This is a genomic window from Stenotrophomonas sp. NLF4-10 (assembly GCF_022359915.1).
Taxonomy (GTDB): Bacteria; Pseudomonadota; Gammaproteobacteria; order Xanthomonadales; family Xanthomonadaceae; genus Stenotrophomonas; species Stenotrophomonas daejeonensis.
This window is the reverse complement of the sequence record NZ_JAKSEE010000003.1, coordinates 689,600-741,035: the sequence shown is the minus strand read 5'-3', so window position 1 is coordinate 741,035 and position 51,436 is coordinate 689,600. Positions and strand designations below refer to the sequence as shown.

Genomic DNA, 51,436 nt, shown 5'->3' with positions numbered 1-51,436 from the left:
CTGAATGAATCTTCGCCGAGCATCGCCTCCAACTTCCGCATGGGTGTGGCAGCGCGACTGTCCGGCTTGTATTTGGCTTCCTGAATACGCCTCCATGACGCTTCCCGCTTCCTTTGCGGGACTTGGGCCTTGAGCCCAATACTGGCGTTCTTGATGCCCTTGAATACCGGCTTGTTCTCGACCCCAAGAAGGTCAGCGAACAGCTTGAGGTACTCCCCAAGCCGATCCATTCGTAAGCGATCCGGGCTTCCGCCCGGAATTCGCAGCATGTACGTCCAGCTCTGGCGCGCCGCCATGATCTCTCCCCCCTGTATCAATCCTTGAGATCAGGATTCTGCCACCCCCTACCCCCCGGTGCTACCATCCCGCCGCCCCCGCCAAGCCCAAGAAGTCCAAGCCCTGAAACGACGACCCCACCTAGGCGGGGTTCCTTCGAAATGCGTCAGAACTACGGGTTCAGCTTGGCGACGAAGTAGTCTGGCTTGCCGACATCGCCCCACTGGCGAACCGCAGCGCAGACCAGCTCCTTCGCCTTCATCGGGTCGCGCGGGAAAGCGCGGCTGTAGACGAAATAGTCCACCCATCCATGCTCTCCCACCGGCTCCACGGCGCAGGACAGGTGCAGCAGGAAATCATGCTGCTCGTCGTCGGGGTCAATCCCCAACTCCTGCCGTAGCTCGCCGGCCAGAACCGACGAATGGGGCCGCATCGCATCAGCGACAACGATCCCATGTAGCAGCAGATCGGAGGCGACCAGCGAGAGAGAACGGGGTGTACGGAAGACAGGAATGCGCATGGGGGAAGTCGTGATCTGGAGGGCAAAGGTAGCCGATCACGACGAGCCTTTCGGGCGTCACCGCCGAGGGAGCGGCGGCCGGCGCGGCGCTCTTGGGGAGTTGCGCCGGGGAGGATCATCGCCCGCGCATGTCGCACGGACTGAGATCGGCCAGCAGCTGCGCCATCCCTGACGCAGCCCGGCGGGTGGATGGCCTCGGCTGGTAGCCGGCGCCGCCGTTGCTGGCATGTCCATGCTGCTCCAGTTGGCGAGCGCCGGCAGTCGGTCAAGGCCGGGGCGGCGGGTAGGGGAAGCCCTACTCCATGCTCTCGATCGACAGATACTGCGCGAGCACAACCGCAGGCGTGGTGCCCGGATTCGTCACCGAGTAGGGCTTCTGGCTTCGCGACAAGACACGGGCACGGTAGCTGCGCGCCGCCGTGCTGCCATCCGCATCAGTCACGGTCAGGGAGCCGTCCAGGGTCCAGGAGATGAACGATGCATCGGAGCGCTCGTAGTCGCTCTGTCCGATCAGCGTGCGTCGGCCAAGCTCGGTCCAACTGCCTCCAGAATATTGACGTTCGATCACCACCACCGCGCTCGTAACGCCGGACCCGGGGGTGATCTGGCCGGTGAGATTCGGGTAGCTTTGAAACGCATCGAAGGTCATGCGGGCGGAAACCGCTTTCGGCTTGCCGTTCGAGTTGTTCTGCCCGGTGGCCACGCTTGCCGAGCTGCTGGTACTCGTGGTGCTATTGAAAAACCGCAACACGCCCTGCAGCACCTGCCCGCCGAAGTAAGCGTTGCCGTCGCTATCCTCCCAGATCATCGCATTGGCTTTCGTGCAGTTCGCCGCGCCGATGTTGGGGCCAAACCAGCGCATCAGCTTCTGCCCGGCGACGCCGAAGTTGTTGCCGATGATGGTCTGGCTGTTCCCCTTCCAGATCCGGATGTACCCGTCCTGGATTTCCATGCCGTCGGCGCCAGCCGGCGAAAGCAGCCGGAACACATGGGCCATCACGTTGAACTCGGCGATGACGCCGTTGTTGATCGACTGCACGCCACTGATGACGTTGCCGGCGGTCAGGTACACGCCCCACGATGCCTTGGCCTGCGCCACGCCGGCCTCGTTGACGGACACCCGCGAATCCAGCGCAGTTGTCGCATTGGCGTTGGCGATCACTTGGCCGTCGAGCGTGGTGATGGACGACTGCACGCTCACCAGTTGCTGGCTGTGCGACGTGAGCGTGTTGCCTTGGCTGGTCTGGGTCGTCTGCAGGTTGCTGATCGCAGTGCCTTGCGCGGTCTGCGTGCCTTCGACGTTGTCTACCCGGCCAGTGAGCAGAGTTACCCGCTGGGCCTCGGCCGTCACCGTGCCCTCCACCGCCTCTACCCGGGTATTCGTCTGCACGATGGCGGTGGCGTTTGCCGAGGCAAGCACCCCCGCCTCCTTCGCCAGGTTGCGGTTATTGGCGTCGATGGCGTTGAGCAGCGTCTGCCGCTTGTCGTAGACATCAGTCCACAGGTCGCGCCATTTCTGTCCGGCCTTGGCCGTCAGCAGGCCAGAAACGCGGATGCCGAGATCGAGGCGCCCGCGCAATACCGCCGCGACTGCGAGCTGGCCGATGACATCGACCCCGATGCCAGCGGCACCGCGCATCGGCACGCTGGGCAGCAAGCAGCCCGCCGCGGTGAATTGCATGCCGGTGCTGCCGCGCAGGCGCTGGGCCGGCGTCAGCACGCCCAGCAGATCAATCCCCAACAGCGCCGCGCCGCGCAGGTTGACGTTGCCGGAGAGTGCGCCCGCAATGCCGATGGACAACACCGTGCGGCCCACGGTCCCGGCCTGCGTCAGCGAGCCGGCCAGGGCGAACGAGAGCCAGGTCTGGCCGACCATAGGCACCACCGGCAGCGCCGCGCCGCCGGTATCGACACCGAGCGACGTGGAGCCGGCTACGTCGAAGTAGCGCGAGCCGTTGGCGCCCAGCGCCCGCACGCTGCCGCCCGGCAGACGACGGCGCGCGCCGTTCGGCAGGATGCGGAACACGGTCATTCGGCGGGCGCCTCCCTCTCCGCGTGCAAGTCGGCGACGTACTGCTTGATCAGCTGCACGACTTCGAGTCCGGTGATCTCTTTGCCGCCCACGTCGAAGCTGCGCGCGGCGAAGTCGCCCACCAGCTCACCGACAACGCCAGCAGGGTCCATTCGGACGAACTCGTCGTCGTGATACTCCAGCGTCTGTAGTTCCAGCGATACCGAGCCGGCAGCTTGGTCCACCGGATTTGCACGAATGCGGATGTCCGCCGCATAAACCTCGCGGCGGATCGTTACGTTGGTTTTCTCTTCGATGATGATTGCCATCGGTACTCCTCACGGGGCATAAGGGCCGCGCCAGATCCGGCAGGACGCGCGGGTGGTTTGCGTTGCGGTGTCGCGGATCTCAAGTTGAATTCGGCTACGAATGCCGCTAAGCCATACGATGGTGAACCCGCCGCCAATATTGGTCCAAACGTTCTGCGTTGGACCGCTCGGGGCAGTACCCGCCTGTAGAGTCCAGCGCGCCTGGTATGAGTCGCCGACAACCGAGTTCGCTGGGCCAATCCACCACATGTTTGGCACGAGTGGATTGCTACCTGCGTTGTAGTAAGACGCGCTCCCGTTCCGGAGGAGGGAGAAATTCGTGTCTCCGGAAGCAACCGGGTGTTCAAAGTCGTATAGGTTTACCAGCTTCTGCGCGCGTCCCGAGATGATGCCGATGTTGAACATCACGCACTCCCCAGGTCACCGAACAGCAGCCACTCGTTGAGGCCGGTGCGCTTCAACCCCCACGGTGCGTACTGCCCGTCCGTGGTCGCCGTGCGGTTGGATCGCTTGCGCAGATCGACGCCAGATGCGGCTACGAACGTCACTGCGCCCGCGCCCCACTGCGCGCCTTCCAGTTGAATGTCGTCAGGCCACTCGACGTCCGCTTGTGCAGGGATCGTGATCGTCTGCGCGGTCGCGTTGTTGCAGCGGTTGAAGCGGTTCATGTTCGACAGCCCGAGCGTGGCCGCGGAGCCGGTAATCTCGACCGACGCCGCACCGCCGCTTTCGAGCGTGAGCTGACCGCCAGCGAGCGACAGCCGCATACCACTGCCCTGCACGATCTTGCCGAGTGCGTAGGCCGCGATCTTCGCCGCAGTGATTCGCAGCCAGCTGTTCGGCGTCGTCGGCGGGTCTCCGTCCGGGCGCTCGATCTCAAGCATGTCAGCATCGGCCAGCGCCGATGCCTCGTCCATGCTGCCGATGCTGTATGCAGTCTCGTCAGCCATGTGTCACCTCAAACCGGCGCAGCGGTGGACACGGCACCGGTCAGATCGCCGGCCTTGAATCGCAGCTCTTGGCCGACCGCCACGGTAACCGCGTTGGCGAGCTTGCCGCGCAGCAGCACCTTGCCGGCGCCAGACGCGCCGTTGCCGATGGTGAAGTGCGTGAGCACGTCACCCGCAGCGCCGGTTACTTCTGGGAACTCGATTGCGGCCGCGTTCTGGAAGTCGGCGCCGGTCACGGTCCAGTCCGGCGGCGCCACCTGCACGCGCGCGTAGCCGGTATAGGCCGTCTCGTTCGTGGATTGCGTGCCAGCCGCACCGGTGTCGGCCGTGTGCAGCGCGATGTAGGTGCCGCCGAAATCGCCGTCAGTGAATACGGCGGTCAGCAGGTCATTGGCAAAAGCAGTGGATGCGCTCATTGGATTCCTCAGGTCAGGTTGGTATATCCGCTGGTGTCATCCCAGCGGGTGGGGGTGGTCAGGGTGTTCATGTAGGTAATGAGGCGGTCCAACGCCTCGTTGTAAGCAGCTTTCTCGTCGACCACTTCGGACAAGTCGGCCTCGGCATTGATGCCGGCGCGCTCATCCAGCAGCGCGGCGAAGTCGATGCGCAGCTGCGGCTTCTCCACGGGCGATATGACTTCGTCGTCGTCGATGGCATCGATACGGGCACGCTCTGCGGCCACTGCCGCCTCGCGTGCCGCCCGTTCCGCGCTGATCTCGGTCTGCCGCTCCTGCGCCTCGGCGGCGATCTGGTTGGCGCGGTCCTGCGCCTCCTGCGCATCACCCTGAAATCGCGCTACGCGCTCGGCCTCGATTGCAAGCTGCAACTCGATCAGCTGCTCGGTGACGTTCTCCGGGTCAAGCCCGGCGATCACTTCGCCAAGATTCGGCCCGAAGGTGCGCGAGATCGTGCGCATGTCCTCCGACAACTGGCCGCCGGTGTTGCGCGAGCGGCAAGCGATGGTCCACTCGCCAGCCTCCGGTAGCACGCTCTCGAACGGCGCGGTGTAGTAGCCCGACTCCCCCAGCGGTGTCATCGACTCCCAATCTGGCGATGCGATGCTGCCTGCGATGTAACGAATCTCGACGCCGGCAAAGTCTGGCGACTGAATCGTCTCGGATAGCCAGCCCCACGAATAGAGGCGCACACCACCGCTCTGCTCTTCGACGCTGAAAATATCGACAAGCACCGGTGGCACGCCCGCCCCCGCAGTGGAATAGACCGCCTGCACGGCGATGCCAGCCTCGCCATCGGGCGAGAACGGCCGCACCACGATGGTGTAGCTGCCCGGCTCGTTGATGCGCCACGTCGCGGTGCGGGTGACGGTCTGTGCCACGTCCTGCAGCTCGCCGCCGGCAATGCCAGCGCGGACAATCGTGGTGCCGACCGGGCCGGTCACGTCGAACGTGGCGGTCAGCTCGGTGAACGTGGTGTTGCCCTGGACAACCTGCTGCTCGGTCACGCGCAGGTTGCTGGCCACCGGGCGGGTTTGCAGCAGCGACTGGTTCGGCGCCGGCACATAGTGGCCGTTGAGCACGTAGTCCCAGAACTCCGGCCCTTCCGGCACCACGCGCACCGCCGCACCCTTCAAATCGCTTTCCGGCTCGATGCTGGTCACGCGCACCCGATAGCCCGGAGTCTGCTTGAAGTCGTAGATCCATAGCGTGTCGTGCGCCGGGTTGTCGGCGACAGCGCCCGGCAGCGCGGCATCGCTCGGCCACGGCTCCGCCAGCGTCACCGTGCGGCTTTCGCCCGAGAAGGACTGCACGCGCAGCACGCGATATACCCGCTCGCCGGGGATGCGCACGCCGATGTAGGCATTGCCGGTAGTTGGCGCCGGCACGGGTTCATCGAGCGTCAGCGTGACCACGCCAGCGGCATTCACTGCCGCCTGCACGCGCCCGCCATAGCCCCACTGCGTCATATCGTGCTGGAGCGCCAGCAGCGACAGCCGCTGATAGCTCAGGTGCTCAATGTCGGTGCTGTAGCTGATGTCCTTGTACTGATACAGGGACTGCGCAAGATGCCAGCGCGCCAACCGGGCGGCGTGTTGCTCGGTGCTAACTCCCTCGCCCGTGACCTGCGCCGGGTTGAGCATTGTTTCCACGCCCGGCGCCGGCACACGCAAGGTCTTGGTCTCCCACGTCTCGGCATCGAAGTACGAATACTCGATGCCGTCTGCCGCGTTGACCAGGGTGTAGTCCACTTGGAACTGCCCCTTTTTGATCGTGGCCATGTTGACCACGCCCGACAACGGCTGTTCCTGCGCCGCCCACACGACGCCCAGCCGGCCGCCCGCCCACGTGATCTCGCCGAACCCGGCGCGGGCGATGCTGGACAGCACGTCAAGGTGGCTGCGCGCGTCCTTGATGTAGTAGTTGTAGGTGTAGCCGTTGGCGGCGCAGTGCAGCGAGAACGCCTTCCACGACTCCAGATCGATCTGCGCATCGTCCAGCGCCATGCCGGCGAGCAGCCGGGTGCCGGCACGGATGCCGCGGGCGTAGGCCACGCACTGCGCGCCGGGGTTGCTGCTTTCCTTCGTCACCCACGCGCTGCCATCCCACTCAGGGATCGGTGCAGCGAATGCCACGCCGCGGATTTCGTCCGGAGTGCCGTTGAGCTGGCCGGTAGCCTTGATCCGCACACCGCTGCGCGCCAACCCGGTGTAGTCGGCTTCATCGACCTGCACGCTGGTCAGCGTGGTCCACGTGAAAGCCGCCTGGGCGCCACTGCCGTTGGTGTTCAAGCCAGCCGTGCGAACGCGCACGTCGTATTGCCCGCGCTCGACGTCCTTGGCGTAGCCGACGCGGTATGCCTTGGTCTTGCTGCTGTTGAGGGTGTAGCTGCCGAATACCTGCCAGCTCGTCTCGCCCGCCGGCCGGTACTGGATTTCGACGCGCTCGGTGTTGTTCTTGTCCTTGCCCTTGCTGGTCTTGTCGTAGAGCTGGTATTCCAGAGCAACGATCAGCCGTACCGTGTCCACGGAACTGGTGCGCTCGATCCATGCGCTCGGGGTGTGCTTCGGGTCACTGCTGGTATCCAGCAACTGCCCGCCGTCGATGGTGTCGGCGTTGCTGTAGAGCGGGATTTCCTCGTCCGGCATCTCGCTGTAACCGGCGTGATAGACCTGCACGCCGTCGTAGCTGCTCAGCAGGGTGTCGCCGTTGTACAGGTCCTCGATGCGCCCGACGTTGACGCCCGCGCACAGCAGCAGGCCAAGGAACTGATCGTTCCCTTCGTACCAAGTGTACGGCTTGCTCAGCAGGTCCGGGGTAATCCGCACACGGCCGAACAGCAGCGGGATCGGCTCGTAGGCTCGCAGCTGATTGCGCGCGCCGCTGATCGAGTACACCGAATCCTGCTGCTGGCTGCTGGCCTTCGGCGGTTTCGGGCCGAGCACCTTGTTGATCAGCATGCTGCCGGCCATATACACGGCCGTCTGTGCCACGAACGTGCCGAACGCCGTCGATGTCCCGATGCTCCAGCCTGCTATGGCACCGCCACCGAACGTGAAGTAGGTCAGCGCGATCAAGGCAACCACCGCCAGCGCCGACTTCCCGACGCCGCCGCGGACCTCGATCACCTGCCCCTGCTTCGGGTAGACGTGGTGCCATAGATGCCGATCCACGGCGCGGCCGCCAATGCACACCTCCCACCGCTGCCCGTCCAGCTCCGCCACGTTGCGCTGCAGGATCGCGTACAGACTCTCGCCCGCGCGCGCCTCCCACACCACGTTGCGCTGGCCATCCAGCAGCATTGGATGCGGGGTCACGATCAGCCGGCCCGGCTCGACCGGAAGTTGTTCCATCAGGCCCACCGATACACCCCCTCAATTCGCAGCCCGTAGTCGGGCAAGTCGCGCACCCGGTGCAGCACGCTGCAACAGTTGCGCTCGTTGGTATGGAGTACCCAGCCCTCATGGGCCAAGAAAAAGAAAACCCCGGCGTGGCCGGGGCGTTTCTGTCCGTGGTCGATCATCAGGACGAGATCGCCGTCCTGTGGCGCGGCCGTTCGTCGGGCGTAGGCCCTCGACAACTCGCCCAGCGCTGCCTGCCCCTCCGCGCCGCGCGGGCGCCGGCCCGGCATCTGTACCGACCGGCCGAACAGCGCATGCTGGACCAGCACCACCAGATCGGCGCAGTCGAACGTCTGCTCGTCGTAGGGGATGGCGACGAATCTCTCAACCTGAGCTAGATTCACGCCTCCCCCCCATCCGGACATGGAAGATCCGTATGCCGACCAAAGTCGTCCCAATCCGGTTTGTTGACCATCTCGGCAACCCATCCGGACCCGATCATGACGTGCGAATGGCAATCCCCGTGTTCGACGTGACTCTGTGCGCCCCAACGGACTTCACCATCGCCGCGCAAGGCAACGGAATTGCCTTGGTTGATACCGGGGCGGACTCCAACCATGCCACCCCTGAGAGCATCCGCTCCCTCTCTCTCCATAGGCTGTACGACGGCGAAACCCACAGCGTCCACGGAACTGTTGCCAGTACCGCATACAGCGGCGGCCTGTACTTTCCTTCCGCGCAACTTCTCATCAGCACCGAGATCACTTCGGACGTCTTCCGCAACCGCTGCTACAGCGTCATCGTTGGACGTCGTACGCTGGAAATGGGGTGTTTGGTTATGGACTATCCGAACAGAATCTTCGAATGGCGCGTTCCTATCCCATGAGGTCTGCAGAGAAGGCAGGGAAGTTGGAATTGCTTGCATCCCTGGGCTGGTAGTTCTGCTCTGGATAATTGTGACCATAGAATCTCTCCCGCGCATCAGAACGCCCCCGGCGCGGTGAACGGGTTGTAGCGCAGCCGCACGGCCTGCTGGCGCACCACCGCGTCGTAGCCACACTGCGCCGAAGCGGTGCGCACGTTCACCGACACCTGCGTCATCGGCAAGTAGTACTCACGCTCGATCACGTTGGGGTCGGCCCGGTCGCTCAACATCAGCTTCGCCATCACCACGTCGCCCGGCAGCAGCCGTTCCAAATCCTCGGTGATGCCCCGGCCCACGTTGTCCAGCGTCAGCACCGCACGTGGCGTCTGGCCCGTTACGTCGTCCGGCAGCTTGAAGCCGAACGGCACGCCGATGTACTCGATGCCGTTGCTGGTCCAGTTCTGCGTGTCGTTGACGATGCGCAAGGTCTCGGTGAATGACGGCGCCGACACTTCAAGGAACAGCAGCGTGCCGGCCGTGTCCGTGATGCGCTGGCGACGCTCGGTGAAGGTGGTCATCGCAGGTACTCCATGACGACGTTACGGCTGGCGATGAAGAAAGCCGGACCGAGGGGGACGAGCGTACCGATGCTCCCATTCTCGAATCGCGCGGCGATCGTCGCACCCGTCCTTGGGTGCTTGATCTGGAACCAGCCGATGCGCTTGATCGTGTCGAAGTACCACGTCTCAAATGCCGCCACGTCAGCGGCGGAGCGGAAGAATAGGGTAGCGCCAAGCTTCACCAGCACCTGGCTATTTGCCAACCGCTGCTTCGGCACGCCACGCTCCATTTCAGTCCGCTCTACCGACGGGTCGAACGAATCCGAAAACCCATCCGTCAGGATGTGTACATATCTTGGAAAATCAGCCATTAGATTCGCTCCGCAATGTCAAACCGGCCCTTCTGTGCTTGCGCTGTTTTCCCGCCCATAGCCGTGTCCGTAGCAACAACGTCAATCACCCACCGCTCCATCTGACTACCGTCCGGCATCGCGCTCGTTTCCTTTCGGGCCCGCACCTCGCTGCTCGTGTAGTTGTTGATCACTACGTTCCCGGCAGAACCACCAGTCGCCGATACACCCAGCCGCCCATCAGAGCCACGCCGCAGCGGCATGATCGCCTCCGGCCCCGCCTCGCCGAACACGCCAGCACCCTTGGCAAAGGCGAACAGCTGCGGGGTGCTGTACACGCCGCCGGAATAGGCCGACAGGCTCGGCGAGTTGTAGGCGCCACCCTTGGCGTTCGGGATCAACTTCCCCATCAACTCGGCGTTGATTCCTTGCGTCCCGCTGCTCACCAGAGCATTTCCCGTGGCAGTGGTGCCGCCGAACAGTCCGCCAAGGGCATTGCCCAACACGCCCACGATCATCTGCCGCGCCGCGATGCGGGCAAGGTCGGCGATGATTGAATCGGCCAGGTCGGAGAACGACAGCTTGCCCGTCTTCACGAACTGGACAATGGCGTCCTCGGCACCGCTGAATGCGCTGGCGAACAACTCGCGCGACTGGCTGGCAATGTCTTTCGTCTCGGCGAGGTAGTCCTCCAGCGCGGCGTTCGCACCGATGCGCCAGTCACCGATGATCGCAAGCCGCTGCCGCTGGAACTCCCGCTCGGCGTCAAGCATGCGATCACGGCTGGCGCGCAGCTCCTTCTCCTGCCGGCGCCACGACTTGGAATCCTCCGCGACTCCGCGATCACGGAGTTGCTTCAAACCATCTTGATATTCGCGCTGGATGTCCAACTGCCGGCGCAGTTGGTCAACTGCGTCACCGCCGCGGCCGTAGCTCATCAGGTCAAGGGTGTTGGCACGAAGCCGGTTTTCCTCGGACACTCGAATCTGCGCCTGTAGCCGCTGCAACTGCTCGGTGGCGCGCACCTCCTTCTCCTTGGCATCTACCAGCGCCCCGGTCGCATCGAGTTGCTTGAGCAGCTGATTGATCGCCTCCTTACGCTCGGGCGTGGCCTTGGCGCCAAGGTTCAACAGTTCCTGCTCCACCGCCACACGCAGTCGCTGGCTGGTGGTCAGCTTCGCCTCGGCCGCAAGCTGCTCGGTGTTCAGCGCGATCTGCTGCCGGATGCGCTCGGCCAGTGCCTGTGTCGGATCAGCCTTCTTACTGCCCTTGGCCTCCGATTCGGCGAACCGCTTGCGCGATGCCGCGATCTGCTGGTCCACCTCCTCCTGCGACTTGCCCAGCGCCTTGGCGGTCGCAATGATCCGCGCCTCCTCGGCCTGCTGCTTCTCGCGCTTGCTGAGGTTCTGGCCTACCCAGCGATTCCATTCTTCCTCGGCCTTCTTCCTTTCAGCGCGGGCCTTCTTCTCTGCTTCGGAGTCAACCGGGGCATCACCGGAAGACACACTGCTGGTCACACCCTGGAAGGACGGTCCCAAGCCCGGTGCCTTGAGTCCCCAGTAGTTCTCCGCCCAATTGTTGACCCGCGCCAGTACACCTACGCCACCCATGTTGCCAGCGGAGATGACCTTGGAAAGCCAAGAGTCCGAATCACTGGAGAGCCATTCGGGAGACTTGATGGCGGCGAGCTTGGATAGCAGGTCAAAATAGCGGCCAACTTCACCAACAGCCCCGGAAGCGGAATCCTTCACCCGGTCCCACATCGTGGTCAGGATGGACTGATTTTCGGCCGCCTTTATTGCAACATCATCAGAATACCGGCCGTAGATGCGAACAGCCTCCGCTACAGCTTCTTGCTTCCGCCCTTCGTCCTCCAGAGCAGCAACGCGCTCAAACTGAGCTTTCGTCAGGAAATGCTCGGTCTCGTTGAGTTTGAGCAGCGCATCGACGGGGGCCTTTGCGATCTCTTCAAACTTCGAGATCGTCTTGTCAATGGCCTGCCCAGTGGCGGCCTCCATACGGGCAGCAGACCTCACCACAATATCGAACTGTTCGCCCGCGAATCGACCGCTTGCTGCCACCTGCGTCAACGCAGCGACAGCGCCGCCGCGCGTGACGCCGTTCAGCGCATCAATCTCCGCGACCAAATCATTGAACTGCCCCGCCGCTACCCCCGCGTAGTCGCCGGTAGTCAGAAGGGCTGCACGAAACTCCGCCTCTTCCTTGTTGTAGTTCGACCACGCATACCCGACAGCCGCCAACGCGCCGGCAGCAATAGTTGCCGGGTTTATCATCGCCAGTAGCTGCCCGGTAAGCGCCCGCACAGCAGGGGTAATTCCGCCGAACATGTCCTTCAACTGGCCGCCCTGCTGGAGCAGGACCGTCATCGGACGCTGCCCGCCCTGGAGCGAAACAAAAATGTCGGTGATCTGCGCGGGTACGCCTCGCATGGCGGCCGCCTGCTGTGCCGCACTGATGCCGTACTGGTTCAGCTCTTTGCCGGCCTTCTTCGCCGCAGCCTCCCCCGTGGCGAGCTTCTTCACGATCTCGTCCAGGATCGGACCACTGGAGCGAAGCGAGGCGTTGTAGGCGACTTGCTGCGCCTTGGTCATGTTCAGCGTGTCGGCCTGACGCACCAGCGAATCGACACGGCGCTTCTCCACGGCCGAGAGTTGCTGGTACTGCTGCTGCGCAGACGTGGACATGTCCGAAACAGCACGCTTTGCGGCGGACACTGCGGAGTCGAACTGCGACGTGTCGACGGTTACATCGATGCGCGCAGTGCCAATGGCGGTATCGTTCATGAATTTCTCTCCGGCAACAAAAAAGCCCACCGATTGGTGGGCTTTTGCATTGGCGACATCGTAGCGTCGCGCTTCCTATCAAGTTGGATCAGAATCCGTCAGCGGATCGCGCTCTTCGCTCTTCATTCTTATGCGCCGTGAGTTCTCTTGATTGAACAAGCACCCAGTGCTCACCGTAAGAAGGCGTGTTAGCGAAAACTAGTGCTTCTGCCTTATCACGGGTCCATCTGACAATCGGCGAGCCGTTGTCCGACCGCTCACGAAGGCTAACAGGTCCGTATTTCTCTGACAGCAGGTCTACAGCTCTATTCAACCCCATTGAAGTTTCCAACGAAATTGAGTGCACGACGCCATTCCATACCGTCACCTCTATCTCAGGCTTCGTATATTCCGGCACGGACGTAGTAGCAAGTTGAAGCAGGTATTCACCATCTGAAATTGAAGCTTCTTTACTTGCCGATAAACGAGTCCGCCAACAAGGCACGGGAGATTCACCGGCAGCGGTGATACCGCACTTGGGATAGTCGAGTGGAGAGAACAGATTAACGCCGACGATACCCTCTACGGGCTTCTTTGGTGCCGGGGTAGCAACAGTTTGCTCGTGAGCCGGCCTGCACGCGGCCAGCAGTACGCATAAAGCAACACTTGCTCCACACCATCCCCTCAGTAAACCGAGCCGCGCCATTGATCCTTCCCCATCTGTTGACGGGCGGATCGTAGCAGCATCGTTACCTGCTGGCCTCCGCGAAGTGCGCCAGGGCTGCCGCTTCGATGACCCGGATGCCGGCCATCACCTCGTCCCGCTTGTCGCCCTCCAGCCCCTCGCGGTCCAGCTCGTAGAACACCACGTTGTAGTCCAGTCCAACCGAGCCCCCGGCGCCGACGCGCCACTGGGAGGAAACCCGGGAGAAAATCTCGATGGGAAGCGTGCACTCGGGCCACAGGTCAACAGACGGGGGCGTGAAGTGCTTCGCTTTCAGGCCGGTTTCCGCAAGCTCGGCCTCGGTGGGGGCGCTCCAGTACAACGCCCCCACCGCCTCGATCAGTTTCCCTTGCGCGCCACCTGGATGGCCTGCGCATAGCCGTGGATGATCACGGCGTCCAAGCCGATCTGCTGCTGCAGGGCGTAGTCCACGCCGGCAGTGTCCAGCTCCGCATCGGCCTCCCAACTGGACACCATCTGCAAGATCGCCTGCGTCGGCGTCATCTCGCCGGCCGTCACCTTCTCCATCAGCTCGCCATAGGCGTCCTTGTCCATGTGGCGATACACGAGCTTGAGCTTCTGTTCCCGCCCGTGGCCGATGACGGTCAGCGTCGCGTCGAACTTCTCGGGGGCTTTCACCTTGAACATCAGGCGGCCTCCACCAGCGTGGATTCGGCCAGCTGCGTGAACGTGGCCGTATTGGAGTTCGGGGCGTTGTTCGCGATCGACGGATCGCCGTTGAAGGACAGGTAGCCATAGCGGTACTGCACGTCACCGCCCGGCAGCTTGGCGCGCAGGATGACCGGCTTGCCGATGGCGTCCACTTCCTTGGCAGCCTTGTACCAGGGCAGCTTCGGATCGTAGTACAGGGGGATGGTCAGCACGCGGGCATTCTTGTAGGTCGGCACGTTGATCTGCTGGCCGGTCGGGTCTTCCAGGAACTGGCCGGTCCAGAACTGCTGCTCACCACCGGACATGGACGGCTCGCCCTGCTGGGTGAAGTCCACGAAATCGTCAGCCTTGTAGAGCTTCGCCTCGCCGCTGTCGCCCGGGAAAAGCGCAGTCGAGCTGGTATCGATACCCAGCAGGATCACCGAATCGCTGGCGCCCTCGGTGACAGTGCCCGCCTGCGACACGCGGTTGTTGATGATCGGCCAGCCCGGCACCTCGATCAGCAGGACGTCATCCTTATCGACGGTGCCGGTGGTGACGGTTGCCACCGCGGGGTCGGCCTTGGAGATGGCCGTGGCGGCGATGACGGCGGAAAGGACATTGGCGAACCCGAACTGGGTGCCCTTGGGGAACTTGAGTGCCATTCGTTGTTACCTCGCTTGGGTCAATAAAAACCCGGCGCGAGGCCGGGTGGTTGGGGGTGGTGCTGGGTGGAGCGGTCAGGGGTCGGGGTACCAGACGCCGAAATCCTGTCGGGCGCTGTACTTCTTGATGGCGTCCTCGTAACCGGACACCGCGGCGCCGTAGGGCGTGGACAGCGGCATACCGGTACAGATGCGGTCCTCGATTTGACGCATCAGTGTGTTGGCCTGCGCGCGTGTTTCCGCCCATAGCGTGATCTGCACTCGCGCGTGCTTGTGGCCCGGCATGGCGCCCTCGCTGAACCACAGCGCCTGGCCACCCACCTGCTGATAGACGGCGCACGGGTATTGCGGGTTGTCGGGCGGCACGTCTGGGTCGAACCGGCCACCGAGAAGCGGCGCCAGAAGCGCGGTCAACTGCGGCTCATAGCTCATCGCCCCCTCCCTGCCCGGCCAGCAGTTCCGGCAGACGCTCCCGGCCACGTTCGAGCATGGCCGCCTTGGCGCGCGGCAGGGCGGCATCGAGCGCCGGCCGCAGGAACGGGTAGGCCGGAACCCACTTCGGTGCAGCGAGCGGCGCGCCGGTGTACCACTCGCCATCCTTGCCCTTGTAGCGTGCGTGCGTCTGCCAGTGTCCGAACTCAACCAGGTGCCCGTGGGGCGCCTTCTTGGCGTTCCAACTGACCGAGTAGACCTCCACCGCCTCGGTGGATTCCCCATCCCTGTAGGCCAGATAGATTGCATCCCGCAGAGTGCCAGGGTTCTTGCTGTCCTCACCGACTGGCGCACGGCTCTTGGCCTCGTCCCGCAGCACCTTGCCGCCGGCCACCGCCATCGACCGCGCCAGTTGATGGCGGACCTTGCCGAGCAGTTCCAACCCGTTGATCGCATCGCGGAAATCGATGTTCGCCTTGATGCTCATCCGCTGTTCCCGCCCTGCTCTGTAACGATGAACGCAGCGTCCCGGTCTTTCAGATCGCGCGTCACGCCCTTGATGTCGAATACCAGCCCGTCATAGACGATGCGCATGCCCGGATTGACGCCCAGCCGGCCGATTACCTCGAAGCGCACCTTGAAGCTGTAGCGGGCGATGGCGGCCGGCACGCCGCCCTGCAGGCTGGAGCGGATGGCACCAAGGCCGGTTTCATTGGCGATCCCGGCCCATACATCGTCCACCCGCTCCCAGCTCTTTACCGGCTGGCCCCAGTCGTCCCGACCGTCCGCAAGCCGCTCAATGCGGATGCGGCGGTTCAGCTCGCCGGCCCTCACGGCAGCACCCTGCGCCACGGGAATACCAGCTGCTGAAATACCGGGTTCTCTGCGACCTGCTCGACAGTGAGCTCGGGATTTCGCAGCATTTCCCCGACCATGAAGATCACTGCCGAGCGTAGAGACTCCGGCGCCGGCCCTGGCTTGGTAGTGATCAAGATGGGGCGCACGCCCTCCTCGCTCGTGACAATCGCGGGCTGGATGGGTAGCTCTGCGCCCGTGCCCACCGGCGACCAGCTGTAGGAGGCCTCCGCCAGCGCGTAGCCGGTCTGCTGCTCGACGGCTTCGCGTCCGGCGCTGATCATCCGCCTGATGTCAGCGTCCAGCGCATCGCCATCGAATCGGAGGCGTCGCTTGGCTTCCTCGACATCGACGGGCTCGTCGGTCGCGGCGATCAGCAGGTGCAGCATGGTTCACCCCTTGTAGGTGATGGCGTTGGGGTGCGGGTCGATCAGGCCGCCGAGACGCAGCTGTTCCGCATGCGCTGCCGGAACCTGCACCACCTGTCCGACCTTGCCCAGGTGGTTGTCGCTCAGCACCAGGGCCGGGACGGTTTCGCCCGACTCTGCGGGAGCGGGCGGCTGCGGGTCGGAATCGTCGGCGCCGCTTTCGGCGGGCGACGGCGCATCATCGCCGGCAGGCAGTGGAGCGGCCGGCGCGGGCGATTCGGGCTGCGTCTCGCCTGCGGCGGCCGGTGGGGTCTTGCTGCTGTTCTTTGCCATGTCGTGCTCCATGTCGGCGCCCCGGCAACGGGGCGCCGCTTGGTTGATAGGCCAGGACGGTTACGCCGCGGCACCGTGCTGGAAGGTCTTCACCGCGCCGCCAACATCGACCAGGTTGCCGCCGGTACGCATCCACGCCAGGAAGCCGACCTGACCCTTCTTCACATAGGCCGAGTCGTTGAAGCGGAACATCGTCAGCGCCATCACGTCGCGGATCTTGTAGTAGCTGAAATCGCCGAACGCGATGGACTTGGCGCCGGCCGCCGGCGAGGCCACATGCTGGTTGATCTGGATGTCGCGGTTCAGCAGGCGATCCGGCGCACCGCCCGGGTTGCCCTGCTCGTAGCCGGGGACGAAAATCGGGCGGCCCTGATCGTCCTTGACCTTGCGCACCAGCTTGAGCATGTCGTCGTGGAACATCCACTTCGCCGCGGCACGGTAGGCCGGGTCCACGCTGTGTTCCAAATCCACCAGGTCGTCGTAGGTGATGATCGGCAGCGCCGACACCGCTCCGATCTTGCCGACCGTGGCGGCCGTGATGGCGCCCATCGGCTGACCGATGCCGCTGCCAACGGTGTAGTGCCGGTTGGTGATGCGGCCCAGGCGCGACTGCAGGCGACGCTCGATGAAGCCGGCGATATCCGAGGTGCTGTCCTGCAGCAACTCCCACGGCACGGTGACCACCTTGGAGCTGTACTTGTAGACCTGCAGCCCCTTGGTGCCGAAGGAGACATCCGCATCGGTGGCGGAGGTATTTTCGGCAACGATCTCGCCTTCTTCCGAGGTGCCGTCGCTGGTCGGATACTGCATCGGCTCGCCGCCGGCAGTGCTGAACACGTCGGCCACCTGGCGCATGCCACCGTATGCCTTGAGCGCGTCCAGAATCTGCTGGGACAGGGTGGTGGGGACGGTGTAGCCGCCCTGCTCAGGGTTGACCGCCGGATTGCCGGACATGGCCGCATTGACCTGCTTCCAGTCCTCAGCAGTCAGCGCGTTGTCACCGCCGCGCGCCCAGCGGTCGAACAGGCACATTTCGTTGGACGGATTCTTGCCAGCGCCCTTGTTGTCGTCATCATGCTCGCGGGCGCCGCGCTCGTGCATGGCGTTGTCCGCGGTCAGGTCCATGACCTTCTGGTGGCGCTCAATGGCCGCGTCGATGCGCTCGATCTCGGCCACGTTGTCGTCGTACTTCTTCTGGTCCTCCGTGGTCCAGGTGTTGCCATTACCGGTGCTGGTGTCCAGCAGGTTGCGGGTTTCCTTCGCCAGCGCGGTGCGGCGCTCCCGCTCGGCCTGAATGTTGAAAGGCATGGGTTCGTTCCTCTAGGCAATAAAAAACCGCCTCGCGGCGGTCGTGGGCTTGGCAAGCGGGAGCCGCTTACGCTGGGGCGCGCTCCAGAAGCGCCAGACGGCGCGACAGGGCACTTTGGTGCGCGATGATGGCCTCGCCATCGTCCGCGGTGTTCTTTGGCTGCAGGAGCGCAGCCGGCGTGTTGCTGTAGGCCGACAAGTCCCACTGGTTGCCGGCCTTCTTCTTGTTCACGACCTCGACCACGCGGTCAGCGAAGCCGTGCTCCTTCGCCTCATCGGCGGTGAACCACGTTTCCTCGTCCATCCACTGGACGATCTGGGTCTCGTCCTTTCCCGTACGCCGGGTGTAGTCGCCGGCCAGGCCGGTGTCGATCTTCCCCAGCAGGTCGGCGGTCTTGGTTATGTCCGCCTTGTTGCCGATGGCGATGGTCCAAGCGTTGTGGATCATGAAGCCGGCGCCCTGGGTGATCTCCACCTCGTCGCAGGCCATGCAGATCCCGGTCGCGGCGGAGGCCGCCAGCCCGTCGACATGGGCAATGACCGTCGCCCGGTGCTGAGAGATGGCGGTCATCATTGAGCGCGCAGCGAACACGTCACCGCCCGGCGAGTCGATGCGCAGGTGGATCACGTCGGCGTCGATGCCGGCCAAGGCCTGGGCAAACATCGTTTCGTCAATGTCACCCCACCATCCACCGATGACGCCGTGCAGGTAGATGGTGGCCTCCTTGCCGTCCGACTCGGCGCGGACGGGCTTGGACTTTCCGGCGTTATTCTTCGCCAGCTGCAGCAGCTTCGGAATCGTCATCGGGGTTTCCTTCTTGGTCGTCGGGCTTCGGCGGCTTGGCCGGAGCCGGGTCTTTCGGTCGGTACAGCACGTCGCCGCCCGGAATCGGCGGCAGGTTCTTGAGGCGGCGCACCTCGTTGACGGTCATCCAGCCTTGGGCGCCGGGGCCGCCGAGCGCCTTGCCGAAGTACTCCGCCTGGGCCTTGGAGTCGCCGGCCAGCAAGCTATCGACGTTGTGCTCCGTGAAGTAGCGAACGGTCCGAAATAGCTTTCGGTTCAACTCGTCCTTGATCCGGCGCAGGTGCGGGCCAAGGGTGTGCTTCACGAAGCCGATGCCCATCTGCTCGATGCCGGTTCCCCAACTCGTCGCTTTGCTGGTCTCGCCGATCATGTGCGGCGGCACGCCGAATGCACGCGCGATGTCGATCACCTGCCACTGCCGGGATTCCAGCAACTGCTGGTCGACCGCCGACATCGTTAGCTCTTGTACTTCCAGTCCCTGGGTCAGCATCAGGGGAACCCGGCGGTTGCCCTGCATCCCTCCATACTTCTTCACCCACGCATCGCGGAAGTCATCTTGCTGCGCCGGCGTCATCTTGCCGGGCGCCTTGATGGCTACCTCCGGCTTTCCGCCTTCACTGAAGAACTTCCCGGCATGCTCATCGCCTTGGATAGCGATGCCGATGCCGTTGCGCGCACCCCACTGGATGACCGACATCCCATGCGTGCCGTTGAAGCCGAAGCCCGGGAAGTGCAGCACGTCGTCCTGATCGACGGTGAAGTAACCATCGTCATCGTGGAACGTGTACTGCAGCCGGCGCGGCTCGCGCGGGCTCGACTTCGGCTGCTCCAGGATCATCACTCGATCCCGCGGCCACGGGATGAACCCGGTTGCGATTCCTGCGCGGTTGCGCGTGATGTAGGCAATACCATCGCCCCGGAGCAGCATCTGTGCGACCAGGAACTCCCAAGCAGCACCCGCCGGCCATGCCGCGGAGAACTGCTCGTTGAGCAGCCACCAGTAGTCGTGGTCGGCGCGGACGCGTGCCTCGCCGGTGCGCTTGAACACCGGTAGCGGCAGCTGCGCGATGGCGCCCGCAATCAGGGTCACGCAGCCGAACACGGCCGACACCCGCATCGAACTGGCAGGGCTGACCACAGCGCCAGCAGCCGTGGTCGGATTACCGAATATCTCGAACATCCGAAGACTGGAGGATGAAACCGTATCCCCCTCTACGATGTTGCCGATAGGCGGCTGGATCGTCGGCTCGATTCGGTCGCGCGCATCGGCGACGGCCTTGTTGAATAGTCCGAACATCAGTCGATCACCACGAAGCCTTGAGAGATGACGCCGTTCCCCGCTTCGGGGTTCAGCTCCATAAGAGCAATGGCGTCGAAAACCGCCATCAATGGGTCGATCTTGGCAGTCCCGCTGATCTGCTTGGTGATCAGGATCGCATTGCCGCGCGGCTCGACCTTGGCATTGCCGACGCACCAAGCCATCAGTGGTTGGCCACCGTGGATGAGGACGCCTTCTGCCAGCTTCCGCTCCGTGGTCTTGATCGCACCACCCAGCCGCCAACCCTGCGAAACTGCCACGATCTTGTCCTGTGGGACGCCAGCCTCCTCCAGCGCGTCCAGGATCGCGCCGAGCCCTGCAGGGTCAGCGCCGACCTTCGCAAGCAGGCACGCGTCTTCCAGCCGTGCAACCAGTTCAGCAAGCTCCCGCACGTCGTCGCCAATCTTCTCGACCAGCACCAAGTCGCCATCGGCAGCGAAGTCGCGCAGCCGCGGCGCGATCTCCTTCCGCCGCTCCAGCACAGACGGGTGCGCCCACGCCCGGGTCCATACCAGCCATTCGCGCGTGTCCGCATCACGACCAACCACGGCCAGGCCGAGCAGGTCATCCAACCCGCCGCCGTCGATACCAACCGTGACCACTTCGCAGCGTTCGATCAGCTCCAGCAGGGACAGCCCTTGGCGCGCCTGCACCTGCCAGTAGTCCGCGCCGGCCCAACGGTCCGACCGCAGGGACATCCCGATTTCGACATTCAGGTGCTTGGCAAGAAACTCCTGCAGCTTCCCGTCGCGGGAGTTGGTGAGCCTGCGAAGCTGCGCCTCTATCCAGTCGGCGTTGACCGAGAACCCGATGTTCGGGTTGGTGATGTAGTAGTTCTCCGGCAGCAGGTACGCCTTCGACTCGACCATGACCGCCGGGAACTCGTAGAGGATTCCCAGCGTCGCCGGGTCCACCACCACGCCGTCGCGCACGTCGCGCCAGTACTGCAACTTCTCCTTGAACACGCCGGCCGGCGGCTCGTCCGATTGGGTCGTCAGGAAGATCACCCAGCCCTCGTCGCGCGACACCTGGCCGCCCAACGCTTCCAGGAACATCGACTGCGCCTTGGCCTTCTTGCCGAACAGCCACAACTCGTCCACAAGGACGCGACCGGCCTTCTTGCCCGACACCGTGTCGGTATCCGCCGCCACCACCTTGAGCGTGTTGCGGCTCACCCTGTGGGTGATCGTGCGCAGGTGCTCTTGGACATGGAACATGGCCTGCAGCTCTTCGTCGGCCCGGATCATGCCCGCGGCCGGGTTGAAGCTGTTGTCCGCAACCTCCTTGGTAGGGGCCAGGATTAGATGCTCCTCGTCCTCGCGCCAGCACAGAATCGTCGCGGTCAGCATGATGCCGGCCGCAATTGTGGACTTGGTGTTCTTCTTGCTGATCAGCAGGCCGTACTCGCGGATCAGCTGCTTTCCTGTCTCCGAGTCGTAGCCACCGAAGATGGCCCGCACGAAGTCGAATACCCATTCCTCCGATGCCTCCCCGAAGGTCGGCTTGCCCGGTAGATCGGCGATCCGCAGTTGCTTGAAGATCGCCAGCGCGTGCTCCGCCTCGTCGGCGAAGATCGGCGGCGGGATGATCCCCTGCCGTGCGATCAGGCGTTGCTCCCAGCCCGGGCACGCCGTCGTCCAGACCGGCGTCACCCCTTACCTCCTACCACCCGCAGCGGCGCCTTGGCCGGGCCAAACCGGCCACCGCCGGCTGCCTGTTCGGCCGCACTCTTCTGCTGGTCCTTCTTGCCGGTCGCCTTCTTGGCGTACTCGTAGGGCATCAACGCCTTGGCGGCGTCCACCCGGACCTTGATGTCGGTCTGCATGTCGTTCATCACCCCCTGGAGGAACTTCTGGGGGTCAGTGGTCAACAGCAACTCGGACAGATTCAGTTCGGGCGCTTTCGGCTTCCGGCCCGCACCGGGACGGGCGCCGCCAGAGTTCGCGCGCGGCCCTCCGCTACGTCCCTTCTTGCCAGCCATTTGCTGATTACTCCGAAATCACCAAAAAATCTCTGCGTGAGAGGACAGGTGGTTTCCGGGTGAGAATTGCTCTCAACTTTTACCCTCCCCCTCCCTTTCGTGGAACATCCGGCCCGTGGAACGCTCATGGCGGACTTTCGTGGAACATCACCGCCGTGGAACGCCCCGCCCTGCCCGCGCGAGGTCCACCCGGGTCTTGGCCTTGTGGCACTCGATGCACCGCACCCTGCAGTTCTCGTCCGTGTCCTCGCCGCCGTTGGTCAGCGCCACCTCGTGGTCGAGCTCGAACCCATCGGGGTAGCGCGTCACCGCATTGCAGTCTCTGCACGTCGGGTCGGCCGACCAGATGCGCAGGCGGCGTGCCTGTAGGCGGCGGCCGGTGATGCGTCGCTCGCTCGGCGTGTGCGCCAGTGCCAACCGGCTACCCGCAGGCTTGAGCCGTGGCGGCAATGTCTTGAGCCTGACCATCACCTGCTCCCGCGTCGTTGGCGCTCCACTCGCACGACCAGGCCGCGCCGTATCCACCACTCCACCCGCTGCCAGTCCGGCTCCATGCTGGTCGCCCGCGCGAACCACACCACCGCGCGCAGGTACCAGCGGCACCACCAGCGCCAGCCGATGGATGCTGTGACCGTCTCGGACATCAGAACTCCTCCACCGCCCAGCCGCCGCCGCCCTTCTTCGGGCGCACGCGCACCGCTATGAACCGGAACGGATACTGATCGGCCGCGATCTTGATCTTCGCCCTGGCATCGTCCTGCCAGAACCCTTTCACCTCGTGCAGCTCCATCACCCCGTCGGCGGCCAGCACCGCGAAGTCCGGGGTATAGAACGTGTTGTCGGCCAGCCGCAGCTTGATGCCCTCGAACCGGTGCCACAGGATTTCCCCTGCGTGCTGCAGCGCGCGCAACCGCTCCGCATACGCCGCCTCGGTCTGGTTCATCTTCCCGGCCTTGAGCCGGCCGAGCGCGAGGTGACCACCTCCGGCCTTGCGCTTCACCGGTCGGGAACCTAGATGGCGCAGCCGGCCGCAATGACCGCCTGTCGGGTGTCGATCAGTTCCCGCTGGAGCCAGCCGATCCATGCGTCGGCGCGGTCGCCTCCTTCAGCAAGACTCGCCGCGCCTGCCCACCGAAGTTCGGCGGCAGCATCTTGTCCTCGGGCAAGGGCCGCAACTCCACCGGCACCGGGTCCGGGCGCAGCACAGGCCCACTCCGGCCGCAGCTGCACAGCACCGCGGCGCAGAGCAGCGGCAAGATCACGTTCAGCGCGTTTCGCATCGTTCAATGCCTCGTTGTAGCGGGTGTCGTTCGCCTGCCGGCTCCGGACCAGTGCCTCGGATGCAGCCTTCGCCTTCTCGGCTACCGCAGCGGTGGCGTCGGCCAACTGCTGCAGCATGGCCGCGTGCACGGCGTTGTCGCTGGCCCGGGCCTGCACCTCGTCGGTGAACTTGCCCTGCCAGCGGTCCGCACCTGCTCGGTAGCCAATGGCCAACAGCAGGATGACCAGCAGCAGACCGGCGCCCCAGCGCGCCAAGGCGGTGTATGGGCGCAGCGGATCGATGATCGACTTCATTGCCCGTTACCTCCGGCCCGGATCGTGTCGCTGTCCAGATCGAACGGCGGCGGTTCGAGGCCGTGCCCGCGCATCAGACCCTCCAGCCGGTAGATGTGCCGGACCATCCGCCCCTCCCGTGCTTCCAGTGACCCCACGCGAGCGCCCAGCCGTGCGATCTCGTCCCGCATCAACTGGATCACGTCCACCTCGGCACCTTGCCGTGCGCTCTCCACCACCTGCCGACGCCACCACAACCCAACGCCGCCCGCGCCAATGACCAAGCCACCGATGGCGGTCCCGATGGCATTCCAGTCCACCGCCATCACGAAAGCGCCTCGCGTACTCCGGCCTCGATCACAGCGCCTGGCCAGAACAGGCCGCCGTTCTCATGACGTGCGATGGCAGTCACCAGCCGCTGCAGCGTCACCTGCCGGTCAAGCCTGATGATTTCGGCAGTGCCCACGCCGACCTCCCGCGCTACCTGCGCCACATAGGCAGACGTGTTGTTCTCCACCGGGGGCGCCCAGCGATTGATGATCTCCTTCACCGTTCGGAGACCGTGCTTTACTTGGTACGTCAGCAGGGTCTTTGCCAGCGCGCGAAAGCCGGCCTGCGGCGTCAGGAACACGCAGAAGCGGTGCTCCCATTTCAGCGCTTCCGGGCTGCGATCCTCCCCCTGCCAGACGACCGCCGTCCGGTCGATGTTGCCGGGGTTGTTGTTCCGCACGCCGCGCGGGGTCGGTTTGTTGTCCATGCAGAACACCTCAGATGCTGACAAAGGATGCCCGTCACCGCAGCCGGCTATCTGGCTTCGATCATTGGTCCGGTGAGGGTGGACAGGCATAGAAGGTCCGATCACCACTGCTGGCTAGACGCGGCCGGCCATGGCGGTAGCCGGTGCTGCCCTCCCTAAGCAGCAGCACAGCGCCAGCCCCAATCGCCTCACGGCGAGCGGAGGGGGGTTCGGCGCAGTGGTGATCGGATTGAAAAGGAAAAGCCCGGCGGGGCCGGGCTTTCGTCGCGTGATGGTAGGACTGTAGACCCAAAAGTGCGCAGGCATCACCTGCGCACTACGCTGCAGCTTGGCTTACGGCCTGCGCGAACTTGCGGACCGCCGCAGCCTCCGCCTCAACCATCTGCGTAAGGAGCCAATCAACAACGCCCACCCACACCTGCCGATAGGCCGACTCGCTTACCCCCACGACCGTCGCGCGTTCGCGATTGCTTAACCGCTCTCCCTTCATGTAGCCGATAGCAACCGTTGCGATCTCCGGCAGTCGCTCTTCCAGACGCTCCGGCCACAGCCTATCGCGCGCGACGGCTACACGGGCCTTGAGTATGTCCAAGTGCCGGACGGTGCGTTCCTCTCGGTCGCGATTGAACCGGGCCATGCACTCGGCAATGCCCCACGTCGCGCGCGCATCGGCGTAGTCCTTCGACCGTCGGTTCCGCTCCTCCAACACCATTCGGGTGACACCCTCCAGCACCCGCAGAATGTCACCACGCCCCGGGTCGGGTCCATGCAGTAACTCGAACAGGTCACGGCCAAGGCCGGCCGGTACCATGCCTAGCGCCCCGGCAATGTCGATGTTGGTCAGGGAATCCGCGGAGGTGCCTCCACCCATTCCCACATCCATCCGGATATTCGTCGGGTTCAGCCGCGCCAGCAGCTCGCGTACGTCGGTCATGCCGCTCTCCTTTGTTCGATCACGTAGGTCTGTTGCTCAATCAGTTCGTCGTCGGAGCCATAGGTTTCGTGGAACACCCGAGAGCCATCCAGCAGGCTCGGGCCGTAGATCGCCCGCATCCACGCGAAGGTGTTGCCCTCTAGCGGGTGCCGGCGGTGGTGCCAAGCGCACAGCGCGTAGCCGAAAAAGTGCCCACGCCGGACGTTGCCGCTCTTGGCGTGGTTGTAGTCGCAGCCGATGACCACCAGCTCCGGCGCGAGCAGGTCGGCGGTCACAAGGGCCAGACACGCCATACATGGCCCGACCTTCGCGGCGACGATGCGCTCAGCTTCCGTCGCGGTCGGCGTGCCGGTCGAGTGGATCATTGCCATCAGTCCTCCTCCGACGCCTGCCGGCGCGCAGCAACGCCGCCGAAGAAACGGGGCTTGCCTGCCCTGCCACTGCTCCGCTCCGGCTCCGCCGGCATCGGGAGCGGGCCGTCCATGTCGCGCAGCGCCATGTGGGCATAGTCGTTCGCCAAGAAGATAGACTTGCCGGCCTCCACGTCGCGGCCCTTCGCAAGGATCAACTCAACGACCCCGCGCAAGTGGGTGTTCTTGTCGTAGTAGTCGTCGCGATGGATGAAGATGATCATGTCCGCCTTCTGCTCGATCTCACCCGACTCGCGCAGATCGGCCATAGTCGGCCGTTTGTCCGAACGCTGCGACAGCGCGCGGTTCAACTGGCCCAGTGCGACAACCGGGCAGTTGAACTCCTTGGCGAGGGTTTTCAGCCCTTGGGCGATTTCGCCGTACTCGAAGCGCGCCAGCTTCGCATCGATCTTGAAGTCGTGGATGTGGTCCACCACCAGCAGGCGAATGGGGTTCCGCGCGTGCAGCGCGCGCGCCCTCGCCATGAGCTGGCTGATCCGCAGCGACGGCGTATCGTCAATGCTCAGTTGCAGCGCGCGCCGGTCCCGCACCGCACCGGTGACCTTCGACCAATGCTCATCGGCACCGCCCGGCGCCAACAGCCAGTCATGAGGCACCCTGGCCGCGGCCGAGATGCCGCGCCGGTTGATCTGCTTCTTGTTCATCTCCAGCGAGAACAAAGCGACGTGCCGGTCCCTCGCGGCGAAGTCGGTGATGTTCAGTCCCGCGATGGATTTGCCCATGCTCGGCCGGCCGGCCAGGATGATCAGGTCGCCGTCCTGTAGTCCATGGGTCGCATCGTTGAGCGCCGTCCACGGGGTCGGAACGCCTGTAACGGACGTGCCCAGCTCGAACCGGTGGCGCAAGTCATCGAACCAGGCCGGCAGCGTGTCGGTGACCGAGACCAGGCCGCCGGTCTGGCTGGGGGCCAGTCCCTGCATCAGCGTCTGCGCCGCGGCGATGCCATCGTCCGGGGTGAAGCCCGGGTCGAACCCCGCATTGGCGATCTCCGTGCCGATTTCGATCATCCGCCGGGCTAGCGCCTTGTCGCTCACGATCTGCGCGTAGCCGGCGATGTTCGCGGCCGAAGGCGTGGTTGCCGCCAAGTTGATCAGGTAGGAGCTGATGTCGCCATCGTCGCGAACCTCCCCCCTGCCCTGCGCCTCGAACCATTCGCCCAGCGTCACCGCGTCGAACGGGCGGTCGCGCTCGACCATCTCGCGGATCGTGCAGTAGATCAGCCGGTGGTCGCGCCGGTAGAAGTCCTCCGGCTGCAACAGCGCCTCTACCCGGCTCCATGCCTCCGGGCACAGCAGCAGTCCACCGATGACCGCCTGCTCGGCGGCGATGCTGTGCGGCGGCACGCGCAACGGAGCCAGCGCTTGGTCGGCGTCGTACATCAGGCGGTCTCCTCGCTCTCGACGCGCTCGAACAGCTTGAGCATCGTTTTGGGCTGGGTCATGTACTCGAAGTCGGGCGTCCAGTTCTCATGCCCGCGGCCGCCGCCCTGCCGGCCGGAGTGGAAATCGTCCTTGCCGGCGGCGGCGAAGTACTCGGCCCAGAACTCAGGTGGGATGCGCTGGTGCCCCTGCTCCCGGCAGATGTCCCGAGCGATGGCAATGCACCGCTTGACCTGGTTCCGGCGGTTCTCGCGCCCCACGGCAGCGTTCACCGTCGCCAGCAGCCCGCCGTTCGGCTTGACCAGCTTCGAGGCGTTCCACGCCGCAATCGCTTCTTCCGTGACCTCGGCCAACCGTTGGGCCTTGTCGCCGGACTTTCCAGCATCGGGCGGAGCGTCATCCGGCGCAGCCGATGACGAATCCGAGCGAAGCGAGGATTTAAGCTCTTCTTTCCCTGTCCCTGTCTCTGTCTCTTGCGATCCCATCAGGATCGCACCCCGATCACCACCCGAATCCCGTTTCTTTCCAGTGGCAATCGCGGCGGTACGCTTACGGGAAAGGGACCGCGATTGCGGGTTGAGTGCTGATAGCAGCGCGCGGGATTCCCGAATGGCGTCCTCGATAGGAGTTGGGTCGAACTCCACTCCCCACCTCTTGGCATTGCCCGCACCCCCGCTCAAGCGCTGCGCCAGCTTCTCCAGCCAAGCCTCCAGCGCCTTCTCCGCCACCACCGGGTGGTAGTAGCGGCCGTCAGTTGCCAGCACCCAGCCGCGCAGGGCATGTTCCTTGATGCGAGCCCAGTTCTTCGACTGCGACAGGTGCGAGAGCATCTTGTCGTTGTCCGGCAAAGATGCCGCCGGCACCTGGTGCCAACTCACCAGCCACAAGGTCATAGCCGCAGCCCGTTCGTCCCCGCTTCCGAGAATCCACGTCTCCGAGGTCAACAGGCGCTGAACATCGACCGGCATGAAAGCGAAGTCGCGGAGGTCCACGTCTGCGGGGACGAGCGGTTCCATCGTCAGTCCTCCCCGTCTTCCACGGCCGCCTGAAGCGCGGCGATCAATGCGGGCACATGGACACGCGGGACGATCACAAGCGTGTCCTCCCGCTCAAGGGCATGCGCCTCCTGGCGGATCACTACGTCGTCATTCGTGTTCACGTACACGGCCACAGCCCGGACCGTGGGGAACACCACGGAATCCGTGTCGGCGGACCAGTCGAACCTAACTCCCGTATTGCTTTCTTTGTCGCTACTCACTGCTTTCTCCTACATCGCCTACAAAAGGCGCATCCGCCAACCCGGTAGGCTCGGGCTGTCCGCCGGGGATCAGCCGGCGTTAGGCGCATGCGTTGTGACTTAAAGGCTAGTGCCTCGCGGGGCTAGTTCCCCTCCGCTTCCGCCAACTTGGCGTAGCGCAGGTTCTTGTTGATCCGGTCTTCCAGCGAGCGCACGCGAGCGCGCTTCACCGCCAACATCTGCCCAGCAGGCACGCGGTCCTCCAGCAGTTCATCGAGTTGCGCCTGCAATTCGGCTGCCGTCTTGCGCAGGTACTCCGAGCGCTTCCCGATCCACTGCGTCGCCGGCTTTCCTGCAGCGCGCGCACGGCGGTCCAACTCGTTGCGCAACTGCTCGTCCGAGTAGCACGCTAGGGCGAACGTGCGCGGCTTCGGCTTGGCATCCTGTGCCATCAGCGGTCCCCCAGCAGCGTCACGAAGCGCCGCTCCACGGTCACTGCGGCGATCACCACGTCTTGGCATGCGGCCACGATCTTCCGAGCGTGCGGGCGGTCCCGTTCATCGATCACACCATCGGCGATGGCCGGCGTCAGCGCCGCGACCAACTGGCCGAAATCCGTCATCAGGCTCCCGATGCCGGCCGTGTCCGCATCGGGAGCGATGTGGGCCAGCCTGACCGGCAACATGCCGCGGCGCGCAGCCAGGTCACGCTCGCAGTCGCTGCGATATGGCTCCGGCAGGCTCAGCACCCACGCATCTTCCAGGTCGGCCGGCAGCGTCTTCACCGTGCCGTCCATGTAGCGCCGTAGCGCTTGGCCGTTGGCCTTGAGCGCATCGGCGAGGTCGTCGCCCTCGCCCAGCCGGAACGGCACGGCCTTCTTGTCCCGCATGTGCGGCGCCACCAGCGCAAAGTAGTTCTCCGCCACCTGCATGGCGAAGCTGTTGGCGTTGGTCGCCGTCTCGTTGAGCAGGCGGTGCGTGTAGGCGTAGATCACCTGGGAGCGCGGGGGCAGAAACTGCCTCCCCAGCTTCATGCCGTCGGTGGCCGCCCCCGGCAGACTGCCGGCCATGGAAGAAATCACGGACATTTCAGGTGCCCTCCCGCGCCAAGAAGGCGCCGCCCGCCTTGCGGTACGCTGCTGTTTCCACACGAACAGCCCGCAAGGAGGGCGACATGGAGACCGAGCTGAGAAACCACCTGTTGGTCACGACGTTTGCAATGCAGGCAGTCGTCGCGCAGCTGGCAAAGGACGCAATGGAGCGCGACTCGCAGTTCGCAGCGAAGGTGGAGGCGCTTCTCATGCCGAGCCTTCAGAAATCGGATCAGGAGACGCGGGAGGCGACGCTTGCTGCGTTGAAGAATCTTCTGTCGGCGTAAATCGGAACTTGTCGGCGAGGACATGGAAGTCCCGCCTTTCGACATGCAGAACCAGGAACTTGTCGGCAGGGATGTCCATCTCAGGCGGTCTCCACGGGGACGATGCGCGCGGCATCGAGGTCTTCGGGCTCTTGCGACGCATTGGCGGCCGGAGCCTGGGCGCCGAGCAGGCGCAGCACCTCGGGCACAGCCGGCAGCGCGCGCTCTTCCTCCCATGCCTCCACCTGCTCGACGGGCAGCTGCAGCACCTTCGCCAGTTGCTTGTCGGTGGACAGGCCCAGCCGGGCGCGCAGCGCGCGCTTGGACATACGGGAGTCGATCAGCGCGGCGGCGGCTTTGGCATGGGCGGGAGGCTCACTCCCAGGAGCGGCGCCGAACACGTCGGGGCGCCTCAGTCGCCAGATTTCCGGGATGCCCCGGTACTTCCAGTTCTGCACGCGCTGCGTGCCGCCCGAACTTGGATCAAGGCCGAGCTTGCGAGAAATCTTGGCTGGGCCGCCGAGGCTGTCGATCAGGTCGGCATCTGGGTGCAGTGTCGTGTCCATTCGAGAAGTAAACATTGAGATGACTTTTATGTCAACTCAATGTTTATAGACCGGACTAAACGCGAGGTTTACCCTTCGACCATGAGCAACGAGCCCACCCCATTTCAGCGCCGCTTCGATGCCGCCATGGAGTACGCAGGCGCGCCGGGTAATCGCGCCGCCTTCGGAGCGATGCTCGGGCTTGGAGCGAACCAAAACCAGAAGCTCTACAACTGGTACAAGCGTGACCAGAGCATTCCAGACGCGCAGCGGAAGCCACTGGCAGCGATAGGCATCTCTATCGACTGGATCAACACGGGCGAAGGAGAAATGATCGTTTCTGCCCGCGTCTCCCAGCCTGCGACAACAGAAGGTTACGTTCGCTTCGACTTGTTCGAAGGAGCGGCAGGCATGGGGGCCGGCGTTGCAAACGCAGACTATCCGGAGGTCATCCGGACAGTGAACATCGCTGAGTGGGAGATCCGGCGGAAGCTCGGCTTCCTGCCCGCACCGGGGCGAATGAAGCTGATGACCGGGCGCGGCCCGTCCATGCGTCCCAAGATCGAGGATGGCGACGTGGTGATGATCGACACCTGGTGCACCTACTTCGATGGTGACGACTACTACCTCATCAACGTGGATGGCGACGCCCAGATCAAGAAGCTGATGAAGCGAACCGATGGGCTATGGGTCGTCAGCAGCAATCCGGAGTTCCCGGAATGGCGAATCGATCCCCAGGATCTGACGGTGTGCGGGAAAGCGTTGATCGGAATGGGGCTGAGGCGGCTGTAGAAAGCCAACTACAACAAGGGGGAATGGATGATCTCTAGCAACGACCGCGCGCCTTCTGGGCGGATCACGGAGTCCAGAAGGCAGGATAGAAGCACCAATGAGCTTGTCGGCATCTGCCGCGGGCTCCTCGCTGACGGCCACGTCAGCCAGATGGAGGCTGAGTTCCTCAAGGACTGGATCGAGCGCAACGCCGCTTTCGTGGGTGAATATCCGTTTGCGCCGATCTACCGGCTCCTGTCGGAAATCCTGCAGGACGGAGTGATTGACTCCGACGAGTCCGCTGACTTGCACGACACCCTGATCCGGTTCGTAGGCGGCGAAACCTTCGACCAAAGAGCTGAAACCGCCTCGCTCTCAACGAGCCTTCCCATCACTGAGCCACAGCCGCGGATCGAGCATTCGGGTGCGATCTTCGTGGTGACAGGCACCTTTGCGTATGGCCCGAGATCAAGAGTCCAGGCTGAGATCGAACAGCGCGGCGGGGCCATCGGCGCCAGCCCAAGCAAGAAGACCGGTTATCTGGTCATCGGGGAGCTTGGCTCCCGCGACTGGATCAACAGCAACGCCGGCACGAAGATCATCAAGGCGGTCGAGTTGAGGGGCGCGGGGCACCCCATTGCTATCGTCAGCGAACAGCACTGGACCGCGCACCTCACATAGCGTTCGGACCGGCGCCCGCATCGCGTACAGAGCCCCGCTTCGGCGGGGTTCTTCTTTCAATCTTCCAAACCGTACGCAGAAACCGCAATCTGAGCGAACGACGGAGGAAGCTGCTTCTGGGCTACCTTTGCCTCAATGTACTTTGCAAACCGGCCGCCACCAATGTACTCCTCGCGCAGCCAGCGCCGGAACTCGCCTAGCGACGCCTCGGGGTAGCACCATGGCTCCTGGGGATTTGAGGCCGCCTGCGGGAAGTACTCGGGAAAGTTGTGCTCAAATCGGATGCGGCTGCCGTAGGCATCGTCAAAGCTGTTCTTCCTCCAGTGGTTCGCCCAGTTCTGCCCAACGCTGATGTCTGGAACGAACCCTGCATCAATGTGGATGCCAGCCTGACCAAGGGTAACAATCATGTCGGCCATCTCCTTGAAGATGCCGAAATAGCCTGCGGGCACCGAGTTGTAGGTCAGCGATACACGGTCGTGGAACTGCTTCCATTCGCCCGAAACAGCCGAGTTCGGGTCGTAGCCTACCTGGGTATAGATGAAAGCGCGGAACGAAGATCGCGCCAAGAGGCGGTAGTTGGACAGAGCTGCGGCATTGGAGTCTGAGCCTGCATCGAAGGCGTAGTACTCAAGGATCGCCATGCAGACGACATCAGGGAAAGCCAAAACCTCAATGCCATTGTGTAGCGTACGGAAGGCAATCGAATCTGCCGCATAGCGTTGCGCGGCAAGAGTCTCATCAATTTTGCGCCCTCGCGGCTTGAACCTTTCATCGCCCCAGCCCGAAGCGAGGCGGGACAGCACAGAGTGCGGAGTGCCGCACATACGAGCCAAGCCGCGGGCAGTCAGATACGCGGTGCCATCGTTGAGCACCCCCATCTGCACGCCATCAATGTCCCTTTGCGCCACCGGCAGGAGGGGCAGTTGGGGGTGGTGCCGAACAATGCCATTTTCCATCACAACTCCTTGTTTTATATGGAAACATGGTGGTGCCGAGATTCCACAAATAGACACCCCGTGAAGATGCACATGGAGCCAACCGTGACGTGGTTCAAGGGCAGAAGCCCCGCCTCGGCGGGGCTTTTTTCTGCCGGCGCGCCAGCCTTGCTGCGGTGCAAGATCGAAAGTTGACTGTTTTTGTAAACTTGATGTTGATTTAAAAGTCATCTTGATGTTTACTTTCTCCATCGCCCCAAGACCAGCCCATCCCGGGCCGGGGCACGGAGACCGCAAATGTCCGGCACCGCCGCGCTCCCGCAGCGCCGCCCCGCAGTCGCAGTGCTGCGCGAGGCCATCAAGCACACCCCGAACGAGGACTATGTCGCCGCTTCCCAGGCACTCGACCGCCTGGAGCGCGTGCTGGAAGAGGCCGCCCTCCGTGCCGACGGAGCCGGCAACCTGCGTGCCCTGCGCAAGGCGATCTACAGCGCGCGGTGGGCGGCATGAGCGCCTGGACGAAGCCCTACCACGGCGTGCAGCACCTCAATGGCCTGCGGGCTGGATTCCAGATCACCGTCTACGACCGCGACGGCTTCGCCGAATGCCTGGTGTTCCTGCCGGGGCATGGCTTCAACGCGAAGCGCACCCACCACGCTGACGCCGCCGAAGCCCGAGCCCACGGCGAGAAGCAGGCTTCCGAACTGGAGGCCCGGGCATGATCCGGCTACTCCTCGCTTCCTTCCTGCTCGTCCTGGGCGGCTGCGCCGCACCAGTGCACCCCGAGCCAGTCTCGTCTTCCGTGCTGGCCGTGGACGGCGAAGTGGCCATCCCAGCCGACCTGATCGTCACCAGCCCGCGGATTTGCGCCGCACTCGCGGTCTACGACCTGGCCGACCACGACGACTGGGGGCTTCGCGCAACCATCGCGCTCACCGCCTTGAACGGCTTCCGCGCCATTGAGCGCGTGCCGAACTGTGCGGCCGGTGTTGGCGCCGCGCTGACGCGGGATTTCTCGCCGAGCCGCTGGCAGGCCGCGCTCGATGCTGTGGACGCCGTGACCAGTGGCTCCTACTCCGTTTCCCCCGACGCATGCACCCGGGCAACTGCGGTTGCCCCCCTGTCCTCCGCAGTGAACGCCGAAACCCCGTCGGCGGCCCGGGTGCATTGCGTCATCTACGACCTTGCTTTCGTCAGTAGCGCCCCGTGATTTGGCGCCAGGAGAAGCACATGCAACGCATGATCAGCCACCACGACCCACTCACCCCGTGCAGTAAGGGTCATACCGCGAGGCATATTCAGGACTTGCGCCGCTCTTCAGCTGGCGGCGGCCACAGCATCGAATGCGCATGCAGCCACACGGCTCGGCATGAGGATTTCGAGCGCGCCTTGGCCGAGTGGGAGCAAATGCACCGGCCGGCCGGGCCCAAGCGCGCACGCACCGCGCCCCGTCGAGTCTTCCCGACCATGCCGCAGCTGCATCTTGCGCTGTAAGGAAAGCGCGCATGAACTGCCACATCACCCGGCGTGCGCCCAAGCAGAACAAAGGCCTCAGTTGGGGCCGCTTTCCGACCATCGACGGTTCGGCGGTGACCTATCGCCTGTTTCGCCGCGACCACGCCGGCGCGCTGCATATGTTGGCTCGGACCTTCCTGCGCACCGACCCTCGCGCCTACATCGCCAGCCGTATCCGCCGGATCAAGCGCGCGTTGCGCGATCGCGTGAATGAAATCGAATTGACCGCGATGGAACAGCAGGACGCCCGCAATGACTGAAATCCAGACGAGCGCAAGGGCTCAGCTCGACATTTTCGACCACGACCCCCGTCGACTTGCGGATGCGAACCGCATCGCAGCCGATGCAGCGCGCGTAGCCCTGAATTTTCCGCCGGCCGTGCGCGAGGAACGCGTGCGGCACTACCTGGCCGAGGCAGAGCGCTACGACGCATTGGCCGATCAATGCACGTCGGCAAAGGCGTGATCCATGCAACACCAACCTACCGCCCTGGAGGGCATCATGACCGAGCAATCTCGTTTCACCCAGCATGCCGAAGGCGTCGTTTACGAGCCGGCCCGCGATCTGCACTGGACGCAGGACGACGTTCCCGGCGGCCGTATGACCCATGCCGCCGCGCTCGCAGCCGTTGCCAAGCTCAACGCGGAGGCGTTCGGTGGATTTACCGACTGGCGCCTGCCGGAAGTCGAAGAACTGTTCCTGCTGGCCGACCGCTCGCGCTGCTCGCCGGCCATCGACGTCGCGTTCTTCCCGGCGTGCAAGTCGGACTGGTACTGGACCGCGACCGACGACGCGAGCGAGGAAAAGGACGAGGACACCGGCCACTCCGCCTACGCCTGGTTCGTGGACTTCGGCGGCGGCCCTTCCCTCGTCGGCAGCCGCGTCCACGGCCTCCGGGTCCGTGCGGTCCGCGGCCCGTCGCGTCAGTGATTTGCATCTTGGCCTGACCTGACCGAAGCCCGATGACCTTCAAGTTGCCACCCATCGCAAAGACCGCCGAACGCCTGCTGCTTGAAATCGAGCGGGCGGTCGCCGGCATCGACTTCCTTGGCTATGTGGTGCGGCCGACACACACCACAGTCCGGCGTCGGGTCGTCTCCCACGCGCGCGCCGCGCTGGCGGCTTGGGAGAGCGCTCACGTTGCCGCCTGCCGGATCACTGGCACCCCCGATGACTTCCGCGCCGCGCGCGCCGTGTGGGCCTCCTACGAAGGCCATTTCCGCCACGCGGACGCGCACCGCCTGCGCGCCAACCTCGTGCACCGCTTCCCCTGGCTGCCAGCGGCTACCCGCCCGCGCCGCTTTCCGCTCCGGCTCGAAGGCCGGCGCATCACCCTACATTTTCCGAGGACCGCAGCATGAACGCACACAACGAGCAGCAGGGCTTCACCGCAGGCGACATCGCGGACCAGGGCGCGCGGCAGTTCGCGGCTGGATACGCGGCAGCGAAGGCCGAGCAGCACGTCATCGAGCAGATCGCGCAGCAGTGGGATGGCTGCATGTACGACACCGTGGGCGAAACCATCAACATCGGCGAAGCGATCCGCGCCGCCGGCAAGCGGCTTTCGTCGCAGCCCGCCGCAGCGCCGGGGATCGACCCGCACGCGCTCGGCCTGCTGGAAGTTCTCGGCGCCAAGAACTTCGCCGAAGCATCGAACATCGTCGGGGAGCTGCTGGCCAGTACCCCCGCAGCGCCGGGGATCGACCTTCGGCAGTTCCGCGAGGCCGTGGTTGCATGGTCAGATGCCGCATACACGCACAGCGAGGATAGTGACCACCCCATTTGCAGGGAGGCTGACCGACTTCTGGCCCTGATCGACGGCAGCCCCAAGGCCACAACGTTCCGCAACTACGGCGACAGCGAAGCGCAGTTCATCGCCGACGAAGCCCATCTGAACTGCCCGGCACGCGGAGGAAGCGGGCACGTCGAGGACAGCCCCAAGGGCGGCAGCGAGGCGCGGAATGCGGTCGTTGTCGGGCTGATAGCGGCCGCGCAAGCAGCTTGGACGTGCATCGGCGAACTGAGCCCGACGCAGGCGCGCGTGGAGGTAGCACAGATGCTGACCGCCGCCATCGACGCCGCGATGCAGGAGCCGGCTCACGATGCCGCTGAGGATCGCTGCGAAAGCGGCAGCCCCGAGTGCGGCCCCGTCGAACACTGGGACAGCGATGGCGTGCCGCTCTGCGCGAAGTGCTTCGCCAAGTTGCAGGCACAACCGGTCTTGGCCGGCGATGCGGAGGTGCAGCCGTGAGCCAGGTCATCATCTTCCCGCGCGGTCAGCTTACCGAACTGGACCGCGCCCGCATGGACGAAGCCGGCATTGTCGCCGTCGAGGCCGACAACCCGGAGCAGGTGGTCGTCACTGTGCCCGGCGCACCGCTGGCCGGCGCCAACGACCTGATGCTGAGCGCCCTCCATGCCGTCGTGGAGTGTGGATTCAGCTCCGCAGCCACGGAATTCTCGAAGGAGCTGCGCAAGCGGCTGACGATGCGCGAGAAGAAGGCCAACAGCCACGGCGCTGGAGATTGCCGAGGCGCATCAGCGGGTGGTCATGCAGGCCCGAGACGAGTTCAAGAAGGCGGTGCGCCATGTCTGACCTGATGCAGCAGGCCCGCGAGCTGCTTGCGGCGGCATACGATGAGATTGGTGAGTCGAGGTGTGCGGAGTGGACGCGAAGTGGGCGACATAAGCATCGCGCGGCAATCCTCGCTATCGCCGCCGCCCTGCGCGCCGCGCCGGAGTGGCTCGCCATCGACTACGCGCCGCACGCCGAGCGCGTGCTGGTGCGCTGTGAGTCCGGCAGCGTGTACGCCGCGCACTGGGTGCAAAACCCGGTGACCGGTGATGAGGCGTGGCTGGTGTGCGAGACGGAGGACGGCGCACAGATGCTTGTGCATCCGAGCGAGTGGATGCCGATTCCGGCCGCCGCCCGACAGCAGGAGGCGAGCGATGCACGCTGATCTGCTGGCCCGCCTGCAACGCAGCTCCCTCGTACTGCGCGACACGGCGCAGATGCGGACGCAGCTCCCCGAGTGGCTGGTGATCGAGCTGGAGCAGGCCGCCGACGATCTGGACGAAGCCGCCAAGGCGGTTGGTGCGGCAAGCGCAGATGCTGGCGAGACTTTCGGTCAGGAGGCGAGCGATGCTGACTAAGAACTACGCGACCGGGCTGGCGTTTCTCGTGATCGCCTGCTGCGGCAATGGGCACTGGATTTTGAATGCAGCAATGGGCGCGCTCAGTCTCTTGTACATGAACGCGGGGAGAAAGGAGGCGAGCGATGCGTGACTTCATGCGTGACTTCGCCGTCGTCCAGCGGCACGCGCGCGAGTTGGCCCACATGTCGGGCATCGACCTGGACATGGTGCGCCCGCGTACCCGCAAGCTGTGGGAAGCCCGTGCGCTCGCCCTGCACTGCCTCGCGGACGGCGACATGGCCGAGGCCAACAAGGTCATGGCGCCATTCAAGGCCCGCAGCATGACCCACAACCTGCAACGCACACTGGAGGCCCGCTGATGGCTATCTGCTACCACTGCGGAAAGAAGATCGAAGGCGAAGGCGTGCCACATTCCGTCGACGGCAACCCGGTCACGCTGCACAAGGGCTGCAAGCGCTGGTATCGCTCCAAGCCGCTCACCGCGCAGGTGCCCGACGAGCGCTGGGAAAGCGTGGATGGAGACAACAGCGAGCGATGACTACCACCACGCTATTCCTGCTCTTGGCAGAGTTCGGAACCGGGCACATCCCGCTGGAGAAGTGCTGCCATCACTTCGGCATGAAGCCAGAAGAAGCGAACCGGCGCGCAGCGCGTCAGTCGCTTCCTGTGCCGGTGTTCCGCCTGGGCAGCCAGAAGTCGCCTTGGCTCGTAGCTGCTGATGCACTCGCCGGCTACATCGACGAGCAGCGCGATGAGGCTACAAAGCAATGGCAGAAGCTTCAAAGGGCATCATGAAAAAGCCCCGCTTTCGCAGGGCTCTATGCAATTAAGCGAAAAAGGATATAGACCTACGAACGAAAGTACCGATCAGCGATGCCACGATAGATAGCTATGTCCTGATCTGAGGCCTCCCGAACATTGGTCAGCGCATGATCGCACGAGCTCGCAGCTTTTGAAACAACCTTAGATGCTTCGTGATTGCTGGAACAAACTGAGCTGCACTTCACATCTCCAAACACTCGCAGCTCAAGCTGATGCGGTGAATTTTTCGGAGTCTTAGCCATTGTGAAATCCTACGTGCTTGCCAGGGGTACGTACTTCAGAGCCTTATTATCAAGCTCTGCAATCACCGCTTCTTCCAACCGCGGAATTGCCTTCAGGCTTACGCGAGTTGACGGAATTGCAGCATCTCTAAGAGACAAGTCTAGCACGCCGCGATCTTTGCGCTTGCCCGCCTCGAAAATTTCTATGAACCGGCGCGGTGCCACTCCGTCAAACTGTATCAGCTTCACCCGCATATCAGGGCCCACGCCCTCCGTTAGCGAATCCGAATGCAGCTTCGTTGCCATGCTTTTTCTATATGGCTCAATATAGTGAATCTCGGTTATTCCTGCCGCAACGATATGGCGAGCGCATGAATGACATGGATAGGTAGTGACGAAGATCATCCCCCCTACAAGGCGGTCTCCAGCGATTCGTCCCGCACCAAGTATCGCGTGCATTTCTGCATGCACAGCACGCGAGAACTCAATGAGATCCTTGACTCTAGAATCCTTTGAAATTGCCGTTAATATGCGATCCCGGTGATCCTTTGCAACCAGACCCTCTTTGATGAGGAGGTCGGCCACCTTACCTGCAATGCCAAGCTTCTCTTCATCATTTCGGCAACGCGGATTCTCACCTGCGAAGCACCGCCGATCAGCACTTGGGTCGAGTGCAGCACTGGTCGCTTCCAAGGAAGGCTTTCCATAAAGCCCGCCCCCCGCCTGTGGAACGTCATTCCAACCGACAGCCAACAACTCCCCAGAGCGACTCGTAACCGAAGCGCCAACCTGCCGTGATAAGCAAGCGGAATTCCGAGCTGCCGATGCCGCCGCATACATTGCGGTTTCTTCTGGTAACGGCGTCGAAATTGACGTCCTGAAGATCAGCCCAAACAAACGGCGCAGCTTCTTGGCAATTTGCCCAGCAGCATCCGATTCAGTGGAACCCGAAACTGGCTGATCAACCCTGAGGAAAAAATCACATCTAGGAAACGTGTCGCGAACAGACTGGCCATGCGCAAACTCCTCGCCAGAATCCGTATCGATGAGCGTATCGATGTCGTCCGAGCTCATCGCCTCCTGCGCAGCGTTCTGAAGGTTGTGGCGACGTATATCTAGCGGGGAGAAAACTCCAATAGCGACAAGAGCATTCCCATATACAAGCCGGAGGAGTTCGAGCTCCGACTCGTTCTTGATTGAATTTATGATATGGCAAATGCGCTGATTGTTTATTTTCTTGCTTTCGGCAACACCCGACTCGGCGGCCTTATCGTCAAATTCGCCATAACCCTGTGCCCGATCAGCACTGATTTTCGCAATTGCAACCTTCGCTAGAATGTCGTGTCCGTACTTTTCCCTCAGAGCATCCCCAGCCTCGATGAGCGAATTGATCTGCTTGAGCCTCGGCTTAGGAAAGATGATCTTCCCAACGTCACCAGCATTCAGGCTAATGATGCTGCTTAGCCGAATCTGCTCAGCCTTGTAATCAAAGGGCACTAAAGCGCTGCTTATCTGAGTAGCAACTTCGTGTAGAGGAGACCCAATCGGCCCGCAAAGGGCAATCACGATTTCCGGCGTGAGACTTCCACGCACCTCCTTCGTCGAGTCCACCTGACGAAGTTCGTTGCTAGCTGGACTGTCCCTAAGCTCAGCCACGACGGCCGTAGGTTGCGCTGACATCTTTCCCCCTTTCCTGTCTGCAGCGGCATCGTAATGCGAACGGCGCGCAGATGTCGCTAAATGGGTGGCTTGGAGAGGGGCGAGTCACGATATTCGGACTCTAAGGCGTCACGAAAGTGACACCAACTTATCGATAGCAACTGTTATCGTATTGAAATATATGTTGTTTTAGCAACATTCAATCCAATCCATCATCGGCGCCACCGAAAGGCGCAGGGAGGCGGCGTAGCGCGGGTCGTGGAGCGGCTGCAAGGCGAAACGTGTCCGTGGGGAAGTCGGCCCCGGCTGGCGCGGGGGACGCCAAGGGTAAACGAAGCGCCTGAACCGGGCCGCTCCCGGCCCCGGCACGCCCGCGCTTGACCGGCAGCGGGTGCGCGCCTATCTTGTGCGCGCCGAAGGTATTCATCGCTTCATTCGGATGAAGGGATGAAATTAAACGGGAATCCGGTGAAGCGCGCTCGCAAGGCCCGCCATTCCGGAGCTGCCCCGCAGCGGTGAATGGAAACGACCGCCGTCAAATCAGCACTGGGCCGCCGCGCCCGGGAAGCGACGGCCACTAGGCGGACGCAGCCGCGTCCACGTCCATCAGCCCGAATACCGGCCTGGGCCGGGAGGCGCGTCGCCTCCTGTTTCGACCTGGCGTCTCCGCGGGGAGGCGGCCGGACCGCACGCGCGTCCCCGCGTGGCGGCCCTGCCTGCCTTCGCCACGGAACCCGGTTCGCCCGCGGGGGCGAAGGTCGCTGGCGTGGTGATGGCACGGCCCGGTGGCCGTTGCGGCAGCGCGCGGTTCCTTCGTTCCTCAATGCCCATGCAATGAGGAAAGTGTCATGACTAGCGTTACCAACCTGGGGTTTCCCCGCATCGGCGCGCGCCGCGAACTCAAGCGCGCGCTGGAAAGCCACTGGCGCGGCGAAACCGATGCCGCGCAGCTGCAGGCCACCGCCGCCGGACTGCGCGCGCGCCATTGGAAGCTGCAACGCGAGGCCGGCGTGGACCTGCCGCCGAGCAACGATTTCTCGCTGTACGACCACGTGCTCGACACCGCGTTCCTGTTCGACGCCATTCCCGAGCGCTACCGCGCCCTGGCCGAGCGCGATCCGCTGGCCGCCTACTTCGCGATGGCGCGCGGCCTGCAGAAGCCCGGCATCGACCTGCACGCACTGGAAATGACCAAGTGGTTCGACACCAACTACCACTACCTGGTGCCGGAACTGCACGCCGGCCAGCGCTTCGCGCTGCGCGGCGACAAGCCGTTGGCCGAGTACCGCGAGGCCAGGGCGCTGGGCATCGAAACCCGTCCCGTGCTGCTCGGGCCGGTGAGCTTCCTGCTGCTGTCCAAGACCACCGACGGCAGCCACCCGCTGGACCTGCTCGACGCGCTGCTGCCGGTCTACGCGCAGTTGCTGGCGGCGTTGAAGGACGCCGGCGCGCAATGGGTGCAGCTGGACGAGCCGGTGCTGGTGCAGGATCTGGACGACGCCGCGCGCGCCGCATTCGAACGCGCCTACGCCCATCTGGCCGAAGCACCGCACCCGGACATCCTGCTGGCCACCTATTTCGGCGCGCTCGACGACAACCTCGCGCTGGCCGCCGCGCTGCCGGTGCAGGGCCTGCACGTGGACCTGGTGCGCGCGCCGGAGCAGCTCGATGCGGTGCTGCGCGCGCTGCCGGCCGGGCGCGTGCTGTCGCTGGGGTTGGTCGATGGCCGCAACATCTGGCGCAACCCGCTGGACAACGCGCTGATCCTCGCCCGTTACGCACGCGGCCACCGTGGCGACGGTCCGCTGTGGCTGGCGCCGTCGTGCTCGCTGCTGCATTGCCCGGTCGACCTGACGCTGGAAAAGAAGCTCGACGCGGAACTGCGCGGCTGGCTGGCGTTTTCGCGGCAGAAGCTCGACGAGCTGCGGCTGCTGGCCGACGCGCTCGACGGCCACGCCGGCACCGAGGCCGCGCTGGCGCAGGCGCGCGAGGCGGTGGAAGCCCGGCGGCGTTCGCCGCGCGTGCACAACGCCGCGGTCAAGGCGCGCGTGGCCGCGCTCACCGCCGCCGACGCCACCCGCGCCACCCCGCATGCGCAGCGCCTGCCGTTGCAGGCGGCGGCGTTGCGCCTGCCGCCCTTCCCCACCACCACCATCGGCTCGTTCCCGCAGACGCTGGAAGTACGCGAGGCGCGCGCCCGCAACAAGGCCGGCAAGCTCGCCGACGCCGACTACGAGGCCTTCCTCGAACGGCAGACCGAGCAGTGCGTGCGCGAGCAGGAACGGATCGGGCTGGACGTGCTGGTGCACGGCGAATTCGAGCGCAACGACATGGTCGAGTACTTCGGCGAGCAGCTCGATGGCTTCGCCTTCACCGGCAACGGCTGGGTGCAGAGCTATGGCTCGCGCTGCGTGAAGCCGCCGCTGATCTACGGCGACGTCAGCCGCCCGGCGCCGATGACGGTGCGCTGGTCGCACTACGCGCAGTCGCTGACCGACAAGCCGATGAAGGGCATGCTGACCGGCCCGGTGACGGTGCTGCAATGGTCGTTCGTGCGCGACGACCAGGAGCGCGCGCAGACCTGCCGGCAGATCGCGCTGGCGCTGCGCGACGAGGTCAACGACCTGGAAGCGGCCGGCATCGCCGCGATCCAGATCGACGAACCGGCGCTGCGCGAGGGCTTGCCGCTGCGCCGCGCGCAATGGCCGGCCTACCTTGGCTGGGCGGTGGAGGCCTTCCGCATCAGCGCCAGCGGCGTGGGCGACGCCACCCAGATCCACACCCACATGTGCTACGCGCAGTTCAACGACATCATCGACTCGGTGGCGGCGCTGGATGCGGACGTGATCTCGATCGAGACCTCGCGCTCGCGGATGGAACTGCTCGATGCGTTCGCGCGCTTCGACTACCCCAACCAGGTCGGCCCCGGCGTCTACGACATCCACTCGCCGCGCGTGCCCGACCGCAGCGAGATGGTGGACCTGCTGCGCAAGGCCGCCGAGGTCCTGCCGGCGCAGAAGCTGTGGGTGAACCCGGACTGCGGCCTGAAGACCCGCGGCTGGGCGGAAACCCGGGCGGCGCTGACCGCGCTGGTCGAGGCGGCACGGGAGATGCGCGGCGAGGCGTTTGCCGCGTGACACACGAACGCGCCGCCGTGCATCGCGGCGGCGCGTTCCATCATCGCCACGGGCTCACCCGCGGCGGAAGCAGAAACTGGCGAAACCCGCGCGCAGGCGATGCAGGTCCACGTCGTCCTCGGCGATGCGGGCACGCCCTTCACCGCGGCACTCCTGCAACGCCCAATGCGCCACGCCGCGCGCAACCAGCCCTTCGGCGAGGCGGTACAGCGCCTGCACCGGGAACAGCGTCGGGTGCCAGGTGGTGCGGCATTCGTAGGCCACGCCGCTGGCCAGCACCGCGTCCAGCGCTTCGCCCACCGGGCCGGCGCTGCCACGGCGGCCGGTCACCGCGTCGTGGTGTTCGGCGGGGGCCTTGATGTCCAGCCCGATCCAGTCCAGCTGCGGCAACACCCGGCGCAGCCGCGCCGGGTACATGCCGCCGCTGTGCAGGCCGATCCGGTAACCCATCGCCTTCACCCGCGCGATGGCCTCCGGCAGCGCGGCCTGCGCGGTCGGCTCGCCGCCGGAGAACACCACCGCGTCGAGCAGCCCGCGGCGGCGTTGCAGGAAGGCCGTCACCTGCGCCCAGTCCAACTCGACCGGCCCGCGCGCAGGCAGCAGCTCCGGGTTGTGGCAGTAGCCGCAGCGCCACGGGCAGCCCTGCAGGAACAACACCGCCGCCAGCCCGCCGGGAAAGTCGATGCTGGTCAGCGGCGTCATTCCACCGACGCGGATCATGCGGCCCTGCGCACCGGGGTTTCGCTGAAGAAGCGCCGTTGCGCGTGCTCGCCCTGCTTGCCGATGTTGAAGCTGGATACCGGGCGGTGGTAGCCCATCACCCGCGTCCACACTTCGCAGCGCTGGCGGTCTTCGTCGCGCAGCGGCGCGGTGGCGGCGGGAGTTGCGGGAATGGCGATGGTGTTCATGCGGTTGTCTCCTCGTGGGACGTGACGTCGTCGGTGGTGGGCGACATGGCGGCCGCCCGGGTTTCCGCCAGCAGCCGCTCGTCGCAGCGCGGGCAGAATTCGTGCTCGCCCGCCAGGTAGCCGTGTACCGGGCAGATCGAGAAGGTGGGGGTGACGGTGATGTACGGCAGGCGGAAGCGGCTCAGCGCGCGCCGTACCAGCTCGCGGCAGGCCTCGCCGCTGGAAATGCGCTCGCCCATGTACAGGTGCAGCACGGTGCCGCCGGTGTACCTGGCCTGCAACGCTTCCTGTCGTTCCAGCGCCTCGAACGGGTCGTCGGTGAAACCCACCGGCAGCTGCGAGGAGTTGGTGTAGTACGGCTTGTCGGCGCTGCCGGCCTGCAGGATGTCCGGCCAGCGGCGGCGGTCCTCCTTGGCGAAGCGGTAGGTGGTGCCTTCGGCCGGCGTGGCTTCGAGGTTGTAGAGCTGGCCGGTGGCTTCCTGGAACGCCACCATCCGCGCGCGCACGTGGTCGAGCAGGCGCAGGGCGAAGGCGTGGCCCCAGTCGCTGGTCAGGTCGTGCGCATCGCCGCTGAAGTTGCGGATCATCTCGTTGATGCCGTTCACCCCCAGCGTCGAGAAATGGTTGCGCAGGCTGCCGAGGTAGCGCTTGGTGTACGGGTACAGGCCGTCGTCGATCAGCTGCTGGATGGTGCTGCGCTTGATCTCCAGGCTGCGCCGGCCCAGTTCCAGCAGCTCGTCCAGCCGTGCGAACAACGCGGCCTCGTCGCCGCGGTGCAGGTAGCCCAGCCGCGCGCAGTTGATCGTCACCACGCCGAGGCTGCCGGTCTGCTCGGCGCTGCCGAACAGGCCGTTGCCGCGCTTGAGCAGCTCGCGCAGGTCCAGCTGCAAACGGCAGCACATCGAGCGGATCATCCCCGGGTCCAGCTCGGAGTTGATGAAGTTCTGGAAGTACGGCAGGCCGTACTTGGCGGTCATGTCGAACAACAGCCGCGCGTTCTCCGATTCCCACGGGAAATCGGCGGTGATGTTGTAGGTGGGGATCGGGAAGGTGAACACCCGGCCGCGCGCATCGCCCGCGCTCATCACCTCGATGTAGGCGCGGTTGATCAGGTCCATCTCGGCCTGCAGTTCGCCGTAGGTGAACGGCATTTCCTCGCCGCCGATGAACGGCGTCTGCTGCTTCAGGTCATCCGGGCACACCCAGTCGAAGGTGAGGTTGGTGAACGGCGTCTGCGTGCCCCAGCGCGAGGGCACGTTGAGGTTGAAGATCAGCTCCTGGATGCACTGGCGCACCTCGTCGTAGGACAGCCCGTCCTTGCGCACGAACGGCGCCATGTAGGTATCGAACGAGGAGAACGCCTGCGCGCCGGCCCATTCGTTCTGCAGGGTGCCGAGGAAGTTGACGATCTGCCCCACCGCCGAGGACAGATGCTTCGGCGGGCCGGCCTCGACCTTGTTGGGCACGCCGTTGAAGCCTTCGTACAGCAGCGTGCGCAGCGACCAGCCGGCGCAGTAGCCGGCCAGCATGTCCAGGTCGTGGATGTGCAGGTCGGCCTCGCGGTGGGCGCGGCCGATCTCCGGCGGATAGACCCGCTCCAGCCAGTAGTTGGCGGTGACCTTGCCGGCCGCGTTCAGGATCAGCCCGCCCAGCGAATAGCCCTGGTTGGCATTGGCGTTGACCCGCCAGTCGGCACGGCTCAGGTACTCCTCGACCGAGGAAATCGAATCGACCAGATGCCGCCCGGCCGTGGCCGGGGAAGTGCTTGGCTCCATTGACAGCCCCTTCAATCCACAAGATGTTGTGGACATGATTCATGAAAACAACAATATGTTGTTTGACATGGATCAAGCCGGGGGCTGGTGGCAGGGATACTCGACTCCCCGACCGTGCCGGCACGGGGCCGCGGAACCGGCCTCCTTCCCACGGGATTTCCGCGGCTGGAACCTCAGGCGGTGGCCGGCCCGGCCAGCTCCACCGACACCACGCCTTCCACGCCACCCAGCAGCTCGGCCTTGGCCAGCAGCTGCGCGCGCGGCAGCGGCGGATCGCAGTCGATGTCGACGATGTCGTCGCCCTGCTCGCGCGGGCGCAGGGTGATGCGTTTGACCGGCAGGCCGGCGTCGGCGGCCGCCGCTTCCACCCGCGCCAGCGGCGTGCCGGCGGCCACCCGCAGGCGCAGGCGGCCGCTGCGCGCGCGACGGCGCAGGTAGCGTTGTTCCAGTGGCTTGAGCAAGGCCAGGATCGCCCACATCAGCGCCGTGGCCATCACCGCCGCGGCGTACAGGCCGGCGCCGGCGGCCAGGCCGACCGCCGCCACCGCCCACAGCCCCGCGGCCGTGGTCAGCCCGCGGATCACCTGCTCGCGTTGCAGGAACAGGATGGTGCCGGCGCCGAGGAAACCCACGCCGCTGACCACCTGCGCGGCGATGCGCGAGGGATCGAGCACGATGTTGGGCTGGCCCAGCACGTCGAAGAAGCCGAAGGCCGAGACGATGATCGCCAGCGCCGAGCCCACGCATACCAGCATGTGCGTGCGCAGCCCGGCCGCCCATTCCAGGCGCCCGCGGTTGATGCCGATCACCGAACCCAGCAAGGCCGCCAGCAGCAGCCGCAGGCCCATTTCCCACCACTGGATCATCGTCGCCTCCGGCGCGTCATCACGGTCCACCGCAGTGTAGACCTTGCAGCCGTGTGGCCTCTCACGAAGCAGTGCGTCGGGCAATGCACGATGGCGGCGCTACAGTAGCTGCCCCCACCACGGAACCTGCGCGATGCACCGCAACGACACCGCCCTGCTGGTCATCGACCTGCAACCGGACTTCATGCCCGGCGGCGCGCTGCCCTGCGCCGAGGGCGACGCCATCGTGCCGGGCATCGCCGCACTGCTGGCGGCGCGCCGCTATGCCACCGTCGTCGCCACGCAGGACTGGCACCCGGCCGACCATGCCTCGTTCGCCAGCCGGCACGCCGGGCATTCGCCGTTCGAGACCATCGAACTGCACGGCCATCCGCAGACGCTGTGGCCGGACCACTGCGTGCAGGGCAGCACCGGCGCGGCGCTGCATCCGCAAGTGGATTGGAACCACGCCGACCTGATCCTGCGCAAGGGCAGCAACCGGCAGGTGGATTCCTACAGCGCCTTTCGCGAAAACGTCGGCCCGGACGGCGGCCGCCCGGCCACCGGGCTGGCCGGCTGGCTGCGCGAACGCGGCATCGCCGAAGTGCACGTGTGCGGGCTGGCGCGCGACTACTGCGTGTTGTGGAGCGCGCAGGATGCGGTGGAAGCCGGCTTCCGCGTGGGTTTCCACTGGGACCTGACGCGCCCGGTCGATGCGGGCAACGACGCCGCCACGCGGCAGGCGCTCGCCGCCGCCGGAATTGCGGTTCTTTGATTGCGGGGATACCGCCAGGGACTCTCTTTCCCTTGTGGTATCCCGGTAGCGCCCGACCGTTGGTCGTGGCGGCGGCACGAAGCGCCGATGGGCTCACTGCCGGCTGTTCGACAGTACCGACCAACGGCCGGCACCCACCTGCAGGCGGGCAGCAGACCCGCAACCGGCATCACCGGAACACCACCGTGCGATGCCCGTTGAGCAGGATGCGGTGCTCGACGTGGCGGCGCACCGCACGGGCCAGCACCAGCGATTCGGTGTCGCTGCCCAGCCGCACCAGGTCGCGCGGGGTCATCGCGTGGTCCACGCGGGCCACGTCCTGCTCGATGATCGGGCCTTCGTCGAGGTCGCAGGTCACGTAGTGCGCGGTGGCGCCGATGATCTTGACCCCGCGCGCATGCGCCTGGTGGTAGGGCTGGGCGCCCTTGAAGCTGGGCAGGAAGCTGTGGTGGATGTTGATCGCGCGCCCGGCCAGCGCCGCGCACAGCTGTGGCGAGAGGATCTGCATGTAGCGCGCCAGCACCACCAGGTCGATGTTCTCGCGTTCGACCAGATCGAGGATCTGCCGCTCCTGCTGCGCGCGGTTGTCCACGCTCACCGGCAGGTGGTGGAACGGTATCCCGTAGGACCCGGCCAGCGCGGCGAAATCGGCGTGGTTGGAAGCCACCGCCGCGACCTCCACCTGCAACTGGCGGCTGTGCGCGCGGAACAGCAGGTCGTTGAGGCAGTGCCCTTGTTTGCTGACCAGCACCAGCAGGCGCGCACGGCGCCGCGCGTCGTGCAGTTGCCAGTCCATCGCATAGTCCTCGCCCAGCCGTTGCAGGCGCCCGCGCACCGCCGGCTCCTCGCCTGCCGAAGCCATGTCGAAGTGCACGCGCAGGAAGAAACGGCCGCTTTCCTCGTCGCCGAACTGCTGCGCGTCGAGGATGTTGCAACCGGCCTCGAACAGCAGGCCGGAAACGCGGTAGACGATGCCGGTGCGATCCGGGCAGGACAGGGTGAGGATGTAGTCGGGGCGCATCGCGTCGAGTCTAGCGGCGGGCAAAATTTTCCGGGGAAACCAAACGACAAGCCCGGTGCCCGCGAAAAGGCGAATTCCCGTGGATGCGGGGCCTGTCACGCATGGGGCATTCCCGGCAAAGCCCGCACCGGGCAAGCCCGGTGCCTACGCAAAGACGATCCCTGTAGGTGCGGGGCTTGCCCCGCACGGGGTCTTCCCGGCAAAGCCCGGCACCTACGCGAACAACCCGCGCACGCCGTGCGGCTCGCAACGCCGGTAGCGGGGCGCGGCTTCCACCTTCGCGCCCAGTTCGGCCGCCGCATGCCACGGCCAGCGCGGGTCGTAGAGGATGCCGCGGGCGATGCCGATGGCATCGGCGCGGCCTTCGGCAAGGATCGCCTCGGCCTGCCGCGCCTCGGTGATCAGGCCCACGGCGATGACCGGCGTGCGCACCTGCGCCTTGATCGCCTCGGCCAGCGGCACCTGGTAGCCGGGGCCGACCGGAATCTGCTGGCGCGGGTCGAGCCCGCCGCTGGAGACGTGGATGAAATCGCTGCCGCGCGCTTCCAGCGCCCGGGCCAGCGCGATGCTCTGCGCGACGTCCCAGCCGCCCTCCACCCAGTCGCTGGCGGAGATGCGCACGCCCACCGCGACGCCGGCCGGCACCGCCGCGCGCACCGCGTCGAACACACGCAGCACCAGCCGCATGCGGTTTTCCAGCGGGCCGCCGTATGCGTCGTCGCGGCGGTTGCTCAGCGGCGACAGGAACTGGTGCAGCAGGTAGCCATGCGCGGCGTGGATCTCAATCAGCTCCAGGCCCAGCCGCACCGCGCGCCGGGCGGCCTCGGCGAACGCTTCCACCACGCCGTCGATGGCGACCGCGTCCAGTGCCTGCGGCACGGGATCGCCTTCGTTGAACGGCAATGGCGAAGGCGCCAGCACCTGCCAGCCATTCGGCTGGTCCGGGGCGATGGCGGCACCGCCCTCCCACGGGCGCGCGGTCGAGGCCTTGCGCCCGGCGTGGGCCAGCTGGATGCCGATGGGCATCGGCGACCAGCGCCGCAGCGAGGCCAGCACCTCGCCCAGCGCCGCCTCGGTGGCGTCGTCCCACAGCCCCAGGTCGGCCCAGCTGATGCGCCCGCGCGGCGCCACCGCGGTGGCTTCGAGGATCAGCAGGCCGGCGCCGGACTGCGACAGCATGCCCAGGTGCTGGTCGTGCCAGCTGCTGGCGCGGCCGTCCTCGGCCGCGTACTGGCACATCGGCGCGATCACGATGCGGTTGGGCAGCGACAACGGGCCGAGCTGCAACGGCGAAAACAACAGGCTCACGGCAAGGGGGGTCCGGCGATGGGGTGCGCCATTGCAGCGTCCATCGACCGGCACATCAACCGGGCCGGTGGATCACTGCGTCTTGGCGGCCGGGCCGAAGCGGCGCCCCGGTTCAGTCCCGCGGCAGCGGCAGCACCGGCACCCCGGTCGGGTGGCCTTCGGCATCCAGCGCGATCATCACGAAGGTGCCCTTGGTGCACAGCTGGCGCGCGCCGCTGAGCAGGTCCTCGGTGACCAGCTCCACCTCCACGTGCATCGAGCTGCGACCGACCCGCACCACCCGGCCGATGGTTTCCACCATCTGCCCGACCCGGATCGGCAGCTTGAAATCGACCTGGTCCGAGCGCGCGGTCACCACCGTGCGGCGCGAGTAGCGGGCGGCGGCGAGGAAGGCGGCCTTGTCCATCCACGCCAGCGCCTGGCCACCGAACAGGGTGCCCATGTGGTTGGTGTGGTTGGGAAAGACGATTTCCGCCATGCGGACTTCGGTGGGCGGGACGGTGGTGTCGGCGGCGTTCATGGCGGGATCGTGGAGTGCGGCGGCGTGGTGCAGGATACGCAGGACCGGCGATGCCGGGCGTGACGCCCGCATGGCGCCACGCCCGGACCGGCGGGGTTTCCCCCGCCCTGCTTCAGAAGTTCATGTCGAAGGCGACCTCGCCCTGCACGCCGACCTGGTAGGCCGACACGCGGCGCTCGAAGAAGTTGGTCAGCTCCTGCACGTCCTGCAGTTCCATGAACGGCAGCGGGTTGCGCACGTTGTACTTCCTGTCCATGCCGAGCTTGGCGAAATGGTTGTCGGCGCAGTGCTGCAGGTACTGGCGCATGTCGCGGGTGGAGATGCCGGCCACGCCGCCGGAGAGCACGTCCTCGGCGAACTGCACCTCGCATTCGATCGCCTCTTCCAGCATGTCGTAGACCTGCTGTTCCATCCGCGCATCGAACAGGTCCGGTTCCTCGGCGCGGATGGTGCGCACGCACTCGAAGGCGAACTCCATGTGGCAGCTCTCGTCGCGGAACACCCAGTTGGTGCCCGACGCCAAGCCCGGCAGCAGGCCGCGCGAGCGGAAGTAATAGACGTAGGCAAAGGCGGCGAAGAAGAACAGGCCCTCGATGCACGCGGCGAAGCAGATCTGGTTGAGCAGGAACTGGCGGCGCTGCTCGCGCGTCTCGATGCGCTTCAGGCCCTGGATCGAGTCGATCCACTTGAAGCAGAAGTCGGCCTTCTTCTTGATCGATTCGATGTTCTCCACCGCGGCGAAGGCCTTGAAGCGCTCCTCCGGGTCGGGCAGGTAGTTGTCGAGCAGGGTCAGGTAGAACTGCACGTGCAGCGCTTCCTCGTACAGCTGGCGCGACAGGTACATGCGCGCCTCGGGCGCGTTGAGGTGCTGGTACAGGTTCAACACCAGGTTGTTGGAGACGATGGAATCGCCGGTGGCGAAGAACGCGACCAGGCGGTGGATCAGGTGGCGGTCGGCCGGCGACATCTTGTGGTGCAGGTCGGTGATGTCGATCTGGAAGTTGATCTCGTCCACCGTCCAGCTGTTCTTGATCGCGTTGCGGTACATCTCGTAGAAGTCCGGGTAGCGCATCGGGCGCAACGTCAGTTCGAAACCGGGGTCGAGCAGCATCTGGCGGGGTTGTGCGGACATGAGGTGACTCCATTTCCTTCTCATCTCGGGAGAAGGTGGCGCGGGGCGCCGGGTGAGGGTTCGGCAAGGAGGTGAGGGCGGCTTCGCCGTACCCTCACCCCAACCCCTCTCCCGCGGGGAGAGGGGATTCAGGCGTTTACTGGCAGGCCTCGCAGGCTTCCGGGTTCTCCAGCGAGCAA

At 65.0% G+C, this 51,436-nt stretch carries 72 protein-coding genes and 1 riboswitch (2 of these 73 cut by a window edge); of the genes, 22 read left to right on the top strand and 50 right to left on the bottom strand.

Annotation, left to right across the window (positions count from 1 at the left end; genetic code table 11):
• From MIC98_RS03535 to MIC98_RS03495, 9 genes are all read right to left on the bottom strand, one after another.
• On the bottom strand, window positions 1-296 hold the 5' portion of the coding sequence (locus MIC98_RS03535; RefSeq protein ID WP_239735617.1) for a hypothetical protein. Its footprint begins 451 nt before the window's first position; 296 of the gene's 747 nt are visible here — the first part of the coding sequence; it begins with the start codon at window positions 294-296; the stop codon falls past the left edge of the window.
• A 152-nt stretch (window positions 297-448) separates the two neighbouring features.
• Entirely contained in the window at window positions 449-796 is a 348-nt protein-coding gene (locus MIC98_RS03530; RefSeq protein ID WP_239735615.1) for a hypothetical protein, read from the bottom strand.
• A gap of 295 nt (window positions 797-1,091) precedes the next feature.
• A complete protein-coding gene (locus MIC98_RS03525; protein WP_239735613.1) occupies window positions 1,092-2,828 on the bottom strand; it encodes a hypothetical protein in 1,737 nt (578 codons plus the stop codon).
• A complete protein-coding gene (locus tag MIC98_RS03520; protein ID WP_239735611.1) occupies window positions 2,825-3,136 on the bottom strand; it encodes a hypothetical protein in 312 nt (103 codons plus the stop codon). The genes MIC98_RS03525 and MIC98_RS03520 overlap by 4 nt, the downstream gene beginning before the upstream one ends.
• 9 nt (window positions 3,137-3,145) lie before the next feature.
• Complete coding sequence (locus MIC98_RS03515) at window positions 3,146-3,541, bottom strand: hypothetical protein (RefSeq protein WP_239735609.1); 396 nt, start codon at window positions 3,539-3,541, stop codon at window positions 3,146-3,148.
• Window positions 3,541-4,086, bottom strand: coding sequence for a hypothetical protein (locus MIC98_RS03510; protein WP_239735607.1), 546 nt, complete (start codon window positions 4,084-4,086; stop codon window positions 3,541-3,543). The genes MIC98_RS03515 and MIC98_RS03510 overlap by 1 nt, the downstream gene beginning before the upstream one ends.
• A gap of 8 nt (window positions 4,087-4,094) precedes the next feature.
• Complete coding sequence (locus MIC98_RS03505; protein ID WP_239735605.1) at window positions 4,095-4,502, bottom strand: hypothetical protein; 408 nt, start codon at window positions 4,500-4,502, stop codon at window positions 4,095-4,097.
• 8 nt (window positions 4,503-4,510) lie between these two features.
• Window positions 4,511-7,894 (bottom strand): host specificity factor TipJ family phage tail protein, encoded by a 3,384-nt coding sequence (locus tag MIC98_RS03500; protein WP_239735603.1) that lies wholly within the window; start codon window positions 7,892-7,894, stop codon window positions 4,511-4,513.
• Entirely contained in the window at window positions 7,894-8,286 is a 393-nt protein-coding gene (locus MIC98_RS03495) for a peptidoglycan endopeptidase (RefSeq protein WP_239735602.1), read from the bottom strand. Before MIC98_RS03495 ends, MIC98_RS03500 begins: the two co-directional genes overlap by 1 nt.
• A gap of 32 nt (window positions 8,287-8,318) precedes the next feature.
• On the opposite strand from MIC98_RS03495, the gene MIC98_RS03490 reads away from it, so the two are divergent.
• Entirely contained in the window at window positions 8,319-8,768 is a 450-nt protein-coding gene (locus tag MIC98_RS03490) for a hypothetical protein (RefSeq protein WP_239735600.1), read from the top strand.
• Between the two features lie 95 nt (window positions 8,769-8,863).
• On the opposite strand, the gene MIC98_RS03485 is transcribed toward MIC98_RS03490, so the two are convergent.
• The 29 genes from MIC98_RS03485 to MIC98_RS03345 form a co-directional block, all read right to left on the bottom strand.
• On the bottom strand, window positions 8,864-9,325 hold the full coding sequence (locus MIC98_RS03485; protein WP_239735598.1) for a DUF1833 family protein: 462 nt from the start codon (window positions 9,323-9,325) through the stop codon (window positions 8,864-8,866).
• On the bottom strand, window positions 9,322-9,678 hold the full coding sequence (locus MIC98_RS03480) for a hypothetical protein (RefSeq protein ID WP_239735596.1): 357 nt from the start codon (window positions 9,676-9,678) through the stop codon (window positions 9,322-9,324). The genes MIC98_RS03485 and MIC98_RS03480 overlap by 4 nt, the downstream gene beginning before the upstream one ends.
• Window positions 9,678-12,461 (bottom strand): phage tail tape measure protein, encoded by a 2,784-nt coding sequence (locus MIC98_RS03475; RefSeq protein WP_239735594.1) that lies wholly within the window; start codon window positions 12,459-12,461, stop codon window positions 9,678-9,680. The genes MIC98_RS03480 and MIC98_RS03475 overlap by 1 nt, the downstream gene beginning before the upstream one ends.
• Before the next feature lie 728 nt (window positions 12,462-13,189).
• Complete coding sequence (locus tag MIC98_RS03470) at window positions 13,190-13,495, bottom strand: DUF1799 domain-containing protein (RefSeq protein ID WP_239735592.1); 306 nt, start codon at window positions 13,493-13,495, stop codon at window positions 13,190-13,192.
• An 8-nt stretch (window positions 13,496-13,503) separates the two neighbouring features.
• Window positions 13,504-13,812, bottom strand: coding sequence for a phage tail assembly chaperone (locus MIC98_RS03465; protein WP_239735589.1), 309 nt, complete (start codon window positions 13,810-13,812; stop codon window positions 13,504-13,506).
• Window positions 13,812-14,480, bottom strand: coding sequence for a phage tail protein (locus tag MIC98_RS03460; RefSeq protein WP_239735587.1), 669 nt, complete (start codon window positions 14,478-14,480; stop codon window positions 13,812-13,814). Before MIC98_RS03460 ends, MIC98_RS03465 begins: the two co-directional genes overlap by 1 nt.
• 75 nt (window positions 14,481-14,555) lie before the next feature.
• On the bottom strand, window positions 14,556-14,912 hold the full coding sequence (locus MIC98_RS03455) for a DUF3168 domain-containing protein (RefSeq protein ID WP_239735585.1): 357 nt from the start codon (window positions 14,910-14,912) through the stop codon (window positions 14,556-14,558).
• Complete coding sequence (locus MIC98_RS03450; RefSeq protein ID WP_239735583.1) at window positions 14,902-15,399, bottom strand: HK97-gp10 family putative phage morphogenesis protein; 498 nt, start codon at window positions 15,397-15,399, stop codon at window positions 14,902-14,904. Before MIC98_RS03450 ends, MIC98_RS03455 begins: the two co-directional genes overlap by 11 nt.
• Window positions 15,396-15,764, bottom strand: coding sequence for a phage head closure protein (locus MIC98_RS03445; protein WP_239735581.1), 369 nt, complete (start codon window positions 15,762-15,764; stop codon window positions 15,396-15,398). Before MIC98_RS03445 ends, MIC98_RS03450 begins: the two co-directional genes overlap by 4 nt.
• Window positions 15,743-16,156 (bottom strand): head-tail connector protein, encoded by a 414-nt coding sequence (locus MIC98_RS03440; RefSeq protein ID WP_239735579.1) that lies wholly within the window; start codon window positions 16,154-16,156, stop codon window positions 15,743-15,745. Before MIC98_RS03440 ends, MIC98_RS03445 begins: the two co-directional genes overlap by 22 nt.
• 3 nt (window positions 16,157-16,159) lie before the next feature.
• Window positions 16,160-16,468 (bottom strand): hypothetical protein, encoded by a 309-nt coding sequence (locus MIC98_RS03435; protein WP_239735576.1) that lies wholly within the window; start codon window positions 16,466-16,468, stop codon window positions 16,160-16,162.
• A 60-nt stretch (window positions 16,469-16,528) separates the two neighbouring features.
• Window positions 16,529-17,776 carry a phage major capsid protein gene (locus tag MIC98_RS03430; RefSeq protein ID WP_239735574.1) on the bottom strand — a complete coding sequence of 416 codons (1,248 nt, stop codon included), beginning with the start codon at window positions 17,774-17,776 and terminating at the stop codon, window positions 16,529-16,531.
• A 67-nt stretch (window positions 17,777-17,843) separates the two neighbouring features.
• Window positions 17,844-18,581, bottom strand: a complete 738-nt coding sequence (locus MIC98_RS03425; RefSeq protein ID WP_239735572.1) for a head maturation protease, ClpP-related — start codon at window positions 18,579-18,581, stop codon at window positions 17,844-17,846.
• Entirely contained in the window at window positions 18,544-19,878 is a 1,335-nt protein-coding gene (locus MIC98_RS03420) for a phage portal protein (RefSeq protein WP_239735571.1), read from the bottom strand. The genes MIC98_RS03425 and MIC98_RS03420 overlap by 38 nt, the downstream gene beginning before the upstream one ends.
• Window positions 19,878-21,551: a terminase large subunit gene (locus MIC98_RS03415; RefSeq protein ID WP_239735569.1), complete on the bottom strand. Its 1,674-nt coding sequence runs from the start codon at window positions 21,549-21,551 to the stop codon at window positions 19,878-19,880. Before MIC98_RS03415 ends, MIC98_RS03420 begins: the two co-directional genes overlap by 1 nt.
• Entirely contained in the window at window positions 21,548-21,880 is a 333-nt protein-coding gene (locus MIC98_RS03410) for a hypothetical protein (protein WP_239735567.1), read from the bottom strand. Before MIC98_RS03410 ends, MIC98_RS03415 begins: the two co-directional genes overlap by 4 nt.
• A gap of 147 nt (window positions 21,881-22,027) precedes the next feature.
• Window positions 22,028-22,348: an HNH endonuclease signature motif containing protein gene (locus MIC98_RS03405; RefSeq protein WP_239735566.1), complete on the bottom strand. Its 321-nt coding sequence runs from the start codon at window positions 22,346-22,348 to the stop codon at window positions 22,028-22,030.
• A complete protein-coding gene (locus MIC98_RS03400) occupies window positions 22,348-22,524 on the bottom strand; it encodes a hypothetical protein (protein ID WP_239735564.1) in 177 nt (58 codons plus the stop codon). The genes MIC98_RS03405 and MIC98_RS03400 overlap by 1 nt, the downstream gene beginning before the upstream one ends.
• A complete protein-coding gene (locus MIC98_RS03395) occupies window positions 22,524-22,823 on the bottom strand; it encodes a DUF1064 domain-containing protein (protein ID WP_239738015.1) in 300 nt (99 codons plus the stop codon). The genes MIC98_RS03400 and MIC98_RS03395 overlap by 1 nt, the downstream gene beginning before the upstream one ends.
• A 68-nt stretch (window positions 22,824-22,891) precedes the next feature.
• A complete protein-coding gene (locus MIC98_RS03390; protein WP_239735562.1) occupies window positions 22,892-23,455 on the bottom strand; it encodes a hypothetical protein in 564 nt (187 codons plus the stop codon).
• Window positions 23,452-23,760 carry a hypothetical protein gene (locus MIC98_RS03385; protein WP_239735550.1) on the bottom strand — a complete coding sequence of 103 codons (309 nt, stop codon included), beginning with the start codon at window positions 23,758-23,760 and terminating at the stop codon, window positions 23,452-23,454. Before MIC98_RS03385 ends, MIC98_RS03390 begins: the two co-directional genes overlap by 4 nt.
• Window positions 23,760-24,191, bottom strand: a complete 432-nt coding sequence (locus MIC98_RS03380; protein WP_239735548.1) for a structural protein P5 — start codon at window positions 24,189-24,191, stop codon at window positions 23,760-23,762. Before MIC98_RS03380 ends, MIC98_RS03385 begins: the two co-directional genes overlap by 1 nt.
• A 316-nt stretch (window positions 24,192-24,507) precedes the next feature.
• The gene (locus MIC98_RS03375; RefSeq protein WP_239735545.1) at window positions 24,508-25,125 is read right to left on the bottom strand and encodes a hypothetical protein; all 618 of its coding nucleotides are present in this window, start codon (window positions 25,123-25,125) and stop codon (window positions 24,508-24,510) included.
• On the bottom strand, window positions 25,122-25,496 hold the full coding sequence (locus tag MIC98_RS03370) for a Ref family recombination enhancement nuclease (RefSeq protein ID WP_239735544.1): 375 nt from the start codon (window positions 25,494-25,496) through the stop codon (window positions 25,122-25,124). Before MIC98_RS03370 ends, MIC98_RS03375 begins: the two co-directional genes overlap by 4 nt.
• Window positions 25,496-26,935, bottom strand: coding sequence for a replicative DNA helicase (locus MIC98_RS03365; protein ID WP_239735542.1), 1,440 nt, complete (start codon window positions 26,933-26,935; stop codon window positions 25,496-25,498). Before MIC98_RS03365 ends, MIC98_RS03370 begins: the two co-directional genes overlap by 1 nt.
• Entirely contained in the window at window positions 26,935-27,951 is a 1,017-nt protein-coding gene (locus MIC98_RS03360; RefSeq protein ID WP_239735540.1) for a DUF1376 domain-containing protein, read from the bottom strand. The genes MIC98_RS03365 and MIC98_RS03360 overlap by 1 nt, the downstream gene beginning before the upstream one ends.
• Before the next feature lie 2 nt (window positions 27,952-27,953).
• Window positions 27,954-28,193: a hypothetical protein gene (locus tag MIC98_RS03355; protein WP_239735538.1), complete on the bottom strand. Its 240-nt coding sequence runs from the start codon at window positions 28,191-28,193 to the stop codon at window positions 27,954-27,956.
• 122 nt (window positions 28,194-28,315) lie between these two features.
• Window positions 28,316-28,624 carry a hypothetical protein gene (locus MIC98_RS03350; RefSeq protein WP_239735536.1) on the bottom strand — a complete coding sequence of 103 codons (309 nt, stop codon included), beginning with the start codon at window positions 28,622-28,624 and terminating at the stop codon, window positions 28,316-28,318.
• Window positions 28,624-29,241 carry a hypothetical protein gene (locus MIC98_RS03345; RefSeq protein ID WP_239735534.1) on the bottom strand — a complete coding sequence of 206 codons (618 nt, stop codon included), beginning with the start codon at window positions 29,239-29,241 and terminating at the stop codon, window positions 28,624-28,626. Before MIC98_RS03345 ends, MIC98_RS03350 begins: the two co-directional genes overlap by 1 nt.
• Before the next feature lie 104 nt (window positions 29,242-29,345).
• On the opposite strand from MIC98_RS03345, the gene MIC98_RS03340 reads away from it, so the two are divergent.
• Complete coding sequence (locus tag MIC98_RS03340; RefSeq protein WP_239735532.1) at window positions 29,346-29,549, top strand: hypothetical protein; 204 nt, start codon at window positions 29,346-29,348, stop codon at window positions 29,547-29,549.
• 80 nt (window positions 29,550-29,629) lie between these two features.
• On the opposite strand, the gene MIC98_RS03335 is transcribed toward MIC98_RS03340, so the two are convergent.
• Window positions 29,630-30,094, bottom strand: a complete 465-nt coding sequence (locus MIC98_RS03335) for a hypothetical protein (protein ID WP_239735521.1) — start codon at window positions 30,092-30,094, stop codon at window positions 29,630-29,632.
• Between the two features lie 81 nt (window positions 30,095-30,175).
• Here MIC98_RS03335 and MIC98_RS03330 point away from each other — a divergent pair, with 81 nt between their 5' ends.
• Both MIC98_RS03330 and MIC98_RS03325 read left to right on the top strand, forming a co-directional pair.
• On the top strand, window positions 30,176-30,865 hold the full coding sequence (locus tag MIC98_RS03330) for a S24 family peptidase (RefSeq protein WP_239735519.1): 690 nt from the start codon (window positions 30,176-30,178) through the stop codon (window positions 30,863-30,865).
• A gap of 27 nt (window positions 30,866-30,892) precedes the next feature.
• Window positions 30,893-31,525, top strand: coding sequence for a BRCT domain-containing protein (locus MIC98_RS03325; RefSeq protein ID WP_239735516.1), 633 nt, complete (start codon window positions 30,893-30,895; stop codon window positions 31,523-31,525).
• 56 nt (window positions 31,526-31,581) lie between these two features.
• Here MIC98_RS03325 and MIC98_RS03320 read toward each other — a convergent pair whose 3' ends face one another.
• A complete protein-coding gene (locus tag MIC98_RS03320) occupies window positions 31,582-32,715 on the bottom strand; it encodes a hypothetical protein (protein ID WP_239735515.1) in 1,134 nt (377 codons plus the stop codon).
• A gap of 45 nt (window positions 32,716-32,760) precedes the next feature.
• Here MIC98_RS03320 and MIC98_RS03315 point away from each other — a divergent pair, with 45 nt between their 5' ends.
• Genes MIC98_RS03315 through MIC98_RS03240 form a run of 16 tightly spaced genes read left to right on the top strand, consistent with a single transcriptional unit; the run spans window position 32,761 to window position 37,929 of the window.
• Window positions 32,761-32,973, top strand: a complete 213-nt coding sequence (locus MIC98_RS03315; RefSeq protein WP_239735513.1) for a hypothetical protein — start codon at window positions 32,761-32,763, stop codon at window positions 32,971-32,973.
• Window positions 32,970-33,185: a hypothetical protein gene (locus tag MIC98_RS03310; protein ID WP_239735511.1), complete on the top strand. Its 216-nt coding sequence runs from the start codon at window positions 32,970-32,972 to the stop codon at window positions 33,183-33,185. The genes MIC98_RS03315 and MIC98_RS03310 overlap by 4 nt, the downstream gene beginning before the upstream one ends.
• Window positions 33,182-33,673: a hypothetical protein gene (locus tag MIC98_RS03305; RefSeq protein ID WP_239735509.1), complete on the top strand. Its 492-nt coding sequence runs from the start codon at window positions 33,182-33,184 to the stop codon at window positions 33,671-33,673. Before MIC98_RS03310 ends, MIC98_RS03305 begins: the two co-directional genes overlap by 4 nt.
• 20 nt (window positions 33,674-33,693) lie before the next feature.
• Window positions 33,694-33,957, top strand: a complete 264-nt coding sequence (locus tag MIC98_RS03300) for a hypothetical protein (RefSeq protein WP_239735507.1) — start codon at window positions 33,694-33,696, stop codon at window positions 33,955-33,957.
• 11 nt (window positions 33,958-33,968) lie between these two features.
• Complete coding sequence (locus MIC98_RS03295; RefSeq protein ID WP_239735505.1) at window positions 33,969-34,238, top strand: hypothetical protein; 270 nt, start codon at window positions 33,969-33,971, stop codon at window positions 34,236-34,238.
• Window positions 34,231-34,443, top strand: coding sequence for a hypothetical protein (locus MIC98_RS03290; protein ID WP_239735502.1), 213 nt, complete (start codon window positions 34,231-34,233; stop codon window positions 34,441-34,443). Before MIC98_RS03295 ends, MIC98_RS03290 begins: the two co-directional genes overlap by 8 nt.
• 36 nt (window positions 34,444-34,479) lie before the next feature.
• On the top strand, window positions 34,480-34,908 hold the full coding sequence (locus MIC98_RS03285; RefSeq protein WP_239735500.1) for a DUF1566 domain-containing protein: 429 nt from the start codon (window positions 34,480-34,482) through the stop codon (window positions 34,906-34,908).
• A 32-nt stretch (window positions 34,909-34,940) separates the two neighbouring features.
• Window positions 34,941-35,339, top strand: coding sequence for a hypothetical protein (locus MIC98_RS03280; protein WP_239735498.1), 399 nt, complete (start codon window positions 34,941-34,943; stop codon window positions 35,337-35,339).
• Window positions 35,336-36,229, top strand: coding sequence for a hypothetical protein (locus tag MIC98_RS03275; protein WP_239735496.1), 894 nt, complete (start codon window positions 35,336-35,338; stop codon window positions 36,227-36,229). The genes MIC98_RS03280 and MIC98_RS03275 overlap by 4 nt, the downstream gene beginning before the upstream one ends.
• A complete protein-coding gene (locus tag MIC98_RS03270) occupies window positions 36,226-36,579 on the top strand; it encodes a hypothetical protein (protein ID WP_239735494.1) in 354 nt (117 codons plus the stop codon). The genes MIC98_RS03275 and MIC98_RS03270 overlap by 4 nt, the downstream gene beginning before the upstream one ends.
• Window positions 36,567-36,938, top strand: coding sequence for a hypothetical protein (locus MIC98_RS03265; protein ID WP_239735493.1), 372 nt, complete (start codon window positions 36,567-36,569; stop codon window positions 36,936-36,938). The genes MIC98_RS03270 and MIC98_RS03265 overlap by 13 nt, the downstream gene beginning before the upstream one ends.
• Complete coding sequence (locus MIC98_RS03260; RefSeq protein ID WP_239735491.1) at window positions 36,928-37,131, top strand: hypothetical protein; 204 nt, start codon at window positions 36,928-36,930, stop codon at window positions 37,129-37,131. The genes MIC98_RS03265 and MIC98_RS03260 overlap by 11 nt, the downstream gene beginning before the upstream one ends.
• Window positions 37,121-37,264, top strand: a complete 144-nt coding sequence (locus tag MIC98_RS03255; RefSeq protein ID WP_239735489.1) for a hypothetical protein — start codon at window positions 37,121-37,123, stop codon at window positions 37,262-37,264. The genes MIC98_RS03260 and MIC98_RS03255 overlap by 11 nt, the downstream gene beginning before the upstream one ends.
• The gene (locus MIC98_RS03250; protein WP_239735487.1) at window positions 37,257-37,493 is read left to right on the top strand and encodes a hypothetical protein; all 237 of its coding nucleotides are present in this window, start codon (window positions 37,257-37,259) and stop codon (window positions 37,491-37,493) included. The genes MIC98_RS03255 and MIC98_RS03250 overlap by 8 nt, the downstream gene beginning before the upstream one ends.
• The gene (locus MIC98_RS03245; protein WP_239735484.1) at window positions 37,493-37,672 is read left to right on the top strand and encodes a hypothetical protein; all 180 of its coding nucleotides are present in this window, start codon (window positions 37,493-37,495) and stop codon (window positions 37,670-37,672) included. The genes MIC98_RS03250 and MIC98_RS03245 overlap by 1 nt, the downstream gene beginning before the upstream one ends.
• The gene (locus MIC98_RS03240; RefSeq protein ID WP_239735482.1) at window positions 37,669-37,929 is read left to right on the top strand and encodes a pyocin activator PrtN family protein; all 261 of its coding nucleotides are present in this window, start codon (window positions 37,669-37,671) and stop codon (window positions 37,927-37,929) included. The genes MIC98_RS03245 and MIC98_RS03240 overlap by 4 nt, the downstream gene beginning before the upstream one ends.
• A 278-nt stretch (window positions 37,930-38,207) precedes the next feature.
• Here the strand turns inward: MIC98_RS03240 and MIC98_RS03235 are convergent, their stop codons facing one another.
• On the bottom strand, window positions 38,208-39,857 hold the full coding sequence (locus MIC98_RS03235; RefSeq protein ID WP_239735481.1) for an anti-phage dCTP deaminase: 1,650 nt from the start codon (window positions 39,855-39,857) through the stop codon (window positions 38,208-38,210).
• 379 nt (window positions 39,858-40,236) lie between these two features.
• Window positions 40,237-40,478, top strand: a riboswitch (cobalamin riboswitch).
• A gap of 206 nt (window positions 40,479-40,684) precedes the next feature.
• Here MIC98_RS03235 and metE point away from each other — a divergent pair.
• A complete protein-coding gene (gene metE / locus MIC98_RS03230) occupies window positions 40,685-42,973 on the top strand; it encodes a 5-methyltetrahydropteroyltriglutamate--homocysteine S-methyltransferase (protein WP_239735479.1) in 2,289 nt (762 codons plus the stop codon).
• 54 nt (window positions 42,974-43,027) lie between these two features.
• Here metE and MIC98_RS03225 read toward each other — a convergent pair whose 3' ends face one another.
• From MIC98_RS03225 to MIC98_RS03215, 4 genes are all read right to left on the bottom strand, one after another.
• Window positions 43,028-43,693, bottom strand: coding sequence for an anaerobic ribonucleoside-triphosphate reductase activating protein (locus MIC98_RS03225; RefSeq protein WP_057640381.1), 666 nt, complete (start codon window positions 43,691-43,693; stop codon window positions 43,028-43,030).
• A complete protein-coding gene (gene nrdD, locus MIC98_RS17015; protein ID WP_057640380.1) occupies window positions 43,690-43,881 on the bottom strand; it encodes an anaerobic ribonucleoside-triphosphate reductase in 192 nt (63 codons plus the stop codon). Before nrdD ends, MIC98_RS03225 begins: the two co-directional genes overlap by 4 nt.
• The gene (locus MIC98_RS03220; protein ID WP_275584467.1) at window positions 43,878-45,656 is read right to left on the bottom strand and encodes a ribonucleoside triphosphate reductase; all 1,779 of its coding nucleotides are present in this window, start codon (window positions 45,654-45,656) and stop codon (window positions 43,878-43,880) included. The genes nrdD and MIC98_RS03220 overlap by 4 nt, the downstream gene beginning before the upstream one ends.
• A 173-nt stretch (window positions 45,657-45,829) precedes the next feature.
• Window positions 45,830-46,552, bottom strand: a complete 723-nt coding sequence (locus tag MIC98_RS03215; RefSeq protein ID WP_211258174.1) for an MgtC/SapB family protein — start codon at window positions 46,550-46,552, stop codon at window positions 45,830-45,832.
• A 103-nt stretch (window positions 46,553-46,655) separates the two neighbouring features.
• On the opposite strand from MIC98_RS03215, the gene pncA reads away from it, so the two are divergent.
• Window positions 46,656-47,276, top strand: a complete 621-nt coding sequence (gene pncA / locus MIC98_RS03210; protein WP_239735477.1) for a bifunctional nicotinamidase/pyrazinamidase — start codon at window positions 46,656-46,658, stop codon at window positions 47,274-47,276.
• 169 nt (window positions 47,277-47,445) lie between these two features.
• Here pncA and purU read toward each other — a convergent pair whose 3' ends face one another.
• The 5 genes from purU to MIC98_RS03185 all read right to left on the bottom strand — a co-directional run.
• The gene (gene purU, locus MIC98_RS03205) at window positions 47,446-48,297 is read right to left on the bottom strand and encodes a formyltetrahydrofolate deformylase (RefSeq protein WP_239738013.1); all 852 of its coding nucleotides are present in this window, start codon (window positions 48,295-48,297) and stop codon (window positions 47,446-47,448) included.
• A 213-nt stretch (window positions 48,298-48,510) separates the two neighbouring features.
• A complete protein-coding gene (locus MIC98_RS03200; protein ID WP_239735475.1) occupies window positions 48,511-49,605 on the bottom strand; it encodes an NADH:flavin oxidoreductase/NADH oxidase in 1,095 nt (364 codons plus the stop codon).
• Window positions 49,606-49,717: 112 nt separating this feature from the next.
• A complete protein-coding gene (locus MIC98_RS03195) occupies window positions 49,718-50,125 on the bottom strand; it encodes an acyl-CoA thioesterase (protein ID WP_057640375.1) in 408 nt (135 codons plus the stop codon).
• Between the two features lie 112 nt (window positions 50,126-50,237).
• Window positions 50,238-51,257: a ribonucleotide-diphosphate reductase subunit beta gene (locus MIC98_RS03190; RefSeq protein ID WP_239735473.1), complete on the bottom strand. Its 1,020-nt coding sequence runs from the start codon at window positions 51,255-51,257 to the stop codon at window positions 50,238-50,240.
• Window positions 51,258-51,393: 136 nt separating this feature from the next.
• A protein-coding gene (locus tag MIC98_RS03185) for a ribonucleoside-diphosphate reductase subunit alpha (RefSeq protein ID WP_057640373.1) crosses the window boundary here: on the bottom strand, window positions 51,394-51,436 show its 3' portion. The gene runs 2,345 nt beyond the window's last position; the window shows 43 of its 2,388 coding nt (coding positions 2,346-2,388); its start codon lies off the right edge, out of view — the gene reads right to left on this strand; the stop codon is at window positions 51,394-51,396.

Coding starts and splice junctions, on each gene's coding strand:
- MIC98_RS03410 (WP_239735567.1), bottom strand. CDS start 21,880: ATGGCTGGCAAGAAGGGACGTAGCGGAGGGCCGCGCGCGAACTCTGGC.
- MIC98_RS03505 (WP_239735605.1), bottom strand. CDS start 4,502: ATGAGCGCATCCACTGCTTTTGCCAATGACCTGCTGACCGCCGTATTC.
- MIC98_RS03195 (WP_057640375.1), bottom strand. CDS start 50,125: ATGAACGCCGCCGACACCACCGTCCCGCCCACCGAAGTCCGCATGGCG.
- MIC98_RS03290 (WP_239735502.1), top strand. CDS start 34,231: ATGACTGAAATCCAGACGAGCGCAAGGGCTCAGCTCGACATTTTCGAC.
- MIC98_RS03315 (WP_239735513.1), top strand. CDS start 32,761: ATGTCCGGCACCGCCGCGCTCCCGCAGCGCCGCCCCGCAGTCGCAGTG.
- MIC98_RS03455 (WP_239735585.1), bottom strand. CDS start 14,912: ATGAGCTATGAGCCGCAGTTGACCGCGCTTCTGGCGCCGCTTCTCGGT.
- MIC98_RS03310 (WP_239735511.1), top strand. CDS start 32,970: ATGAGCGCCTGGACGAAGCCCTACCACGGCGTGCAGCACCTCAATGGC.
- MIC98_RS03390 (WP_239735562.1), bottom strand. CDS start 23,455: ATGAAGTCGATCATCGATCCGCTGCGCCCATACACCGCCTTGGCGCGC.
- MIC98_RS03255 (WP_239735489.1), top strand. CDS start 37,121: ATGCTGACTAAGAACTACGCGACCGGGCTGGCGTTTCTCGTGATCGCC.
- MIC98_RS03465 (WP_239735589.1), bottom strand. CDS start 13,812: ATGTTCAAGGTGAAAGCCCCCGAGAAGTTCGACGCGACGCTGACCGTC.
- MIC98_RS03430 (WP_239735574.1), bottom strand. CDS start 17,776: ATGCCTTTCAACATTCAGGCCGAGCGGGAGCGCCGCACCGCGCTGGCG.
- MIC98_RS03275 (WP_239735496.1), top strand. CDS start 35,336: ATGAACGCACACAACGAGCAGCAGGGCTTCACCGCAGGCGACATCGCG.
- MIC98_RS03345 (WP_239735534.1), bottom strand. CDS start 29,241: ATGGCCGGCAGTCTGCCGGGGGCGGCCACCGACGGCATGAAGCTGGGG.
- MIC98_RS03435 (WP_239735576.1), bottom strand. CDS start 16,468: ATGGCAAAGAACAGCAGCAAGACCCCACCGGCCGCCGCAGGCGAGACG.
- MIC98_RS03300 (WP_239735507.1), top strand. CDS start 33,694: ATGCAACGCATGATCAGCCACCACGACCCACTCACCCCGTGCAGTAAG.
- MIC98_RS03190 (WP_239735473.1), bottom strand. CDS start 51,257: ATGTCCGCACAACCCCGCCAGATGCTGCTCGACCCCGGTTTCGAACTG.
- MIC98_RS03305 (WP_239735509.1), top strand. CDS start 33,182: ATGATCCGGCTACTCCTCGCTTCCTTCCTGCTCGTCCTGGGCGGCTGC.
- MIC98_RS03285 (WP_239735500.1), top strand. CDS start 34,480: ATGACCGAGCAATCTCGTTTCACCCAGCATGCCGAAGGCGTCGTTTAC.
- MIC98_RS03490 (WP_239735600.1), top strand. CDS start 8,319: ATGCCGACCAAAGTCGTCCCAATCCGGTTTGTTGACCATCTCGGCAAC.
- purU (WP_239738013.1), bottom strand. CDS start 48,297: ATGCGCCCCGACTACATCCTCACCCTGTCCTGCCCGGATCGCACCGGC.
- MIC98_RS03485 (WP_239735598.1), bottom strand. CDS start 9,325: ATGACCACCTTCACCGAGCGTCGCCAGCGCATCACGGACACGGCCGGC.
- MIC98_RS03325 (WP_239735516.1), top strand. CDS start 30,893: ATGATCTCTAGCAACGACCGCGCGCCTTCTGGGCGGATCACGGAGTCC.
- MIC98_RS03240 (WP_239735482.1), top strand. CDS start 37,669: ATGACTACCACCACGCTATTCCTGCTCTTGGCAGAGTTCGGAACCGGG.
- MIC98_RS03525 (WP_239735613.1), bottom strand. CDS start 2,828: ATGACCGTGTTCCGCATCCTGCCGAACGGCGCGCGCCGTCGTCTGCCG.
- MIC98_RS03380 (WP_239735548.1), bottom strand. CDS start 24,191: ATGGACAACAAACCGACCCCGCGCGGCGTGCGGAACAACAACCCCGGC.
- MIC98_RS03520 (WP_239735611.1), bottom strand. CDS start 3,136: ATGGCAATCATCATCGAAGAGAAAACCAACGTAACGATCCGCCGCGAG.
- MIC98_RS03360 (WP_239735540.1), bottom strand. CDS start 27,951: ATGGAACCGCTCGTCCCCGCAGACGTGGACCTCCGCGACTTCGCTTTC.
- MIC98_RS03530 (WP_239735615.1), bottom strand. CDS start 796: ATGCGCATTCCTGTCTTCCGTACACCCCGTTCTCTCTCGCTGGTCGCC.
- MIC98_RS03385 (WP_239735550.1), bottom strand. CDS start 23,760: ATGGCGGTGGACTGGAATGCCATCGGGACCGCCATCGGTGGCTTGGTC.
- MIC98_RS03330 (WP_239735519.1), top strand. CDS start 30,176: ATGAGCAACGAGCCCACCCCATTTCAGCGCCGCTTCGATGCCGCCATG.
- MIC98_RS03510 (WP_239735607.1), bottom strand. CDS start 4,086: ATGGCTGACGAGACTGCATACAGCATCGGCAGCATGGACGAGGCATCG.
- MIC98_RS03280 (WP_239735498.1), top strand. CDS start 34,941: ATGACCTTCAAGTTGCCACCCATCGCAAAGACCGCCGAACGCCTGCTG.
- MIC98_RS03405 (WP_239735566.1), bottom strand. CDS start 22,348: ATGGTCAGGCTCAAGACATTGCCGCCACGGCTCAAGCCTGCGGGTAGC.
- MIC98_RS03340 (WP_239735532.1), top strand. CDS start 29,346: ATGGAGACCGAGCTGAGAAACCACCTGTTGGTCACGACGTTTGCAATG.
- MIC98_RS03395 (WP_239738015.1), bottom strand. CDS start 22,823: ATGAACCAGACCGAGGCGGCGTATGCGGAGCGGTTGCGCGCGCTGCAG.
- MIC98_RS03400 (WP_239735564.1), bottom strand. CDS start 22,524: ATGTCCGAGACGGTCACAGCATCCATCGGCTGGCGCTGGTGGTGCCGC.
- MIC98_RS03220 (WP_275584467.1), bottom strand. CDS start 45,656: ATGGAGCCAAGCACTTCCCCGGCCACGGCCGGGCGGCATCTGGTCGAT.
- MIC98_RS03335 (WP_239735521.1), bottom strand. CDS start 30,094: ATGGACACGACACTGCACCCAGATGCCGACCTGATCGACAGCCTCGGC.
- MIC98_RS03365 (WP_239735542.1), bottom strand. CDS start 26,935: ATGTACGACGCCGACCAAGCGCTGGCTCCGTTGCGCGTGCCGCCGCAC.
- MIC98_RS03420 (WP_239735571.1), bottom strand. CDS start 19,878: ATGTTCGGACTATTCAACAAGGCCGTCGCCGATGCGCGCGACCGAATC.
- MIC98_RS03370 (WP_239735544.1), bottom strand. CDS start 25,496: ATGGCAATGATCCACTCGACCGGCACGCCGACCGCGACGGAAGCTGAG.
- MIC98_RS03475 (WP_239735594.1), bottom strand. CDS start 12,461: ATGAACGATACCGCCATTGGCACTGCGCGCATCGATGTAACCGTCGAC.
- MIC98_RS03265 (WP_239735493.1), top strand. CDS start 36,567: ATGTCTGACCTGATGCAGCAGGCCCGCGAGCTGCTTGCGGCGGCATAC.
- MIC98_RS03450 (WP_239735583.1), bottom strand. CDS start 15,399: ATGAGCATCAAGGCGAACATCGATTTCCGCGATGCGATCAACGGGTTG.
- MIC98_RS03260 (WP_239735491.1), top strand. CDS start 36,928: ATGCACGCTGATCTGCTGGCCCGCCTGCAACGCAGCTCCCTCGTACTG.
- MIC98_RS03295 (WP_239735505.1), top strand. CDS start 33,969: ATGAACTGCCACATCACCCGGCGTGCGCCCAAGCAGAACAAAGGCCTC.
- MIC98_RS03500 (WP_239735603.1), bottom strand. CDS start 7,894: ATGGAACAACTTCCGGTCGAGCCGGGCCGGCTGATCGTGACCCCGCAT.
- MIC98_RS03320 (WP_239735515.1), bottom strand. CDS start 32,715: ATGGAGAAAGTAAACATCAAGATGACTTTTAAATCAACATCAAGTTTA.
- MIC98_RS03460 (WP_239735587.1), bottom strand. CDS start 14,480: ATGGCACTCAAGTTCCCCAAGGGCACCCAGTTCGGGTTCGCCAATGTC.
- MIC98_RS03235 (WP_239735481.1), bottom strand. CDS start 39,857: ATGTCAGCGCAACCTACGGCCGTCGTGGCTGAGCTTAGGGACAGTCCA.
- metE (WP_239735479.1), top strand. CDS start 40,685: ATGACTAGCGTTACCAACCTGGGGTTTCCCCGCATCGGCGCGCGCCGC.
- MIC98_RS03350 (WP_239735536.1), bottom strand. CDS start 28,624: ATGGCACAGGATGCCAAGCCGAAGCCGCGCACGTTCGCCCTAGCGTGC.
- pncA (WP_239735477.1), top strand. CDS start 46,656: ATGCACCGCAACGACACCGCCCTGCTGGTCATCGACCTGCAACCGGAC.
- MIC98_RS03375 (WP_239735545.1), bottom strand. CDS start 25,125: ATGACCGACGTACGCGAGCTGCTGGCGCGGCTGAACCCGACGAATATC.
- nrdD (WP_057640380.1), bottom strand. CDS start 43,881: ATGAACACCATCGCCATTCCCGCAACTCCCGCCGCCACCGCGCCGCTG.
- MIC98_RS03425 (WP_239735572.1), bottom strand. CDS start 18,581: ATGACGATTCCGAAGCTGCTGCAGCTGGCGAAGAATAACGCCGGAAAG.
- MIC98_RS03480 (WP_239735596.1), bottom strand. CDS start 9,678: ATGGCTGATTTTCCAAGATATGTACACATCCTGACGGATGGGTTTTCG.
- MIC98_RS03250 (WP_239735487.1), top strand. CDS start 37,257: ATGCGTGACTTCATGCGTGACTTCGCCGTCGTCCAGCGGCACGCGCGC.
- MIC98_RS03515 (WP_239735609.1), bottom strand. CDS start 3,541: ATGTTCAACATCGGCATCATCTCGGGACGCGCGCAGAAGCTGGTAAAC.
- MIC98_RS03245 (WP_239735484.1), top strand. CDS start 37,493: ATGGCTATCTGCTACCACTGCGGAAAGAAGATCGAAGGCGAAGGCGTG.
- MIC98_RS03225 (WP_057640381.1), bottom strand. CDS start 43,693: ATGATCCGCGTCGGTGGAATGACGCCGCTGACCAGCATCGACTTTCCC.
- MIC98_RS03440 (WP_239735579.1), bottom strand. CDS start 16,156: ATGCTGCACCTGCTGATCGCCGCGACCGACGAGCCCGTCGATGTCGAG.